Origin of the sequence: Pectobacterium artocarpous, from assembly GCF_046159765.1 — a bacterium.
Classification (GTDB): Bacteria; Pseudomonadota; Gammaproteobacteria; order Enterobacterales; family Enterobacteriaceae; genus Pectobacterium.
Window position 1 is genome coordinate 115,343 of record NZ_JBJXVK010000002.1, and the last position, 57,671, is coordinate 173,013.

Genomic DNA, 57,671 nt, shown 5'->3' on the forward strand with positions numbered 1-57,671 from the left:
AACAGATCAACACCTGTGCGCCTTCTTCTTCGGAAGCGAAATAGGCGGCGGCACGGTCACGTTCCAGAATCGACAGCCCTTCATGGAAGACAGCGGCGCGAATCGCTTCACGCGTGCGCAGCACTTGCTCCAGTTGTAGCGCCGTGGCGGCCTGCGCACAGATCACCAGCACTTTTTCATCACGGTTGGCGGTCAGATAGTTCAACAGCCATTCTACGCGCGGGTCGAAGTTCCACCAGGTGGCATCGTCCCCCTCGAGCTGTTGATAAATTTGTTCTGGGTACAGCATGTCGCGGGCGCGCACTTCCAGCGTCTTATTCGCGTTCATGATGCCGGATACTTTAATGGCCGTTTGGTACTGTGATGGCAACGGCAGGCGGATTTGATGCAGGATACGCTGCGGGAAACCTTTGACCCCCTGACGCGTGTTACGGAACAACACGCGGCTGGTACCGTGGCGATCCATCAGCATGGCGATCAGTTCCTGACGCGCCTTCTGATTATCATCGCTGTCGCTGTTGATGGCTTTCAGCAGCGGCTCAATGTCCTGTTCGCCTAGCAGATCGCTCAGCGCATTCAGTTCAGCGGTTTGCGCTTTTTCACCGGCTAATAGCAGGGTGACCGCATCGGCGACCGGACGATACTGCTGCTGTTCAGTAAGGAATTCCTGATAGTCGTGGAAACGGTTGGGATCGAGCAGACGTAAGCGCGCAAAGTGGCTCTGCTGACCAAGCTGTTCCGGCGTCGCGGTCAAGAGCAGAACGGCTGGTGTGGCGCGTGCCAGCGTTTCAACGGCCTGGTATTCCGGGCTAGGGCTTTCTTCGCTCCAGACCAAATGGTGGGCTTCATCCACCACCAACAGATCCCAGTCTGCGTTGACGAGTTGCGCAAAACGCTGGGCGCTGCGCTGCACAAATCCCAATGAACAAATCACCAACTGTTCCGTTTCAAATGGGTTGCTGCTGTCCAGTTTGGCTTCGGCATAGCGCTCGTCGTCAAACAGCGAGAACAACAGGTTAAAGCGGCGCAGCATTTCAACCAGCCACTGATGTTGCAGGGTTTCCGGTACGATAATCAGCACGCGGCTGGCACGACCTGCCAGCAGTTGCTGGTGGATGATCATACCGGCTTCAATGGTTTTCCCCAGACCGACTTCGTCCGCCAGCAAAACGCGTGGCGCATGACGTTGGCCGACTTCGTGAGCGATATGAAGCTGATGCGGGATGAGGCTGGCGCGCATGCCGCGTAACCCGACCTGTTGCTGTAGCGCCTGCTCGTTCTGATGCTTGCGGGCGCGATAGCGCAGGGCAAAACGATCCATACGATCAATCTGTCCGGCGAACAGACGATCTTGCGGTTTATTGAATGTCAATTTGCTGTCCAGAAAGACTTCACGCAGTTCTGCTGGCGTTTCATCATCCAGACGTTGGCCGCAATACACCAGTAACCCTTTTTCTTCTCGCACGTCATCGACTTTGAGCTTCCAGCCTTCGTGGCTGGTGACGGTATCGCCGGGATTGAACATCACGCGAGTGATGGGGGCGTCGCTGCGGGAATAAAGTCGGTTTTCACCGCTGGCAGGAAAAAGCAGCGTTATCATACGCGTATCGACGGCAACAACCGTTCCCAGTCCAAGTTCGCTTTCCGTATCGCTGATCCAGCGCTGACCAAGTGTAAAAGGCATAAATTCTTAGCTCGATGTTCGTCTGTGTCGGGGGAATGTCTGATCACATTATCGGGTGCCGATAATGTTGCTGATGCAAATTCAGAAAGGGCGTTATGGTAATGGATGACGGTGCGTTCGTCACCCCTCAAACTTGCTGTACCGCGAATTAACACCTTTCATTTAAAAACAGAAATACGCGTCACTTAAAAACAGGAATACCCGCCAGTTAACGCTTTGATCGCTGACGTTTAAAACAGACCCATCTGGCCTGTTACCCGTGTAGCGAAATCATCATGCAGGAAAGGCAGAATAGCGTCCGCGACCGGCTGTAGCTGGCGTTCGACATAATGCTGATAATCCAGCGGCGAATGGCGGGTTTCCAGCGGCTCGGGGCCGTTGACGGTCATCACATAGCTGATCCAGCCGCCGTTTTGGTATTGCAACGGCCGCCCCTGTTGGCGGTTATAGTCATCGGCGATTTTTGCGGCTCTGGCGTGTGGCGGAACGTTGCGCTGGTAATCATCCAGTCGGCGGCGTAGCCGTTTGCGATAGATCAGCAGATCGTCGAATTCCCCGTTCAGAGTGCGATCGACATAATCCCGCAGCCACTCCTGATACGACTGTTGTTGAAAAATCAGCAGATAGAGCTGTTGTTGAAACTGTTGCGCTAGCGGTGTCCAGTCGGTGCGCACGGTTTCCAGCCCTTTGAATACCATTTTTTCGCCTTGTGGTGTGTCGATCAGTCCGGCGTAGCGCTTTTTGCTGCCTTGTTCGGCACCGCGAATAGTGGGCATCAGAAAGCGGCGAAAGTGTGTTTCAAACTCCAGTTCCAGCGCGCTGGTCAACTGTTGGGTGTCTTGCAGGTGCTGTGTCCACCATTGATTAACATGCTGCACCAGCGCGTTGCCAATCGCTGTCGCTTCTTCTTCGCGATGCGCGTGTTTCAGCCAGACGAATGTGGAGTCGGTATCGCCATAAATGACCTGATAGCCTTGTTCCTCGATCAGTTCGCGCGTTTTGCGCATGATTTCATGGCCGCGTAGGGTGATGGACGAGGCGAGACGCGGATCGAAGAAGCGGCAGCCTGTGGCACCGAGCACGCCGTAAAAGGCATTCATGATAATTTTTAGCGCCTGCGACAGTGGCTTATTATTGGTGCGCTTCGCGGCTTCTCTTCCTTGCCAGATTTGTTCGACAATCGCCGGTAAACAGTGCTGCTCGCGGGAGAACCACGCGCCGCGAAAGCCGGAAACGGCGTGCTGCGCGTCTGGATTTTGCGTTCCCACTGCCAGTCCGACCGGATCGATCAGGAATGTGCGGATAATCGAGGGGTAGAGGCTCTTATAATCCAGCACGAGCACCGAATCGTACAGACCGGGGCGCGAATCCATCACAAATCCGCCGGGGCTGGCTTCAAGCGCGACATCGCCCAGATTGGGGGCGACGTAACCCATGCGGTGCATGCGCGGTAAATAAAGGTGGGAAAAGGCGGCAACGGAACCCCCGCTGCGGTCTGCCGCCAGCCCGGTGACGCTGGCGCGTTCCAGCAAGAAAGGCAGCAGCTCGGTTTTGTCGAAAATACGCGTGACCAGCTCGCAGTCTTGCAGGTTATAGCGTGCGAGTGCGGGTTTATCCTCGGCAAAGCGGCGGTCGATTTCGTCCATTCTCTGATAGGGCGTGTCGATGGCTTTGCCTTCTCCCAGCAGAGACTGTGCGACAAACTCCAGACTAAACGACGCAAAATTCCACGTCGCGGATTTGAGCGCTTCAATGCCATCAATAATCAGGCGGCCAGTGGCGCTGGCAAAGAAGTGCCCCTGCTTAAAGCCGTGCTCGCGCCATTCCAACGCCTGCCCGTTACGCCCCAGCTTGAGCGGAATGTTGTAGCGCTCGGCGTGTTTCTGTAAAACGCGCAGGTCAAACTGCACCAGATTCCAACCGATAATGGCATCGGGATCGTGCTGCTGCATCCAGACATTCAGCTTTTCCAGCAATTGCGGGCGGCTGGCGACGTACTCCAGCGTAAAATCCTCGTGCTCGGCAGGCGTACCGTTCGGCGGTCCGAGCATGTAAACCTGACGCTGCCCGCAGCCTTCCAGCCCGATGCAGTAAAGCTCGCCGTGGCAGTTGGTTTCGATATCCAGCGATACCAGCCTGAGCGTCGGGCGGTAATCGGGATTAGGTTTCATACGAACATCCGTCAGCAGGCTGTCTGACGTGGGAGTACCGCTAAACCACACCGGTGCCGTGATAAAGCGTTCCATCAGAAAGCGCTCTGTCGGACGAATATCGGCTTCGTAGACTTGAACGCCGCCTTCACGCAGCAATTTCTCCAGCCGCAGCAACTGCCGGTATTGTGGGCAGTACAACCCCAACAGCGGCTGATGGTGGAAATCCTGCATGGCGAGCGGTTTTAACTGCCAGCGTTTTTCCTGCTGCAAGAGTGTTCTTGCGCAGGCTTCCTGTTGAGCGGGAATAAAGGCAACAGTCTGCTGTAGCGGCAGACGAGTCAGCAGCGGGCCCTCATCGGTGGCCAGCCAGAATTCAACCTGTGTGCCAGTTGGCGTGTCATTCCAGTGGCGGGTCAGTAGAAACCCCTGACGAACCTGAGTCACTAAGCGGCCTTTTATAGCGAACGGGATAAGAAAGGATAGTAGGAGTAAGTATGGTTATTTATACAGGTGATGTCCAGTGTCCTACGACATCACCGATATAAAGAAGGGAAGGGATGTTGGCGTTAACGCTCGTAGCCGGAGGCAGACACCACGCGGTTGCGGCCTTCTTGTTTGGCTTGATACAGCGCTTCATCCGCCAGTTTAAAGGTACGCTCGATCGACGGAGTATTGACGCCCGGTTCCCACAGGGCAACGCCTAATGAGATGGTAACATTGCCCACAACAGGAATGATCGCTTCCTCCATGCGCTGCCGTAAGCGTTCAGCAATGCTGAGTGCGATATCGATACTGGTTTCTGGCAGCAGGATCAAAAATTCTTCACCGCCGCTGCGGCACAGAATGTCGGAATCACGTGAGCTGGTGCGAATCAATTGTGAGAGATAGCGAATAACATTATCGCCGACATCGTGGCCGTAGGTGTCATTGATGCGTTTGAAGCGATCGATATCCAGCGCGATGACCGCAAAACTTTTCTGCCCCATCTGCCAGTAGCGGAGAACGCTATCCAATCCACGGCGATTAAGCAGCTCGGTCATCGGGTCTGAGTGTGCCTCAGAACGTAACTTACCAATTTTGCGCTGAAGTAAATCGATACCCAGCAGCATGGCCTGTTTAAGCTGTGAGGCTTCGAAATACCAGGAGTGAATATTTCTGATGTCGTCGGAGACATCTGTCGCATCCATCTTATTGGCGCTGCGCGCCAGCAGCCACAGAGGCTGAGCGATGAGCCGCGCAAGCAGCCAGACGCAGAAGATAGTTAAAAGCGCCAAAGGGAGCGTGTGGCGCAGCACATTTAGCATCAGGCCATCCAGCGGTTTCAGTGTCATGTTCGTTGGACGGAGCGCCACAATCTGCCACTGTGAGGTCGATTCAACGGCATAGCCCGCTAACATCTTCTCACCCAGATAGTTCAGTATGTTCTGGCTGCCGTTATTCTCATGCAGTGCGTCGATCTCCAGGTTACTGGTCTCTATTTTACCAATTCGCTCGATATCGCGGTGATACAGCATTCTTTTGTTCTTATCGGTGACATAAATATAAGAACCGTCGCGGTAATAATGTTTGTCTAAGAGCGTATTGAGAACGCTGGGCTGCTTAAGATAGATCGATCCACCGATAAACCCTTTGTAACGGCCATCTCGCGTGAAAATAGGTGCGGATATCAGCACAATGAAGTTATTGGCGGCAGACACATAGGGTTGGCTGATAAGCGGCTGCTTTTCTCTTAAGGCTTCAAGTGCGCCTTCGGTTGTCAGGCTTCTCCCAATCAATTGAAACGTATCGGGTGACGTGGCTCTGACGATACCTTTTTCATCTGCAATAACGACAGAGTTGAAATTGCTGGTCTGTAGCCGCAGGCGGTCAGCTTCTTGAAGCAGGTTGACCTTATCATCTATCTGAGTGGCGACGATATTGGCGCTGTAGGCTAACTGCTGTTGGGCTTCTTTAAAGAAAGAGTGGGTCATTGCCGCGAGCTTGGTGGCGTAAACGCGGTTGGCTTCAAGCGTGTTATCAATCAACAACTCTCGTTGGACGCGGTAGCTGGCATAAAAACTGTTTGCCAGCGTCACCAATGCGCTCGCCACTGCCAAGAGTAGGATAAGACGTCGTAATCCGAAATGGTTGAGTCGTTTAAAAAACATAGTGGCAGCGCGGCACAGTGGCAAAAAATGACTGCTATCATAAGTGTTGATACCCAGAGGTGCAAAAGAATTGACCAGTAATCAGGAGTTGACGGCTTCTGCTATGATCCAGACAATCCTTGTTTTTATAAAATACGGGTAGGTTTTATGGAAGCGTGGTTGGATCATCTGGTTACCCAATCGCTAGCGTATTCACTGATCGCCGTCATGCTAGTTGCCTTTCTGGAATCTCTGGCTCTGGTGGGGTTGTTGTTGCCGGGAACGGTGATGATGGCAACGCTGGGCGCGCTGATTGGCAGCGGACAAATGGGGCTTTACCCGGCGTGGGCGGCCGGGATTATCGGTTGCCTGCTAGGAGACTGGATTTCCTATTTTATTGGCATGCGTTTTAAGGCGCCGCTGCATAACTGGTCCTTCCTGAAAAAATACCAGGCGTTATTGAGTAAAACCGAATATGCCCTGTATCAACACCCGATGCCGACGATATTGATCGGGCGTTTTGTCGGCCCGACACGCCCGCTCATTCCGATGGTGGCGGGGATGCTGGGGTTACCGCCTTATAAATTTGCCGTGCCGAATATCATTGGCTGCTTGCTGTGGCCGCCAGCCTATTTCTTACCCGGCATTCTGGCTGGCGTGGCGATTGATATTCCCGCGGGTACGAACAGCGCGGGGTTTAAGTGGTTATTATTGCTTACTGCCGTCGTGGTGTGGATCGCTGGCTGGTTAAACTGGCGCTGGTGGCGCAGCGATAAGCGTAAACACCGTGACTGGTTTAGCAAAACGTTGCCGCTCAGACGCTTGCGCTGGGTGGCGCCGGTGGTGTCCGTGGCAGCCGTTGCCATGCTGATCGTGCTGATTCAGCACCCGCTGATGCCGATTTACCGTCATCTGTTATGGCAGGTGTTAAACGGGTGAGATTGGGCTGGCCGGGAAAGACCCGGCCCAACCCGCTAGCGGTAAAATTCGGCGACCTGCTCGAAAATACGCATTTCTTCACCGTGACGACGCACCTGAAGGACGTCCTCCAGCTTTTCTACCTGACGAATCATCTGTTGTAGCCGCTGGTCATCTTTGACCAGTAGCCAGATGCGGCTTTCCTCGCCGTTTGCCAGCGGCATACACAGAATGCCTTCCACGTTAAATGCCCGGCGGGCAAATAGACCGCAAACGTGTGACATCACGCCGGGGTGGTTGCGCACAGAGAGCTCTAGCGTGACCTGATTACACGTTGATTGTGTTAGCGACGTTGGTTGAGTTGGCATAGTCATTAATCTCCGATCATATCGATGTTTGCTGCGCCCGGTGGCACCATCGGAAAAACTTTTTCATTGGCGTCGATGCGTACGTGGATCAGCGCGGGCCCCGGTTGATTAAGTACCTCCTGCAACGCGGTCCGTGGATCGGCGACGGCGTTCAGATCGCAGGTTGCAAAGCCGAAACCTGCGGCAATCGCGAGGAAATTTGCGCTGTAGCGGTAATCGGCAGCGAAAATGCGCTGCTGGAAAAACAGATCCTGCTGCTGATGAACCAGACCGAGTGACTGATTGTTCATCAGGACGATTTTGACGTTGAGTCCTTCTTCTGCTGCGGTTGCCATTTCCTGAATATTCATCATCAGGCTGCCATCTCCAGAGAAGCACACGACGGTGCGCTCGGGTTCCGCCAACGCTGCGCCAACTGCCGCAGGTAAGCCAAAGCCCATCGTCCCAAGCCCGCCGGATGTCAGCCACTGACGTGGACGCCGCAGGGGATAAGATTGAGCGACCCACATTTGGTGCTGGCCGACATCGGTTGCGATGATGGCATCATCCGTCAGCGCCTGCGCTGTGGCCTGCACCAGCCCATAATGGCTTAAGGGATCGCCAGTATTCGGCATGTTGAACGGAAATTCCTGTTGCAGTCCGCGAACGGTTGCACGCCACACGTCACGCTGCTGCGATGTAATGTGCGGCAGCAAGCGATCCAGCGCCTCCGCGACATCCGCGTTGATCGCCACATGCGCTTGGCGGATCTTGCCTAATTCTGCGGGATCGATATCGATGTGGATGATATTGGCATTCGGGCAAAACTGTTCCGCTTTGCCAATCGCGCGATCGTCAAAACGCGCACCCAGTACAATTAACAAATCTGCCTGCTGTAAGATCAGATTGGTTGATCGTGCGGCGTGCATCCCCAGCATACCGAGCGACAAGGGGTGATCAACGGCCATGGCACCCAGCGCCATCAGCGTCATGGTGGTTGGTAAACTTGAGCGTTCCGCCAGTTGTACCGCCTGTTCGTGCGCCGCGCCGCTAACAATCCCACCGCCCAGATAGAGAATAGGACGCTGAGCGGCGTTGATCATCGCTGCCGCCCGCTCGATTTCCTGCTGTGCAATGGCTGGTGGCGTATCGAGCGGGAGCATTCCCGGCAGCGTATTCAATTCAATGGTCGCAGTTTGGATATCTTTTGGAATGTCGATCCATACCGGGCCGGGTCGACCTGACTGCGCAATGCGAAAGGCTTCTGGAATCACACGTGGTAGATCGTTGATGTCGCGAACGAGATAGTTATGTTTGGTGACGGGGATAGAAATGCCGTAGGTATCGACTTCCTGAAACGCATCGGTGCCGATCATGCCGGAAGGGACCTGGCCTGTGATACAGACCAGCGGAATCGAATCCAGTTTGGCATCGGCAATCGCGGTGATCAGGTTCGTTGCGCCCGGCCCACTGGAGGCCATGCAAACGGCGGCACGCCCACTGGCACGCGCCATGCCTTGTGCCATAAATCCAGCCCCTTGCTCATGACGAGCCAGAACGTGGCGGATCGTCTTACTTTGTCCCAGTGCATCATATAACGGCAGCGCTGCGCCGCCGGGAATACCCGCTACGGTTGTGATGCCCTGCTGTTCGAGCAGCCGAACAATTAACTGAGCGCCTGTATAACGCATACTTACATCCTTCATCAGGGCCGGTGCAGTGTTGAAGCGGGGAGGGTAGAGAAGACAAGAAACCCCGCTCGGTTGGCGCCGGCGGGGTTTGAGAATCTGGTTTGGATTCGGAACCCGTTACGGCGCGCTGCCGACGACGACGACCACGACTGCCACGCGCACGACGACGACCGCGTCAACATGCGCGGTGCTTAGTAGTGCTGAAGTGGAAGGAGAGTAGTGCGTCACGGGAATCCTGTTTATTTATGTGAGTTTACTTATGTTAGCTATGGTCGGGCGTTGTGTTTGAACGCGCCATCACCCATTCATATAAGCACAGCAGCACAAAAAGACACAATACCTGCAAGGCATAAAAGCTGAATATGTCGAATTGGTCACAGTACAAATCAATGGGGCATGGGAAAACGCCCCACATAAACCCGATTATCCGTACGCAGGATCGTTCAGAAAAGTGATGTTCACGCGGCCACTCGATGCTGTAGGTTATAGGCTGTCGTTTAATCAGGATGGCACCGTCATGCACCGCTATGGGCTGGAAAGGGCAGAGAAGAAACTGCCGCACATCACAGGCAATGAGGTGCAGATTCTGATGAAAAACGATCGCCGTATCGTAACGTTCAGCAACCTGCGCTATCAGGTGTTGCCTTAATGTCTTAGTTTGAAGACGAGCGTGAAATTCCCAGGATGGTGGCGGCATCGACGCTGCCATCCTGTAGCGCCTGAGTCGGCCCGTCATAATAAATCTGGCCGTCCACGATCAGCACGGTACGTTTTGCGATCCGCATGGCATCATCCAGATTGTGGGACACCATCAACAGCGTGAACTCACGCTCCTGACACACGCTTTCAACCAGATCGAGCATTTCCTGACGCAGCGCCGGATCGAGTGCCGAGAAGGGTTCATCCAGCAGTAGAATGGGCTGATGACGAACCAGACAGCGTGCCAATGCCGCGCGTTGTCGTTGCCCTCCGGAAACCTGCGACGGCAGACGATCCAGAAGATCCGCCAGACCGACCCGATCGGCGATCTGCCTTAGCGTTTCGCGCTGTGCGGCACTGAGACGCAGGCCAGGATGGAGCCCCAGCGCGATGTTTTGCCCAAGGGTCAGGTGAGGAAACAGATTATTTTCCTGAAACAGAATTGAAACCGGCCGTTTAGCGGGAGGCGTCTCGCGATGAGGTTCACCGTTAAGCCGCAGTTCGCCACTGTCGGCCATCAAGAAACCGGCAATCAGATTTAACAGCGTACTTTTCCCTGCGCCGCTGGGGCCAAGGATGGCGATGCGTTCGCCCGCGTTGACGTGAAAGTCAAAACGCATGGGCAAGTGCTGATAGAAGTAGGTCAATTTCTCAAGCGCGATCATGACGGCCTGCCAGTTTTTCAATCAGGGTAAATAACATAAAGCACAGCAGCATCAACAGCAGCGCCGTGACTGCGCCATCGGCGCTACGGTAGGAACCAATTTGCTGATACAGATAGAAAGGCAGTGTGCGGAATTGCTCATTGCCGAACAGCGCGATGACGCCGAAGTCACCGAGTGATAGCACGCAAGAAAAGGCTAACGCCTGTGCGATCGGCTGCTTCAGTGCGGCAAGTTCGATCAGCCTTAGCCGTTGCCAACCGCGAATATCCAGCGAGGTGCAGAGTCGGTTGTAACGTTCGGCAACGTCCAGCATCGGGTTTTCCAACACTTTGATCGCGTAAGGAATCGCCATCAGCGCATTAGTGAGCACGACCAGCGCGTAGGGGGATTGCGGCAGCCCGATGCTGTTATTCAGCAGCAGGAAAAAGCCGGTTGCTAGCACAATACCGGGCATGGCGAGGATAAGCATACCGCTGAGGTTCATCAACTGTCCGTAGAGTGGCTTGTGGCGCAACTTAAGTTCGCGACTGCTCCAGAGTAGCATCATGGTCAATACCAGACACAATAACCCTGCGCCTGAGGCAATACGCAGCGAGGTTAACAGCGTTTGCCAGAGGACAGGCTGTTGCAGCACGGTAACCAGCGATCGGTTTACGCCATCTACCACCACGGCCAGCAAGGGAGGAACGACCAACAGTAACAGTGCACCGATCAGCAGGCCATCTGTGAGGCGGCTTAAGGTGCTATCCTGCGGATTACGCCAGGCAAGCTGTTGTGTACTGCCGACGGGTAGAATGCGTCCCAGCCGCTGGCTCAGCAGCACTAAACCCAGACAGCAAATCATCTGAATTAACGCCAGCAGCGCCGCGCGTGCCGGATCGTAATCAAAACTTAATGCCTGATAGATAGCCAGCTCAATCGTGGTCGCCTGCGGGCCTCCACCCAGTGACAGCACCGTTGCAAAGCTGGCAAAGCAGAGCATAAAAATCAGCGCGCCGGTCGGTAAAATCTGTCGGCGCAGGGCGGGCCATTCCAGCAAGCGGAAATGCTGCCAGCTGTTCATGCCCAGATTGGCGGCCAACTGACGCTGCTCGGTAGCGATGCCTTCTAACGACTGCAACAGCAATCGCGTCGCCAGCGGCAGATTGAAGAAGACATGCGCCAGCAGGATGCCCTGCAATCCATAGGGCGAAAACGTGTATTTCAGGTCAAACCAGCCCAGCGCAGAGGCCAGCCAGCCTTGTCTACCATAAACGCTGAGCAGGCCAAAAACGGCGACCAGCACGGGCAGCACCAGCGTCATCGCGCACAGGCGCAACAGCCAGCGGTGGCCGGGAAAGCGCCGCCGATACAGCGCTCTGGCGAGAAAAATGGCCGGAACGGTAGAGAAAAACGCAGAAAGAAAGGCCTGCCAGAAGGTAAAGCGAATGACATGCCAAAGATAGCTGTCATGCCATAGCGTGCGCCACTGGCTTTCGGGAGCCTGTAGCCACAGCGCACCGAAAGCCAGAGCGGCAACGGAAATTAACAGCGTTGTGGCCAGCAGCCCTGGCCACAGACGTCCGCCGATCAGTGGCTGACGGCGCGTTGCCATGCCTGAATCCACTGCGTCCGTTGGTCGGCAACGTCCTGTGCGCTGAACTGCATGGCCTTCTCAGGAACCGCGAGCGCCGCGAAGCCCGCAGGCAGGTCGGTTTTAACCGCCGGATACATCCAGTTCGTGGTAGGAATCGCCTGCTGGAAGGTTGGGCTCAGGATGAACTGCATAAAGCGTTTTGCCAGTTCGGGATTTTTGCTGGAAGCCAACTGCCCGGCGATTTCAATTTGCAGATAGTGTCCTTCGCTAAAGGTGGCCGCCGCGTAGTTGTCTTTCTTTTCTTCAATGATGTGATAGGCCGGCGAAGTGGTGTAGCTCAGTACCAGATCGGCTTCCCCTTTCAGGAACAGGCCATAGGCTTCGCTCCAACCTTTGGTGACGGTAACGGTTTTTTTCGCCAGCTTCTGCCAGGCTTGCGGTGCATCGTCGCCGTACACTTTCTGCATCCATAACAGCAGACCCAGTCCCGGCGTGCTGGTGCGCGGATCCTGATAGATCACTTTCCACGGTGCATTGCTGTCCACCAGTTCATGCAGGCTTTTCGGCGGGTTTTTCAGCGTGTCTTTGTTATACACAAACGCGAAATAGCCGTAGTCGTAAGGAACGAACGTCTTATTGTTCCAGCCGCCCGGCACCGTGACAGCGCGGGTGTCCTGACCGTGTGGCGCAAACAGGCCGGTTTGTTCTGCTGCCTGCAACAGGTTGTTGTCCAGCCCCAGAATGATGTCCGCTTTGCTGTTTTTGCCTTCCATACGCAGACGGTTCAGCAGCGAGGCACCGTCTTCCAGTGCGACGAAATTCAGTTCGCACTCGCACTCTTTTTCAAACGCGGTCTTGATGACGGGCCCCGGACCCCATTCGGAAGCGAATGAGTCATAGGTATAAACCGTAAGCGCGGGTTTGGCGAAAGCCGAAGCAGAGAGCAGTAACAGGCAAGGCAGGCTGGTTTTCAGCACTGTGGCTGAACGGTGTAGTAATTGATTTAACACTTTGCACTCCTGAGAATCATAGGGTGGCAAAGGACTTCGAGGCAGCAATACGCCGCACTCTCAAATCCCTTCGCCGGTATTAACCGGATCAGGTTCGACGGGTATCTTCTCAGCGAAAAATCTTCCGCACCCCGTTGAGAACGGCACATTGTAAAGGGTTAAGCCACGCAGCGAAAGGCTATCAGTGTTCCGGCGGTGCAAACCAGGCGGATTTAAAATCAAACCAGCCCAACATATTCATCCTGACGCCGCGCATACTGCGCTGGCCTTGAAGTTGCAGCCAGTGGTGCAGCAGAGGGTGCAGTTGGCCGCTGGCGATCAGCTTTTCACACCATTCCGCCATCGGCAACGCGTGGTTACGCCACTGTTGCGCATCCGCGAGCAGATCGTCATCCAGGCAGTGCTGCACCAGCGGGAGTTCGTAGAGCAGCGCGAACAGCGAGAATTCAAGCGGCAGGTAGCAATTCAGGCTGCCAAACCAGATATCGCTCTCGGCATTGCCCTGATGCCAGTCTTCGTAGCTGACCGTTTGGACATGCAGTTTGACGCCGTGCTGTGCCAGCAGTGTGCGCATAATCTCGCTTAATATCCGGTATTCAGGGTGTGCCTGATAGAGCGTGAGCGTGACGTCCGTCAGCCCTTTGGGAAGGGGTTGCGGTATATCGGGATGGTGATGGTGCCAGCGCGGCAGCAAACTGTAGGCGGGCGACCAGTCACGCTGGTTGCTGGTATTGGCGTGGTTGAGTAGCGAAATTGGGTTAAAGACCTGCCTGAGCCACCGCTGTGCTTCTGGCCGTGATGCTAACGGCGAGCGTTTGTCGAACAGTAGGAAATAGCCGCCTTCTTCCATCCGACTTTCTAACTGCTCGTGACGAGAATTGTCAGACTGGAGTTGGATGGAGACCGGCATTTCCTCCGGTTCGTCCGGTAGGACCCAGATATTGACCTCATCAATTAACGCCCGATAGCCAAAATAATCATCGAAGGCGCGAATTTTCAATTGATTACTGTTATTGCGCACCACGGCATATGGGCCGGTGCCGATCGGATGCTGGGCAAAATCGGATAGTGTTTGCCACTCTTGCGGCAAAATCATGGCGTGCACGCTGCCTAATAGCCACGGTAGCCATTTATCCGGGCTGTGTAGCCGAATATCAATCACAAATGGCATCGGTGAGGTGACGGTTTCAAGATGAGAAAAGAGCGGAAGCGGAATAAGGCGAGAGAGTGACGTAGTGATGTCGTCCATTGTGAGCTCTCTACCATGATGAAAACGGATCGCCGGGCGTAGGTAGAAGCGCCAATGCTGAGGGGAGATCATCTGCCAGTGATGAGCCAGATCGGGTTCAATTTCCCCATTTTCCTCATTTATATTGGTGAGTCCGCTGAAAATTTGCCGTGCGATGTGCATTTCTGAACGTCGTAGCGCCGAGCCGGGCAGTAAATTGCGTAACGGACGGTAATAGAGGATGCGCAGAATATGCTTTCCTTGCCGGAAGCTCCGCCCAAGATGGGCGAGTAACATCTGGCGTACCGCTTCTTTATCACCCACTAACTGCACCAGTTGCTCAATGCGATCCTGTTCCAGCAGATCCTCGGCACGCTGCTGCTGGAGGGCTAATCCGGTATACACAAAAGAGAGCTGCGAGCGTTTTCCTCTCCCGGCTTCTGCCTGCCAGACGAGCCAGCCTTCCTGCTGCATGGCGTTCAGCAGTGAACGAATATGGCGACGGGAACAGTTCAGCACCCCGGTTAATTCTTGCAATGTGGTGTCGGTGGCCTGCCCCTGAAAGTGTTGCCACAGGCGGATGAACTGTTGTTGTAGACGAGGAGAAGACATAAAAGAGGAACTCCCTGCACTAAAGTCATCAATTTATCTTTCCCTATATTACGTCGATACTTTCCCATAAGGAAAGAGAGGAGGTGGCTGATGGCGATTTCCCGTTTGTACCGGTTCTATCGAACCTACTTATCGAGCTGTAAAGCAACGTGGTTGCGATGGATGTCTCCCCAGCAGCGCATCGCATTATTGCAGCAGGCGACGCAGTGGCACCTGAAAGATATGTCTGATGATGAGTACCGTCATTGGCTCTAGGTGGTCAGAAATGTATTCTGAGTAATGGTGACGTTTCACCAGCCAGCGAGTTCTTCGCTGGCTTTTTTTATGGCGTTTATCTGCCCCCATCTTTTGGCAGCCGGAGATGGTTTGTATGGCAAGAGGATAGTCGCGGCGCTGTTCACGTAATGATTTGTTCATGTAATGGTTTGCCTTCGCTGAGCAGTGCACAATAACGTGCCAATTCGTTCTGCTGGCGCGCATTGCGTATCTGTAAGGCCAGATTAATCGTGGCAAGCTCTCGGGCGTTTTGGGTTGCCTGATTTTCCGGGACTGACGGCGTGGACCAAATACTCATCATATGGGGACTGTGGTCCGGCGTGCCGTAGATAAGCCTGCCAAATGCATGCCCGTTGCTGAGATAAAAATGCCAACCCTACGCTGATGCGTATTCAATGGCTGCCTGAATATGCTTGTTTGGGTGTTTTTTCATCGCGATATAGGGTCATGGTATGTTCGAGTGTTGACGTATATCAACAATGACGTTTGTCGAGAATGAAATATACCTGCATATTTCGCTGGCCATTGAATGGCGTGACGGGCCTGCGTGCGGCTTCGCAAAAGAAAATGGCAGAGTAAGACAAGGGAGGGAGCATGCCCGCAGAGAAAGGCGTCGGGCATGATTACGGCAGGTTATTCCACCGATTTTAGGCGGGCGACAAAGTGCCGTAGTTCGGGGGATTATAGGTGATCGTGAGCCCTGTGTGGCGATTTTATATTCAGAGTGTATAGAAGAATAAGCTAATCAGCCACATTGAATGTCAGAGGGTGTTTGTTTTCAGGAAAATAGAATGAATTCACTTTTTACTTCTATGATTAATATTGCTGTAATAATAGTGACTAGGATAATTCACACACATTGTGTGATAGTTTATTTTCTGAATGGTTTTTAATTGAAATCATTGTCGTTGAAATGACGATTTTTCGTGATGATGATCTTATAGGTGAAATTATTTTTCTGAAGCGACTGTTTTTCTTTTTGTATTTAACGCAGATTGTCACAATCTTTATATATTATGTAACATGCGGCGGGGGTGTTATTTTTCGTCGCTTGTCTGCAATTTACTTCACAGCAATGTTTTGAATAACCCGATGGATGTAAAAATGAGCGATGTCCCTTACCAGTCAATAGCGATTTATGAGAAACCTGAATCCCGGTATTCCGCTTCTGGGTTGCATAATATCAAACTGACGCCACTTTTTATCTTTGTTTTTTCTGGTGTTTTACTGCTTTTTGCCTTGGCGATTTCCACATCATCGTATTTTCTGGAGCAGGCTGAACTGTCGTTAAATGACTCTACGCTGGAATTGAATGTGCGAATGGAGTTAGTGGATAGTGCTAACCATATGCGTGCGGCGCGTATGAATTTGCTTCATGCGGTAAATCATTTACGCAATGGCCTTACTGATAACTATAACGCCAGCATGAAAGCCGCAGAGGAGCGTCTGTCACTGTCTCAGAAAATGTTTAATGGGTATCAAAATAGATCGGTTCGTTCTGATGTCGAACTCGCTCGCGATAATGAATTAAAAGCACGTTATAGCGATTATGTTGAGCGCGGGATCAAACCCATGTTTGACATAGCGAAAAAAGGAAATGTTGAAGAACTCAACGCGTTTGAGTCGACGTTAATGTCTAAATTGGATGATGACTATGATGTACCGTTGAAAGCGTCTTATCTTTATCGGGTTGAGATGGCAAAAAATATTAATGTGACGGCAGAGCGACATTCCACGTTGGGATATACGCTCATGACGGGCGCCTTTATTTTAGCCATCGTATTAACGGGTATGACGTTCTTATTAATTCGTCGGGTCATTATTAACCCAATTCAGTATTGGGTATCACGCATACAGGCTATTGCTCACGGAGACTTAACGCGCGCGAACGTGGCTGTGGGAAGAAATGAAATTGGCATCCTGGGGAACAATATCCAGCAAATGCAGGATTCGCTCTCGGAAACGGTTGGTTCGGTACGCGACAGTGCGGAGTCAATTCACAGCAGTTCGACGAAAATTGCTGTCGGCAATACGGATTTGTCTGCACGAACGGAGCAGCAGGCCGCGGCGTTGGCGGAAACGGCGGCTAGCATGGAGCAACTGACGGCTGCCGTGAAGCAGAATACCGATAATGCGCACCATGCCAGCGTTGTGGCGACGGATACCTCAGCCAAAGCGCTGAACGGTGGCAAGATTGTGGAACAGGTTGTGGGGTCTATGGCGGAGATTGCCAGAAGTTCAGGCAAAATTTCTGAGATTATCGCGCTCATTAATGGGATTGCATTCCAGACCAATATTCTGGCGCTGAATGCGGCGGTCGAAGCGGCCAGAGCCGGTGAGCAGGGCAAAGGTTTCGCGGTGGTGGCAGGAGAAGTGCGTAATCTCGCACAGCGCTCGGCTAACGCCGCAACGGAAATTGCCACGTTGATTAAAGAATCCGAAACCAGAGTGACGGAAGGAACGACGTTGGCGTCCGAGGCGGGGAAAGCGATGGCCGAGATTGTCACGGAAATTAATAACGTCACCCGCATTATCAATGAGATCGCGCTGGCTTCTGATGAACAAAGCAGTGGTATCAATCAGGTGTCGTTAGCGATATCTGAAATGGATCGGGTCACGCAACAGAATGCGACGCTGGTGCTTGAGGCTTCCTCGTCTGCCGCCTCGTTGGAGCAGCAGGCCGAGCGGTTGAATCTTGGGGTGTCCCGATTTCATCTGATGTAATCCGGCCGCAACAAAATAAGAGCGGTAAAAGACCCCAATCATCATCAGTGGCCAACGACGCGCTATCTGGTTTTTGTCTCTATAAAATAAAAAGCCCGCCGGAAATCGTGCGGGCTTTGTTGATCCATTATCTCAAATCAGTTCAGAAAGGCAGGCTGATTCTTTTCATACTCAGTGATAGACGCTTCGTGTTGCAGCGTCAGGCCGATGCTGTCCAATCCGTTTAGCATGCAGTGACGACGGAAACTGTCGATTTCAAACGGATAGCGTTTGCCGCCCGCTTGCACGACCTGATTTTCCAGATCGACCGTGAAATTAATGCCTTCCTGCCCGTCAACCAGCTTGAACAGCTCGTCTACTTCCTCGTCGCTCAGTTTCACCGGCAGCAGCTGGTTGTTAAACGAGTTGCCGTAGAAGATATCGGCGAAGCTTGGGGCGATAACGACTTTGAAGCCGTAATCGGTTAGTGCCCACGGCGCATGCTCACGGGAAGAGCCGCAGCCGAAGTTTTCCCGCGCCAGCAGGATACTTGCCCCTTTGTAATGCGGCTTGTTCAGCACAAACTCAGGGTTAGGCTGTTGACCCGCATCGTCCAGAAAACGCCAGTCGTGGAACAAGTGTTGGCCGAAGCCGGTACGCGTCACCTTTTGCAGAAACTGTTTGGGAATGATGGCGTCGGTATCGACGTTAGCGGCATCCAGAGGAACCACCAGACCCGTGTGTTGAGTAAATTTAGCCATGTCGGTTTCTCTCTTAATTCAACTCGCGGACGTCGGCAAAGCGACCCGTCACCGCGGCAGCCGCAGCCATTGCCGGGCTGACCAGATGGGTGCGACCCGCGCGTCCCTGACGGCCTTCAAAGTTACGGTTGCTGGTTGAGGCGCAACGCTCGCCAGGGTTCAGACGGTCATTGTTCATCGCCAGACACATGGAGCAGCCCGGTAAGCGCCACTCAAAACCGGCTTCGATGAACACTTTATCCAGCCCTTCCAGCTCCGCCATGGTTTTTACCGGGCCGGAGCCGGGTACAACGATAGCCTGTACGCCAGCGGCGACTTTGCGCCCTTTGGCGATTTCTGCCGCAGCACGTAAATCTTCAATGCGCGAGTTGGTGCAGGAGCCAATGAAAACTTTATCGATCTTCACGTCGGTCAGTTTGATGCCGGGTTGCAGATCCATATAAGCCAGCGCTTTGGCGGCAGAGGCGCGCTCTACCGGATCGCTGAAAGAATCTGGGTTAGGGATTTCCTGATTGACGGCGATAACCTGGCCGGGATTGGTACCCCAGGTGACCTGCGGTGCGATCTGAGCGGCCTCCAACGTGACAACCGTATCGAACTGCGCGTCATCATCCGATTTCAGCGTATTCCAGTAGGTAACGGCTGCATCCCAGTTGGCGTCTTTCGGCGCAAACTGGCGGCCTTTCAGGTAGTTGAATGTGGTTTCATCCGGTGCGACCAGACCCGCCTTCGCGCCCATCTCAATAGCCATGTTGCACAGCGTCATACGGCCTTCCATGCTCAGTGCACGAATAGCTTTACCGCAGAACTCAACGACGTGACCGGTGCCGCCTGCGCTACCGGTTTTACCGATGATCGCCAGCACGATGTCTTTTGCGGTGATGCCGTGTGGGGCATCGCCAGTGACTTCAATCTTCATGGTTTTGGCGCGACCCTGTTTCAGGGTTTGCGTCGCCAGCACATGCTCTACTTCCGATGTACCGATACCGAAAGCCAGTGAACCAAACGCGCCGTGCGTTGCGGTGTGGGAGTCACCGCAGACGATGGTCATACCCGGCAGCGTCATCCCTTGTTCTGGGCCGATAACGTGAACGATACCCTGATTAGGGTGGTTCAGGTCATACAATTGAACGCCGAATTCTGCACAGTTTTTGATTAATTCCTGCATCTGAATGCGGGCCATCTCTCCACTGGCATTGATGTCTTTGGTCTGCGTGGACACGTTGTGGTCCATGGTCGCAAAGGTTTTCCCCGGTTGACGAACCTTACGACCCATCGCACGCAGACCATCGAACGCCTGCGGGGAAGTCACTTCGTGTACCAGATGCCTATCGATGTACAGCAACGGTGTTTCGTTCGGCGCTTCATGAACGATGTGCGCATCGTACAACTTTTGATATAACGTCTTACCCATGGTTATGCCCCTTGCGCCACGAAACGCGCAATCACGTCGCCCATTTCACTGGTGCCGATCGCGTCGCTGGTGTTGGCCAGATCAGCGGTGCGGTAGCCTTCTGCCAGTGCCGTATTCACCGCTTTTTCAATCGCATTTGCGGCATCATCCGCACCCAGGCTGTAGCGCAGCAGCAGCGCCAAAGACAGAATCTGTGCAATTGGGTTGGCAATGTCTTTACCGGCGATATCCGGCGCGGAGCCGCCAGCAGGCTCGTACAGGCCAAAACCTTGCTCATTCAGGCTTGCGGAAGGCAGCATGCCCATTGAACCGGTAATCATGGCGCATTCGTCGGACAGAATGTCACCGAACAGGTTAGAACACAGCATCACGTCAAACTGAGACGGATCTTTAATTAATTGCATCGTCGCGTTATCGATATACAGGTGGGACAGCTTCACATCTGGATAGGCTTTGGCGACTTCATTAACGATCTCACGCCACATGATCGAACTTTGCAGCACATTGGCTTTGTCGATCGACGTCACGATGCCGCGACGTTTGCGGGCAGATTCGAACGCGATGTGCGCGATGCGCTCAATCTCGAAACGGTGATACACCTCGGTATCGAAAGCGCGCTCGTACTGGCCGCTCCCTTCACGCCCTTTTGGTTGGCTGAAGTAGATTCCCCCCGTCAGTTCGCGGACGCACAGGATATCAAAGCCCTTCGCCGCGATGTCGCTACGCAGCGGACAAAACGCTTCCAGTCCCTGATACAGACGAGCAGGACGCAGGTTGCTGAACAGTTTGAAGTGTTTACGCAGAGGCAATAACGCACCGCGCTCCGGCTGCTCTGCCGGTGGCAGGTGTTCCCATTTCGGGCCGCCCACGGAACCGAACAGAATCGCATCGGCCTGCTCACAGCCTGCGACGGTCGCCTGTGGCAGCGGCGTGCCCTGACGGTCAATGGCGATACCGCCAACGTCATACTCGCTGGTGGTAATGCGGATGCCAAAACGCTGACGTACCGCGTCCAGTACTTTATGGGCCTGTGCCATTACTTCCGGGCCAATGCCGTCTCCGGGTAAAACGGCGATATGGTAGCTCTTTGTCATCACACTGTTTCCTGACTGTTTTGTTGTTTGCTATCGTTTTGTTGTTGGCTATTGTGCTGTTGCAGACGTTGAATTTCTTTTTCTACCTGCTGAGCACGTTTGATGTTGTTTAATACATTTACCATTGCCTGTGCGGAAGATTCAACGATATCTGTTGCCAGACCGACGCCGTGGAAACGACGGCCCTGATAATCCGCAACGATATCAACCTGACCCAGCGCATCACGACCCTGGCCTTTGGCGGTCAGTTGGTATTTAACCAGCGAAACCTGATAACCCGTAATGCGGTTGATTGCCTGATAAACGGCATCGACGGGGCCATTACCTGTTGCAGCTTCTGACTGGGTTTCTTCGCCGCAAACCAGTTTGACAGAGGCGGTTGCCATCACGCTGGAACCGGACTGAACGCTAAAATAGTCCAAACTGTAGAACTCAGGCTCTTCCTGCTGGCGGTTGATAAAGGCCAGCGCCTCCAGATCATAATCAAAGACCTGACCTTTTTTATCCGCCAGTTTCAGGAAGGCGGAGTACAGATCGTCCAGATTGTAATCGCTGTCCTGATAGCCCATCTCTTCCATACGGTGCTTCACGGCGGCACGGCCAGAACGGGAAGTCAGGTTCAACTGCACTTCTTTCAGGCCGATGGATTCTGGCGTCATGATTTCGTAGTTTTCACGGTTCTTCAGCACGCCATCCTGGTGAATACCGGAAGAGTGTGCGAAGGCATTGGCCCCCACGACCGCTTTGTTGGCGGGGATAGGCATATTACAAATCTGGCTGACCAACTGGCTGGTGCGGTAGATTTCCTGATGATTGATATTGGTGTGGACATTCAATATGTTATGGCGAGTTTTGATCGCCATGATGACCTCTTCCAGTGAACAGTTACCCGCACGTTCTCCGATACCGTTCAAGGTGCCTTCTACCTGACGAGCCCCTGCGTGAACGGCTGCCATGGCGTTGCCGACAGCCAAACCCAGATCGTCGTGGGTATGAACAGAAATAATGGCTTTATCGATATTAGGAACGTGTTGGTACAAAGAGGAGATGATGTTGCCGAACTCATGCGGCATGGTGTAGCCGACGGTATCCGGGATATTGATGGTGCGGGCACCGGCGTTGATGGCGGCCTCAACCACACGACACAGGTCTGGAATTGGGGTACGGCCCGCATCTTCGCATGAGAATTCGACATCGTCTGTGTAGTTACGTGCGCGTTTGATCATGTAGATGGCGCGTTCGATCACCTCGTCCAGCGTGCTGCGCAGCTTGGTGGCGATGTGCATTGGTGAGGTCGCGATAAACGTATGAATACGGAAAGCGTCTGCGACACGCAGCGCTTCTGCGGCGACATCGATGTCCTTTTCGACACAGCGGGTCAGGCCGCATACACGACTGTTTTTGATGTTGCGGGCGATGGTCTGAACGGATTCAAAGTCGCCAGGGGAGGAGACAGGAAAGCCCACTTCCATGACATCAACGCCCATACGTTCCAGGGCGAAAGCAATTTGCAGCTTTTCTTTTACACTCAGACTTGCCTGTAAAGCCTGCTCACCATCGCGTAATGTGGTATCAAAAATAATGACTTGCTCGCTCATCGGTTTAGTTCCTTGTCGTGTCTACTTGTACTTGGCGCTCGGCGAGTAAAAAAAAACCCGCGCATCAGCGCGGGTTTTTTTATCGTGTGGCGAGAAACTTAGTTCTGAACTCTGCCCACAAACCTACCGCGCAAGAAGGATGCGTTTAGTAGTAGGCTTAGTAGGACAGTAAAGTTGAACATAGTGTCTCGTCATCTAAAATTCGGTGTTGCTTTATTGGTACGCGATTATCAGGGATATGTCAACGTTTGATTGGTGTGATGTGCGTCAAGTAAACCAGCGATAGCCAGCGGCGAATGCACGAAAGAACGTTGCGGTTTTGAACAATGACGGTAGACTGCACGCCAAATCCAAATAATGTACAGCTGTACGCTGAAACGCTGTCGAATTCACTTCCCTTATAAATTCTTTTACAGATGACTAATCATTTACAGCCCTATCATGTGGTGCACCGGGTTCAAGATCAGATCAATCACTGCGCAGGTCGTATTACGCTGCGCGAGTGGTCGCCTGCAGGCGAAAAACAGCTCACCTGGACACAGGCCGGACAGCGTATTCAGCGCATTGCCAGCGCGCTTTTAGCGCTGGGCGTAGATGTTCAGGAGCGGGTGGCCATTTTTTCTTATAACTCGATGAATTGGTCGCTGGCCGATTTGGCATTGCTGCACCTGCGGGCGATTAGTGTACCTATCTACGCCACAAATACGGCGGCACAGGCGGCGTTCATCATCAATGATGCGGATATTCGTACGATATTCGTCGGCGGTCAGGCGCAGTTGGATGCGTTGCTGGCACTGCGTGATACCTGTCCGCAACTGCGAAATATCATCGTGATGGATGAAGGCGTTAACCTGCGTGGTAGCGACATTGCGCAATCTCTGCAGGAATTTGAAGCGCAGGCGGTAGACGATTTCTGGCGTGACGAATGGCAAAAGCGCATCGACAGTCGCGATCTCAACGATCTGTTTACGCTGATTTATACCTCTGGCACCACCGGAGAACCGAAAGGTGTCATGCTGGATTACACCAACATGGCGATGCAGCTTAAGCTGCACGACGATCGCCTGGATATGTCGGAAAACGATGTATCGCTCTGTTTCTTACCGCTTTCTCACGTATTTGAACGCGCGTGGAGCTTTGTCATTATGCATCGTGGTGCCCAGAACGTGTATCTCAGCAACACGAATCTGGTTCGTGATGCGATGCAGGCGGTCAAGCCTACCGTGATGTGTGCCGTACCGCGTTTTTATGAGAAAGTTTACAGCGCAATTCATGAAAAAGTGGCGCAGGCTCCCTGGTATCGTCAGCGGCTATTCAACTGGGCGGTGATGCAGGGGCGGCACGTCTTTCTGGCGAGTCAGGCAGCAAAAAAGGTGGGGTTCGTCCGCCGCGTGATGCATCGCTATGCCGATCGTCTGGTGTTAGGGAAATTGCGTCAGCTTCTGGGAGGCGAGATCCGCTTTATGCCAGCCGCAGGCGCGCGACTGGATGACAACATCATTCTGTTTTTCCGCGCGATCGGGATTCGCATCATCTATGGCTACGGTATGACTGAAACCTGCGCGACGGTTTCCTGCTGGGAAGAAGGCCGCTTCCGCTTAGGTTCTATTGGTACGCCGCTGCCGGGCATTGAGGTCCGCATTGGCGAGGAAAAAGAGATTCAGGTACGCGGTGCTACCATCATGCGGGGGTATTTCCACCGTCCGCAGGAAACCGCAGAGACCTTTACCGAAGACGGCTGGCTGAAAACCGGCGATGCGGGGGAACTGGATGCCAACGGTAACCTGTTTATTACCGAGCGGCTGAAAGATCTGATGAAAACCTCGGGCGGTAAATATATCGCACCGCAGCATCTGGAAGGCGCGCTGGGGCAGGATCGTTTTATTGAACAGGTTGCGATTATTGCTGACACGCGTAAGTACGTGTCTGCGCTGATTGTTCCCTGCTTCGAGGCGCTGGAAGAATATGCACACTCTATCAACCTGAAGTATCACGATCGTCTGGAACTGCTGCGCCACAGCCATATTATCGAGCTGTTCGAACAGCGCCTGAGGGAGATGCAGAAGGAGCTTTCCCGCGTTGAGCAGGTGAAGAAATTCACGCTGCTGCCTGTGCCGTTTTCGATGGCGGAAGGGGAACTGACGCCAACGCTCAAACTGCGCAGAAAGATCATCAACCAGCGTTATCAGTTGGAAATTGATGCGATGTACGCAGAGTCTTGATGCTGTCGTAGGCTGAGAAGCGCGTTTCCTGAAAAGAAATGTGGTTGTCGGCCTCAATATTTCACTCTGTAATTTATGGCTTTTATGGACGATCTCTCAGGTCTGAGGGTTTCCTGTTAGTATTTTATCTCAGATCCTTTTTCCCTCGCCTGTGATTTCTCCAACGCCTGATTACGGGCGGTGGTTTTTTGCCGTTTGTCTGCGTCATAATCTGGCGTTATGTTAATGGGTTATTAGCAATCCCTATAATATTTCGTCTTCTTGTACTAAAAATTAACCGTATTAACACAACGTAAGCGCGGGGATTTTCCCCGGTCAATACAGAAGCGGATTCCGCTTTCTGAACAAAAGAGGCAAACCCATGGAGATGTTGTCAGGCGCCGAAATGGTGGTCCGATCGTTGATCGATCAGGGCGTAAAACATGTGTTCGGTTATCCGGGCGGTGCGGTGCTGGATATTTACGATGCCCTGCATACGGTTGGCGGTATCGAGCATATTTTGGTGCGGCATGAGCAAGGTGCAGTACATATGGCTGATGGCTATGCGCGGGCGACGGGTGAGGTCGGCGTCGTGCTGGTCACGTCCGGTCCCGGTGCGACCAACGCCATTACCGGTATCGCTACTGCATATATGGACTCCATTCCTATGGTGGTGTTGTCCGGTCAGGTTGCCACTTCGCTGATTGGTTATGATTCCTTTCAGGAGTGCGACACGGTGGGGATTTCCCGGCCTATCGTTAAGCACAGTTTTCTGGTCAAGAAAGCGGAAGATGTCCCGACGATCCTGAAAAAAGCGTTTTATCTGGCATCAACCGGCCGTCCTGGGCCTGTGGTGGTCGATCTGCCGAAAGACGTCATGAACCCGGCGAATAAGCTGCCGTACGTTTATCCTGAAAGCGTCAGCATGCGTTCCTATAACCCAACGGTTCAGGGGCACAAAGGCCAGATTCGTCGCGCGCTGCAAACGCTGCTGGCGGCAAAAAAACCGATTATCTACAGCGGCGGCGGCGTGATTAATGCGGAGTGTCACGAAGAACTGCTGACGCTGGCGGAAAAACTTAATCTGCCGGTGACCACTTCTTTGATGGGATTGGGTGGTTTTCCCGGCACGCACCGTCAGTGCCTCGGTATGCTGGGGATGCACGGGACGTATGAAGCCAACACGGCAATGCATCACGCCGATGTGATTTTCGCCGTAGGGGTGCGTTTCGACGACCGCACGACGAACAATCTGGCGAAGTATTGCCCGAATGCGACCGTACTGCACATTGATGTCGATCCCGCGTCGATTTCCAAAACGGTAAATGCCGATATCCCTATCGTTGGCGATGCTAAACAGGTGCTTAGCCTGATGCTGGAGCTACTGGAACAAGATGGCGCACCGCAGCAGTTTGATGCGCTGCGCGACTGGTGGCAGGGTATCGAACAGTGGCGTGGGCGTCACTGTCTGAAATACAGCACCGAAGGCGACAAGATTAAACCGCAGGCGGTGATTGAAACGCTGCACCGACTGACGGAAGGTAAAGCCTATGTGGCATCGGACGTTGGTCAGCACCAGATGTTTGCTGCGCTGTATTATCCGTTCGATTTACCGCGCCGCTGGGTGAACTCCGGTGGGCTGGGTACGATGGGTTTTGGCTTGCCTGCGGCATTGGGTATCAAGCTCGCGTTGCCGGAAGAAACGGTCATTTGCGTCACGGGCGACGGCAGTATTCAGATGAATATTCAAGAGCTTTCTACGGCGCTGCAATATGATTTGCCCGTTGTTGTGATTAACCTGAACAACCGTTTCCTCGGTATGGTGAAACAGTGGCAGGACATGATTTACTCTGGCCGTCACTCCAGTTCTTACATGGAATCGCTACCGGATTTCGTCAAGCTGGCTGAAGCGTACGGCCACATCGGGATTTCTATCGGTACGCCGGACGAACTGGAAAGTAAGCTGTCGCAGGCGCTGGCGCAGAAAAATCGTCTGGTGTTTGTTGATATCAACATCGACAGCAGCGAGCATGTTTACCCCATGCAGATTCGCGGTGGGGCGATGGATGAAATGTGGTTGAGCAAAACGGAGAGGACCTGATCATGCGGCGGATTTTATCAGTATTACTTGAGAATGAATCAGGCGCCTTGTCACGTGTCGTCGGCCTGTTTTCCCAGCGCGGCTACAACATCGAAAGCCTGACGGTGGCACCAACGGAAGACCCTACACTATCTCGTATGACGATCCAGACGGTAGGCGATGAGAAAGTGCTGGAGCAAATCGAAAAACAACTGCACAAGCTGGTGGATGTTCTGCGCGTCAGTGAACTGGGGCAGGGGCCGCACGTTGAGCGTGAAATCATGTTGGTGAAGCTGCAAGCCACAGGATATGGTCGCGAAGAAGTGAAACGCTGCGCCGATATTTTCCGTGGTCAGATTGTGGATGTTACTGCCTCGCTTTACACCGTACAGCTTGCCGGCACCAGCGATAAACTGGACGCCTTCCTCAGCGCCGTGCGTGAAGTGGCCGAAATTGTTGAAGTAGCACGCTCCGGGATCGTCGGTGTATCACGCGGCGATAAAATCATGCGTTAATCGACTTTTCGCTGCTTTTTCCTTTCAGAGGCCCGATAATAGTATTGGGCCTTTTTATTTCCCTTATCTTATATAGGCGCAATATATTTCAGGTTAAAAGACGTCCATTATTGCTATGACAGCTTGAAATATGCGGGTAACGTGATAAAAGCAGTTGCCGTACAAAAGCTTCTGCTGTTAGATCTACGCCATATCCATGATGATTTTATGGTCATCGCACTATTTATTATTTATCCGGCCTATTTATTTTCCGGCCTACTAAGGGGTTACCGTGAAACTGGATGAAATCGCGCGTCTTGCGGGTGTTTCACGCACGACAGCCAGTTATGTTATTAACGGGAAAGCAAAACAATATCGCGTGAGCGATAAGACCGTTGAGAAAGTCATGGTTGTCGTCAGGGAGCACAATTATCATCCCAACGCCGTCGCGGCTGGATTACGTGCCGGACGCACACGTTCAATTGGTTTGGTTATTCCCGATCTGGAAAATACCAGCTATACACGCATTGCCAATTATCTGGAGCGTCAGGCCAGACAGCGCGGCTATCAGTTATTAATCGCGTGTTCAGAAGATCAGCCGGACAACGAGATGCGCTGTATTGAGCATCTGTTACAACGTCAGGTTGACGCTCTTATCGTTTCTACCGCATTACCCCCCGAGCACCCGTTTTATCAGCGCTGGATAAACGGCAACCTGCCGATAATTGCGTTGGACAGGGCGTTAGATCGCGAGCATTTTACCAGCGTGGTCGGGGCCGATCTTGAAGATGCCGAAATGCTGGCGCAGGAATTACGGAAAGTGCCTGCGAAATCGGTATTGTATCTTGGTGCTTTGCCTGAGCTTTCTGTTAGCTTCTTGCGTGAGCAAGGGTTCCGTCAGGCGTGGGCGGGCGATCCGCGTGAGGTGAATTATCTTTACTCCAATAGCTATGAACGCGTAGCCGCCGCTGCCGCATTTATGGATTATCTGAAAAATAACCCTATGCCTGAAGCGCTGTTCACGACCTCATTCCCGCTATTGCAAGGGGTGATGGACGTCAACCTGAAGATTAACGGGCGTTTGCCGAATAATCTGGCTATCGCGACCTTTGGGGATAATGAACTGTTGGATTATCTGGAATGCCCGGTATTGTCTGTCGCTCAGCGCCATCGTGAAGTCGCAGAACGCGTACTGGAGCTGGTGTTGGCCAGTCTGGATGAGCCGAAAAGGCCGAAGCCCGGTTTAAATCGTATTCGACGTAACCTGTACCGTCGTGGCTCACTGAGTCGCGTGTAATCTCTCGGCCTTTCTGCGCCATAGATGACTATGGCGCTTCTTCTGGTCTACTCGCTACTACTCAATCTCAACTCACTCTTACTTCGCTTTTATGGCAATGCCACGCGGAATAGCCGACGGCAATATTCCAGGAAATAACCATATATCACGCCTGTCACCATTGATATCACCAGATTACTGGTAACAGCTGTCAGGATTTGTGCGGGATTTGCCCCGATAGACCAGAGAATGATGGCGTAAACAGGAGATTGGAAACTGACATAGGCAAACAGATCGGCAACGCTACGCACCAGAAAATGCTCACCACCGTGACGTCTGGCTATATTCAACACGCGATCGCGATACAGCCCGTACGGCCAGGCAATGGCAATATTAACGGGAATAGACAGTAAACGTGAAGACAGCGATTGCTCGAAGCTCATCCCGGAAAGCATGATTTCTACTGCCATACCAGTGATGAAACAATAGACAACGAGCGCAAAGGTATCTGCGGTGGCGCTTCGCAATCGTGACGTCGGGGAAAACATACCGGGCTGCTCCATTCTTAGGGCGGATAAACTGGTGTAATGATTTTGCATGGTTTTTTGTCATGCATTATTTTGTTTGTGTAGTTTACATCACTGAGTTATTGGCTTTGTACTAGGTAAAAACATTTATTTGTGAGCGTTTTTTATACTTTCCCGCTACTTTATGTCTATCCGATAAGTTTCTCGTTTTTTTATCGCGACAAGAGATTTAAAATTTTTTAAAAACAGATTGTTATGATTTTTCAGGGGGAGGCGTTTCCGCGAGGAGGTAATGGCATTAAAGCTTTAAAGGAGGTGAGTAAATGACCGATAAAAAGGGCTACTTGTGACACCCCCCTCATGCTTCTCTTGGGAGGATAAGTGATACACGTTGTGCGATCCCACTTTCAGAGCCTGAGTTTCTTTTCAGGAAACCATAATGGTTGGTTCGACGGAGTATTAAGTCAGGTAAATCGGTTGATTCATCAAAAATTGATGAGGCTGATGTTAAAAATGTGACATTGAGCCACAGTCAATTGCGCGGTATGCTTCTTCGGGCTCACGTAGGCCTTGGTATTCAGGATATACGGGGTGAGTAAGACAATTCTGAAAACCGTTGTCTTTGGTATCAGCTTCTGACAATAAAAATAATCGAGACGCTGTAGTGAATAGCGATATGTTTGTAGTCCTCCCATTCTGTTATGAATTTTTCTCAAATTATCATGACGTTAATCTTCGTTAATTTTGCCCCCTTATTCCTTTTACCTCTATGCCGGCCTCAATTCACTCAGGAATAATCCCAAAGCGCGCCAGCTCTGGCTTGACAAGGTTTTCATACCCTCCGTACACTCTTAAAGGTGGGAATTTGTGGGGTAAAGTGGTGAAAAAGGTGATGAAGAGGTAACTCAGGTATGTTTCGTGGGGCTACGCTGGTTAACCTCGACAGTAAAGGGCGCCTCGCTGTGCCTACCCGATACCGGGAAATGCTGAACGGGGAATCGCAAGGTCAAATGGTTTGCACCATTGACCTGCATCAGCCGTGCCTGCTGCTTTATCCCTTACCTGAATGGGAAATCATTGAACAAAAGCTGTCTCGCTTATCGAGCATGAACCCCGCTGAACGCCGCGTTCAGCGCTTGTTATTAGGGCATGCCAGCGAGTGCCAAATGGATAGTGCAGGGCGTTTGTTGATTGCGAATACGTTAAGGCAGCATGCGGACCTTAAAAAAGAAGTGATGCTAGTCGGGCAGTTCAACAAGTTTGAGCTGTGGGATGAACAGACTTGGTATCAACAGGTCAGGGATGATATTGACGCTGAACAATCGACTCAGGAACCCTTGTCTGATCGGTTGCAGGACCTATCGCTATAGTCATGCTGGAAAATTATAAACATACCACCGTCCTGTTGGATGAGGCCGTAAATGGCCTGAACATTCGCAGCGGCGGCATATACATCGACGGCACATTTGGCCGTGGTGGTCACTCTCGTCTGATTCTCTCCCAACTGGGGCCGGAAGGACGTCTGTTAGCTATCGATCGCGATCCTCAGGCTATTGAAGCTGCTAAAGCGATTGACGATCCTCGTTTCTCTATTATTCACGGGGCGTTTTCCGCCATCGCGGAGTATGTTGCAGAACTTGGCCTGACCGGGCAGATCGACGGTGTTCTGTTCGATCTTGGCGTTTCTTCCCCACAGCTTGATGACCCTGAGCGTGGGTTTTCATTTATGCGCGATGGCCCTCTGGATATGCGTATGGATCCGACACGCGGCTTATCTGCTGCCGAATGGCTGATGAAAGCGGAAGCGGATGACATTGTCTGGGTTTTGAAAACGTTCGGTGAAGAACGTTTTGCCAAGCGTATTGCCCGCGCGATTGTAGAGCGTAATCGCATTGAGCCGATGACGCGGACAAAAGAGCTGGCTGAATTGATCGCCGCCGCTAGCCCAGTGAGAGAAAAACATAAGCATCCGGCGACGCGCAGTTTTCAGGCGATCCGCATCTACATCAACAGCGAACTGGAAGAGATCGAGCGTGCGCTAGAAGGTGCGTTAAGCGTACTGGCTCCGCAGGGACGTCTGTCGGTTATCAGCTTCCACTCGTTAGAAGATCGTATCGTGAAACGGTTTATTCGCCATCAGAGCCGTGGGCCACAGGTGCCTGCTGGCTTGCCGTTAACGGAAGCGCAGTTGCGTAGTCAGGGGGGGGCGACGTTAAAAGCCGTTGGAAAGAAACTGATGCCTTCTGAAGCAGAGATCGCAGAAAATCCGCGTGCGCGTAGCTCCGTGCTGCGGTTCGCTGAGAGGTTATCAGCATGATCGGTAATGAACGGCATACTCTGGTTGGCGTCATCGGTGAGGACTTGCTGCGTAATGCAAAGCTGCCGATGTTGCTGATGATTGCCGTACTGGTTTCTGCCGTTTTTGTGGTGACAACAGCACATAAGACGCGTTTGCTGACGGCGGAACGTGAGCAGCTTCTGCTCGAGCGTGATGCGTTGGATATCGAATGGCGAAATCTGATCCTGGAAGAGAACTCACTTGGGGATCATAGCCGCGTTGAGCGGATCGCGACGGAAAAACTGCAAATGGGGCATGTCGATCCGTCACAGGAAAACATTGTGGTTAAGCAATGAACTAAATAGGCAACCAGCTAAGCATGAAAGCAGCCCGAACAGGAAAGTTAAAGCGCCAGGAAGATCAAGCCAGCTTTGTGAGCTGGCGTTTTGCGTTGCTTTGCGGCTGTATTCTGCTTGCGATGTTTGGCCTAATGGCTCGTGCGGCTTACCTTCAGGTGATCAACCCAGACAAACTGGTGCGCGAAGGGGATATGCGTTCCCTGCGCGTACAGGAAGTGCCAACGGCGCGCGGTATGATCAGCGATCGCGCGGGTCGCCCGTTGGCTGTCAGCGTACCGGTGAATGCCGTTTGGGCGGATCCTAAAGAAGTGAACGATCGTGGCGGTATTACACTGGATACGCGCTGGAAAGCCCTTTCTGACGCACTTGATATTCCGTTGGATCAACTGGTCACGAAGATCAATGCTAACCCGAAAGGGCGCTTTGTTTACCTCGCGCGTCAGGTGAATCCTGCCATTGGCGAATACGTCCATAAACTGAAACTGCCGGGCATTAATCTGCGGCAGGAATCTCGCAGGTATTATCCTTCCGGGCAAGTGACCTCTCACCTTATCGGCTTCACTAATATCGATGGACAAGGCATTGAAGGGGTAGAGAAAAGCTTTGATCGCTGGCTGACCGGGCAACCCGGTGCACGCACCGTGCGTAAAGACCGGTTTGGCCGCGTGATTGAAGATATCTCCTCTGTTGATAGTCAGGCTGCACATAATCTGGCGCTGAGTATTGATGAGCGTTTGCAAGCGCTGGTTTACCGCGAACTTAACAACGCAGTTGCCTTTAATAAAGCCGAGTCAGGCACGGCCGTATTGGTCGACGTGAATACCGGTGAAGTGCTGGCGATGGCGAATAGCCCGTCTTATAACCCGAACAATCTGGCGGATACGCCGAAAGAGATTATGCGTAACCGCGCCATCACCGATATCTTCGAGCCGGGTTCTACGGTGAAACCGATGGTGGTGATGACGGCGCTGCAGCGCGGTGTCATCAAAGAAAATAGTGTGCTCAATACGCTGCCTTACTATGTCAATGGTCATGAAATCAAAGACGTGGCGCGCTACAGCGAATTGACGCTGACGGGCGTGCTGCAGAAATCGAGTAACGTCGGTGTTTCCAGACTGGCGTTAGCGATGCCTTCCTCTGCGTTGGTAGATACTTACTCGCGCTTTGGATTAGGAAAAGCGACCAATTTGGGGTTGGTCGGAGAAAGCAGTGGCTTATACCCTCAAAAACAACGGTGGTCTGACATAGAGAGGGCCACCTTTTCTTTCGGCTACGGGCTGATGGTAACACCGTTACAGTTAGCGCGAGTCTATGCCACGATCGGCAGTTTCGGCATTTATCGCCCGCTGTCGATTACGAAAGTTGATCCACCGGTCCCCGGCGAGCGTGTTTTCCCTGAAGCATTGGTGCGCTCTGTTGTGCACATGATGGAAAGCGTTGCGCTGCCTGGCGGCGGCGGTACCAAAGCGGCCATCAAAGGTTACCGTATCGCGATTAAAACGGGTACGGCCAAGAAAGTCGGCCCGGATGGTAAATACATCAACAAATATATTGCCTACACGGCGGGTGTGGCACCAGCCAGTAACCCACGTTTTGCTCTGGTTGTTGTGATTAACGATCCACAGGCAGGGAAATACTACGGTGGTGCGGTTTCTGCGCCAATCTTTGGTGCCATCATGGGCGGCGTTCTGCGTACGATGAATATCGAACCGGATGCGTTGCCGACGGGTGATAAAAACGAATTTGTAATTAATAGAGAAGAGGGATCAGGTGGCAGATCGTAATTTGCGCGATTTACTTGCGCCGTGGGTGCAAGACACTCCGGCGCGCGCGCTGCGGGAAATGACATTAGACAGCCGCATTGCGGCTGCCGGGGATCTGTTTGTCGCGATTGTCGGGCATAAAACAGATGGACGGCGCTATATTCCGCAGGCAATTGCGCAAGGCGTAGCAGCGATCGTTGCCGAAGCAGAAGGTGAGGCCGCTGATGGCACTGTTCGCGAAATGCACGGTGTACCAGTGGTCTATCTCAGTAATCTGAACCAGCGGCTTTCCGCGCTGGCGGGGCGTTTTTATCAGCAGCCGGCGGAAAAATTACAGCTGATTGGGGTAACGGGAACCAACGGAAAAACGACGACGACTCAGCTTCTGGCGCAGTGGAGCCAGGCGCTGGGCGAAACTAGCGCCGTGATGGGCACCGTAGGCAATGGCCTATTAGGCCGGGCGATTCCGGCAGAAAATACGACGGGATCCGCCGTTGATGTTCAGCAGGTGTTGAGCCAACTGATAGAACAAGGCGCGACGTTTGCCGCGATGGAAGTCTCTTCTCACGGACTGGTGCAGCATCGCGTAGCCGCGTTGCCGTTTGCGGCGGCCGTATTCACTAACCTGAGCCGCGACCATCTTGATTACCACGGCGATATGGAAAGCTATGAAGTGGCCAAATGGGCGCTGTTTGCCGAGCATCGCGTGGGGCAGATGATTATCAACGCCGATGATGAGGTCGGGCTGCGCTGGTTGGCGAAGCTGCCGGATGCCGTTGCTGTCACCATGGAAAACAATCTGGTCCCAGGCTGCCGTGGGCGCTGGCTGAAGGCGACACAGATTGATTATCACGACAACGGGGCCACGATTGCGTTCGAGTCAAGCTGGGGGCACGGCGAAATCGAAAGTCGCCTGATGGGCGCGTTTAACGTCAGCAATATGCTGTTGGCGCTGGCAACGCTGCTGTCTCTCGGTTATCCGCTCGACAAATTGATCATCGCGGGATCTCAACTGCAACCTGTATGTGGCCGCATGGAAGTTTTCCATGCTGAAGGAAAACCAACGGTCGTCGTTGATTACGCCCACACGCCGGACGCACTGGAAAAAGCGCTTGAAGCGGCACGTTTGCACTGTCAGGGGAAGCTCTGGTGCGTGTTTGGCTGCGGCGGCGATCGTGATAAAGGTAAGCGCCCACTTATGGGTGGCATCGTAGAACAACTGGCCGATCGCGTAGTGGTGACGGATGATAACCCGCGTAGTGAAGAACCTCAGGCCATTGTTTCCGATATTCTCTCTGGGCTGCTGGATGCCGGGCGGGTTCAGGTGATTCACGGACGTGCTGAGGCAGTGACCAGTGCGATCATGCAGGCTCAGGAAAATGACGTGGTGCTGGTTGCAGGCAAAGGGCATGAAGACTATCAACTGGTTGGTAATCAGCGTCTTGATTACTCCGATCGTATCACCGTTGCCCGTCTGCTGGGGGTGATTGCATGATTCGCGTCTCCTTGCAACAGCTTGCCACGGTGCTGAATGCGCAACTGATGGGTGAAAGCATTGATATTGAAGATGTTTCAACCGATACACGTAAGCTGGCGTCTGGCTGTCTGTTTGTGGCGCTGAAAGGCGAGAAATTTGATGCACATGATTACGCTGCGGAGGCGGTGAAGGGCGGCGCGGCGGCTTTGTTAGTCAGTAAGCACTTACCTGTCGATGTGCCGCAGCTATTGGTGAGCGATACGCGTCTGGCTTTGGGGCAATTGGGGGCATGGGTTCGCCAGCAGTCGACGGCACGTGTCGTCGCACTGACCGGTTCTTCCGGCAAAACGTCGGTTAAAGAGATGACGGCGGCGATTCTGCGCCAGTGTGGTTCCGTGCTGTATACCGCCGGTAATTTCAACAACGATGTCGGTGTACCGCTCACGCTGCTACGTCTGACGGCGGAACATCAGTTTGCGGTAATTGAACTGGGGGCAAATCATATTGGTGAGATTGCCTATACCACCGATCTGGTGCGACCGGAAAGCGCGCTGGTCAATAATTTAGCCGCTGCGCATCTGGAAGGTTTTGGTTCACTAGCCGGTGTGGCGCAGGCGAAAGGTGAGATTTTTGTCGGTTTGCCAGCAGACGGCGTGGCGATCGTGAATGCAGACAGCAATGATTTTCCGCACTGGCAGGTCATGCTGAATCATAAAACCGTCTGGCGTTTCTCGCCGCAGGCCGCTTGCGATATCGATTTTTTTGCCAGCGACGTAGAGATTTTAGCGCAAGGTTCGCGTTTCACGCTTCACACGCCATTTGGTGAAACGCAGGTTCTACTGCCTTTACCGGGTCGGCATAACATCTCGAATGCACTGGCGGCGGCTTCGCTGGCGATGTCAGTCGGGGCGACGCTGGAAGCTGTTAAAACTGGGTTATCTCAGCTTCAGGCGGTGCCGGGACGGCTGTCCCCGATTGCTCTGTCTGAAGACAAGCTGCTGCTGGATGACAGTTACAACGCCAATGTGGGTTCCATGACGGCGGCTGCACAAGTACTGGCGGAAATGCCCGGCTACCGTGTGATGGTCGTTGGTGATATGGGCGAACTGGGGCATGACGCGCCAGAATGCCACCGTCAGGTGGGCGAAGCGGCCCGGGTTGCGGGCATCGATCGCGTATTGAGTGTGGGAACGTTGAGTGAATTGATTAGCATTGCCAGCGGCAATGGTGAGCATTTTCAGGATAAAGCCGAACTGGTTTCACGTTTGAAGGTGCTGATGTCAGAACATACCGTCATCAGCGTATTGGTTAAAGGCTCACGCAGTGCTGCGATGGAGCAGGTTGTACATGCATTACAGGAGAATGCGCAATGTTAGTCTGGCTGGCCGAACATTTGGCCAAACTTTATACCGGCTTTAACGTCTTTTCTTATTTGACGTTTCGCGCCATTGTCAGCCTGCTGACCGCATTGGTTATCTCTTTATGGATGGGGCCGCACATGATCGCCTGGCTGCAACGTTTGCAGATTGGTCAGGTGGTGCGTAACGAAGGGCCTGAATCACATTTCAGCAAGCGCGGCACCCCAACGATGGGGGGCGTGATGATCCTGGTGGCGATTATTGCTTCCGTTTTGATGTGGGCGAATCTGTCTAACCCGTATGTCTGGTGCGTACTGCTTGTGTTAGCGGGCTACGGTGCGGTTGGCTTTGTTGATGATTATCGCAAAGTGGTCCGTAAGGATACTAAAGGGCTGATTGCCCGCTGGAAATATTTCTGGCAGTCAGTGATTGCGCTCGTGGTGGCTTTCACTATGTATGCCATCGGTAAAGATACGCCAGCCACGCAGCTAGTTGTGCCGTTTTTCAAAGACGTGATGCCACAATTGGGTCTGCTCTATGTTGCGCTGGCTTACTTTGTGATTGTCGGCACCAGTAATGCCGTAAACCTGACGGATGGTCTTGATGGCTTGGCAATCATGCCGACTGTATTTGTTGCCGCTGGCTTTGCGCTGGTTGCATGGGCAACGGGGAACATGAATTTTGCCGGTTATCTGCATATTCCGTATATCCGTCATGCCAGTGAGTTGGTGATCGTCTGTACCGCGATTGTGGGCGCGGGGCTTGGGTTCCTGTGGTTTAACACCTATCCGGCGCAGGTCTTCATGGGAGACGTCGGGTCTCTGGCGCTAGGCGGCGCGTTGGGTACTATCGCGGTTCTGCTGCGTCAGGAGTTTTTGTTGGTGATTATGGGCGGCGTCTTCGTCGTTGAAACGCTGTCGGTGATTTTGCAAGTCGGGTCCTTTAAGTTGCGCGGGCAGCGGATCTTCCGCATGGCGCCAATTCATCATCATTATGAACTTAAGGGCTGGCCGGAACCGCGTGTGATTGTGCGCTTCTGGATTATTTCGTTGATGCTGGTGCTGATTGGCCTGGCAACGCTGAAGGTACGGTAAGACATGGTGGACTATCAGGGTAAAAAAGTCGTCATTATCGGGTTGGGTCTGACCGGGCTCTCCTGTGTTGATTTCTTTCTCGCGCGTGGTGTGGTACCCCGCGTGGTGGATACCCGTATTAGTCCGCCGGGTCTGGATAAGCTACCGGAGCAGGTAGAACGACACCTTGGTAGTCTGCACGAAGACTGGCTGATGAGCGCGGATTTGATCGTCGCCAGCCCCGGAGTAGCGTTGGCAACGCCGATTCTGTGTGACGCTGCCGACGCTGGCATTGAAATCGTCGGCGATATTGAGCTGTTCTGCCGTGAAGCTCAGGTGCCGATTGTGGCGATTACGGGGTCTAACGGTAAAAGCACGGTGACGACGCTGGTCGGTGAAATGGCGCGTGCTGCAGGCTGGCAGGTGGGCGTTGGCGGTAATATTGGTCTCCCCGCGCTGCAACTGCTTGAGCAGCCCGTTCAGCTTTATGTGTTGGAACTGTCGAGCTTCCAACTGGAAACGACGAGTAGCCTGCACGCGGCAGCGGCAACCATTCTGAACGTCACGGAAGATCACACTAACCGTTATCCGTTTGGTCTCCAGCAGTATCGGGCAGCGAAATTACGTATTTATGAACACGCGGATTTGTGTGTGGTAAACGCTGACGATGCGCTGACCATGCCGATTCGTGGTGCGGATGCGCGCTGCCGCAGTTTTGGCGTCGATGTTGGCGATTATCATCTTAATCGTCAGCAGGGCGAAACCTGGCTGCGGGTGGACGGTGAACGTGTGCTTAACACTCGTGAAATCAAGCTCGTCGGGCAACACAACTACACGAATGCATTGGCAGCGCTGGCGTTGGCTGATGCCGTGAAGATTCCGCGCGCTTCTGCTTTGACAGCATTGACGGCATTTACCGGGCTGCCTCACCGTTTTCAAATGGCTTTTGAGCGTAACGGCGTGCGGTGGATTAACGATTCTAAAGCCACCAATGTGGGCAGCACTGAGGCCGCATTAAGCGGTTTGACAGTCGAAGGCACGCTGCACCTGCTGTTAGGCGGTGATGGTAAATCTGCCGACTTCTCGCCGCTGGTGCCGTATTTACAGGGTGAACATATTCGTTTGTATTGTTTTGGTCGCGATGGACAGCAACTGGCTGCGTTACGCCCTGAAATTGCTGAACAAACAGAAACGATGGAACAGGCGATGCGCGTTATTGCCGAACGCATCAAATCGGGCGATATGGTGCTGCTGTCGCCAGCCTGCGCTAGTCTGGACCAGTTCCGCAGTTTTGAACAGCGAGGCGATGAATTCGCTCGTCTGGCTGAGGAGCTAGGCTGATGCGATTCTCTGGGCTGGCGTTTATCGAACGCGTCAAGAACTGGGTTATGGGAACGCGCGAAAGCGATACGCTGAGCGTGGTGCTCTACGACAGAACACTGGTGTGGTTGACGCTCGGGCTGGCCGTGATTGGTTTTGTGATGGTGACGTCGGCTTCCATGCCTGTCGGGCAGCGTCTTGCCAGCGACCCGTTCCTGTTTGCGAAGCGCGATGCGATTTATCTCGGCCTGGCATTTGGCTTGTCGTTAGTCACGCTGCGTATCCCGATGGAGATATGGCAACGCTACAGCCCGGTGCTGTTATTGCTTGCGATGGTTATGCTGTTGGTGGTGCTGGCGGTGGGAAGCTCCGTCAACGGTGCATCGCGTTGGATTTCACTGGGGCCGTTGCGTATTCAGCCTGCGGAATTATCCAAGCTGGCGCTGTTTTGCTACCTGTCCAGCTACATGGTGCGCAAAGTTGAAGAAGTGAGAAATAACTTCTGGGGCTTTTGCAAACCGATGGGCGTGATGGTGGTCTTGGCGGTTCTACTGTTGGCGCAGCCTGACCTCGGTACTGTCGTTGTACTGTTTATTACGACGCTGGCGATGCTGTTTCTGGCTGGTGCCAAAATGTGGCAGTTTTTGGCGATCATCGGCTGTGGCGTGTTTGCCGTTGGCCTGTTGATTATTGCTGAGCCTTACCGTATGCGGCGTGTGACGTCTTTCTGGAATCCATGGGACGATCCGTTTGGCAGCGGCTACCAGCTAACGCAGTCCCTGATGGCATTTGGGCGCGGTGAATTCTGGGGGCAAGGGCTGGGGAATTCAGTACAGAAACTGGAATACCTACCGGAGGCGCATACCGATTTCATTTTCTCTATTTTAGGTGAAGAACTCGGCTATATCGGTGTGGTTTTGGCGTTGTTAATGATATTCTTCGTCGCTTTTCGTGCGATGTCTATCGGGAAGCGAGCGCTGGAGATCGATCAGCGCTTTTCGGGCTTTCTGGCGTGTTCGATCGGCATTTGGTTCAGCTTCCAGACGCTGGTGAACGTAGGCGCGGCAGCGGGGATGCTACCGACGAAAGGGCTGACGTTGCCGTTGATCAGTTACGGCGGTTCCAGTTTGCTGATTATGTCGACGGCGATTGTGTTGCTGTTACGCATTGATTTTGAAACGCGTCTGACGAAAGCGCAGGCGTTTACGAGAGGTGCCCGATGAGTGGCGAAGGCAAGCGTTTGATGGTGATGGCTGGCGGTACGGGCGGGCATGTTTTCCCCGGGCTGGCGGTTGCGCATCACCTGATGGCGCAGGGCTGGCAGGTTCGCTGGTTAGGTACGGCGGATCGTATGGAAGCCGATTTGGTGCCTAAGCATGGTATCGAAATTGATTTTATCCGTATTTCTGGCTTGCGTGGTAAAGGCATTCTGGCGCAGTTAAGCGCGCCGATTCGTATTTTTCAGGCCGTGCGCCAGGCGCGGGCAATTATGCGCCGCTACCAGCCTGATGTGGTGCTTGGCATGGGCGGTTACGTTTCCGGCCCCGGCGGTTTGGCTGCCTGGCTGTGTGGCATTCCGGTCGTACTGCATGAACAGAATGGGATCGCAGGGTTGACCAACCGCTGGTTATCCCACATTGCCAAAAAAGTATTGCAGGCGTTTCCGGGCGCATTTCCCAACGCCGATGTGGTGGGGAATCCGGTCAGAACCGATGTGCTGGCGCTGTCTACGCCGGAAACACGATTAGCCGATCGCTCAGGCCCTGTGAGGGTGCTGGTTGTCGGTGGTAGTCAGGGCGCGAGAGTGCTGAACCAAACGCTACCCGGCGTGGCTGCACAACTGGGCGATCGCGTGACGATTTGGCATCAGGTCGGCAAAGGCGCGTTATCAACCGTTCAGCAGGCCTATCAGGATGTTGGACAGACGCAGCACAAGATTACCGAGTTTATTGATGACATGGCGGCAGCTTACGCTTGGGCGGATGTTGTGGTGTGCCGTTCCGGCGCATTAACCGTCAGTGAAATTGCGGCGGCTGGGCTACCAGCACTGTTTGTCCCGTTCCAGCATAAAGATCGGCAGCAGTACTGGAACGCGTTGCCCTTGGAAAAGGCAGGCGCGGCAAAAATTATTGAGCAGCCACAGTTCAGCGTGGAGGCTGTTAGTGAGGTGCTGTCCGGTTGGGACCGCGCAACCTTGCTAACAATGGCGCAAAAAGCCCGCGCAGTGGCGATTCCAAATGCAACCGAACGGGTTGCGGTGGAAGTCAGTGCAGCGGCAGGCAGTCGGGCCACGCATGTGGCTCATGGTTAATTAATACAACGTTGTCGGACACAAGGCTGTGCGACGGCGCTACAAGGTAGCGATAGAATAAAGTGAATACTCAACAACTGGCGAAACTACGTTCAATCGTGCCCGAGATGCATCGCGTCCGGCACATACACTTTGTCGGCATCGGCGGTGCTGGCATGGGTGGTATCGCCGAAGTGTTGGCCAATGAAGGTTATGAGATTAGCGGCTCCGATCTGGCACCGAATGCAGTGACGCAGCAGTTGAGCGAACTTGGCGTGCAGATTTATTTCCACCACCGTGCGGAGAACGTTCTGAACGCCAGCGTGGTGGTGGTGTCGAGTGCGATTACTGCGGATAACCCTGAGATTGTCGCCGCGCATGATGCACGTATTCCGGTGATCCGCCGTGCCGAGATGTTGGCGGAACTGATGCGTTTTCGTCACGGTATTGCGATTGCGGGGACGCATGGCAAGACAACGACAACCGCGATGGTCACCAGTATTTACGCGGAAGCAGGACTGGATCCAACATTTGTGAACGGTGGGTTGGTAAAGGCGGCGGGAACGCACGCGCGTTTGGGCTCAAGCCGTTACCTGATTGCAGAAGCAGATGAAAGCGATGCGTCTTTCCTGCATTTGCAGCCGATGGTGGCGATTGTGACCAACATTGAAGCCGACCATATGGACACCTATCAGGGTGATTTTGAGAACCTGAAGCAGACGTTCATCAATTTCCTGCACAACCTGCCGTTTTACGGGCAAGCTGTGATGTGTATTGATGATGCGGTAATCCGTGAATTGCTGCCACGCGTGGGTCGGCATATCACCACGTATGGCTTTAGCGACGATGCCGATGTGCGGATTTCAGGGTATCACCAGGTTGGCGCACAAGGGCACTTTACGCTGGAACGAAAAGATAAGCCGTTGCTAACCGTTACGCTGAATGCGCCGGGGCGTCACAATGCGCTTAACGCGGCGGCGGCGGTTGCCGTGGCGAGCGATGAAGGCATTGATGATAAGGCGATTCTGCGTGCGCTTGAACGTTTTCAGGGGACGGGACGTCGCTTCGATTTCCTCGGTGAATATCCGCTTGAGCTGGTGAATGGACAAAGCGGTACGGCGATGTTGGTGGATGATTACGGCCACCATCCGACGGAAGTCGATGCCACGATTAAAGCCGCCCGCGCAGGTTGGCCGGATAAGCGACTGGTTATGATTTTTCAGCCGCATCGCTATACGCGAACCCGCGATTTGTATGACGATTTTGCGCATGTGTTATCGCAGGTTGACGTGCTGCTGATGCTGGATGTGTATTCCGCAGGCGAATCGCCAATTCCGGGGGCAGACAGCCGTTCGCTGTGCCGTACGATTCGCGGAAGAGGTAAGATTGATCCGATTCTGGTTACGGATGTGGATACTTTACCGGAACTGTTGTCACAGTCGCTGCGAGGTGAAGACCTGATTTTGGTTCAGGGAGCAGGCAACATCGGTAAACTGGCGCGTAAACTGGCTGATTCCAGATTACAGCCGCAGATGAGTGAATGAGGAACATCATGACTGAGAAAGTTGCTGTATTGCTTGGTGGAACCTCTGCCGAACGTGAAGTGTCGTTACTTTCCGGTCAGGCAGTGTTGGCTGGTCTGAAAGAAGCGGGCATCAATGCACATGCGGTTGATACCCGTGACGTCTCTGTGACGACATTGAAGGAAGAAGGCTTTACCAAAATTTTCATTGCCTTGCATGGTCGCGGTGGTGAAGACGGTACATTACAGGGTGTTCTGGAATTCCTGGGGCTGCCTTATACCGGTAGCGGCGTTATGGCATCTGCGCTCACGATGGATAAACTCCGCACTAAACAGGTGTGGCAAGCGGTGGGGTTACCGGTATCACCTTATGTGGCATTGGATCGTCGCCAGTATTCAGAAACGGCGGCAAACGCATTGTTGGCAAAATTCACTCATCTTGGGTTGCCGCTGATCGTCAAGCCAAGTCGCGAAGGTTCCAGCGTCGGTATGAGCAAAGTGAATACGCTGAGCGAACTGCCCGCAGCATTGGAAGAAGCTTTCCGTCATGATGAAGATATTCTGGTCGAGAAATGGCTGAGTGGCCCAGAATATACGGTTGCTATCCTGGGTGATGAGGTGTTGCCTTCTATTCGTATTCAGCCTGCGGGTACGTTTTACGATTATGAGGCGAAATATTTATCGGATGATACGCAGTATTTCTGCCCGAGTGGGCTGCCGGGCGAGCAAGAGCAGGCGTTAGCTGGATTGGCTATGGCGGCCTATCGTGCGGTGGGCTGCCGTGGATGGGGGCGCGTCGATTTTATGTTGGATATCGACGGTGCCTTCTATCTGCTTGAGGTGAATACGTCTCCTGGGATGACGAGCCACAGTCTGGTTCCTATGGCGGCGCGTCAACGTGGCCTGACTTTCTCGCAACTGGTTGTGAAAATTTTGGAGCTCGCTGGCTGATATGTCGCAGGCAGCCCTGAATACACGCGGACGAGACCCTGAAACGAAAGGAACACGTCGCAGTAATGGAGGCCAATTGGCAGGGATGATTTTCCTGCTGATGGTGATAGGGACGATCGTCTGGGGAAGCTGGATGGTGGTGGGGTGGATGAAAGACGCCAGCCGTTTACCGCTCTCCCGCATGGCTGTAACAGGGGAAAGGCAGTACACCACCAACGACGATATTCGTCAGGCCATTTTGTCGTTGGGGGCGCCGGGCACATTCATGACACAGGATGTGAATGTGATCCAGCAGCAGATTGAACGTTTGTCGTGGATAAAACAGGCCAGCGTGCGTAAGCAGTGGCCGGACGAATTAAAGATTCATCTGGTTGAATATGTTCCGGTAGCACGTTGGAATGATCAGCTAATGGTTGATGCGGAAGGAAATTCGTTCAGCGTACCTGCCGAACGTATTGGCAATCGCAAGATGCCGTTGCTGTATGGTCCGGAAGGCAGTGAGACAGAAGTGTTGAAAGGTTATCGCACAATGAGTCAGACGCTAGCCGCCGGGAAGTTTACGTTAAAGACAGTGGCGATGAGTGCGCGACATTCGTGGCAACTGGGGTTAGACGATGATACTCGCCTTGAATTGGGGCGAGACGATAGGGCCAAACGTCTGCAACGCTTTATCGAGCTATATCCGCTGTTACAGCGGCAGGCTCAGAGCGAAAACAAACGTATCAGCCATGTGGACTTGCGGTACGACAGCGGGGCCGCGATAGGTTGGGCTCCAGCCTTGCTTGATCAACAAAATCAAAATGTTGATCGGCAACGAGTTGGTCAGTAACAAGACATTGATCAGCAACAAAACAGTAACCAGAAACAGGCACAGGCTAAACAACAATGATCAAGTCGACGGACAGAAAACTGGTAGTTGGGCTGGAAATCGGTACAGCAAAAGTGGCTGCGCTGGTAGGGGAAGTTCTGCCCGATGGCATGGTCAATATTATTGGCGTAGGCAGTTGCCCGTCACGCGGTATGGATAAAGGCGGCGTAAACGATCTGGAATCAGTCGTTAAATGTGTTCAGCGCGCTATTGATCAGGCTGAGTTGATGGCAGACTGCCAGATCTCCTCCGTATATCTGGCGCTGTCGGGAAAACACATCAGCTGTCAGAATGAAATAGGGATGGTGCCTATTTCGGAAGAAGAAGTCACGCAGGACGATGTGGAAAGCGTGGTGCATACCGCCAAATCTGTGCGCGTGCGTGATGAACACCGGGTTCTCCATGTGATTCCACAGGAGTACGCGATCGATTATCAGGAAGGGATTAAAAACCCGGTTGGCTTATCTGGCGTGCGTATGCAGGCGAAAGTCCACCTGATAACCTGCCATAACGATATGGCGAAGAACATTGTTAAAGCCGTTGAACGTTGCGGTTTAAAAGTCGACCAACTGATTTTTGCGGGACTGGCTTCCAGTTATGCGGTTCTGACAGAGGATGAACGTGAATTGGGTGTGTGCGTAGTCGATATCGGCGGCGGTACAATGGATATCGCGGTCTACACCGGCGGCGCATTACGACACACTAAAGTCATTCCGTATGCAGGTAATGTGGTCACGAGTGATATTGCTTACGCGTTTGGTACACCGCCGACGGATGCCGAAGCGATCAAGGTGCGCCACGGTTGTGCATTAGGCGCGATTGTCGGCAAAGATGAGAATGTGGAGGTCCCGAGTGTTGGTGGACGTCCACCCCGCAGTCTGCAAAGACAGACATTGGCGGAAGTGATTGAACCACGTTACACCGAGCTGTTGAACTTGGTGAACGATGAACTTTTACAGTTGCAGGAGCAGTTGCGTCAACAAGGCGTGAAACACCATCTGGCGGCAGGGATTGTGCTGACGGGCGGTGCCGCACAAATAGACGGTCTGGCGGCCTGTGCGCAGCGTGTGTTCCATACACAGGTGCGTATTGGACAACCAATGAACATAACAGGGCTGACGGATTATGCCCAAGAACCTTATTACTCGACGGCGGTTGGGTTGCTGCACTACGGAAAAGAATCTCATCTGGGTGGTGAGCATGAAGTCGAAAAACGAGCCTCAGTGAGCAACTGGTTCAAACGAATCAACAGCTGGTTGAGGAAAGAATTTTAATTTTATCAAAGAGATCACTTGGCACAGTTTTATGATCTCGCAGTTACAGGCACAAACGGAGAGAAATTATGTTTGAACCAATGGAATTAACCAACGACGCGGTGATTAAAGTCATCGGCGTCGGCGGCGGCGGCGGTAACGCCGTTGAACACATGGTGCGCGAGCGCATCGAAGGCGTCGAATTCTTCGCGGTTAACACGGATGCACAGGCATTACGTAAAACGGCGGTTGGCCAGACGATTCAGATCGGTAGTGGCATCACAAAAGGTTTGGGCGCAGGCGCTAACCCGGAAGTCGGCCGTAACTCGGCTGAAGAAGATCGTGAAGCGTTGCGTTCAGCACTGGAAGGTGCAGACATGGTGTTTATCGCCGCAGGTATGGGCGGTGGTACCGGGACAGGTGCTGCGCCGGTTGTGGCCGAAGTCGCAAAAGATCTGGGTATTCTGACCGTCGCTGTGGTGACGAAGCCTTTCAACTTTGAAGGCAAAAAGCGTATGGCGTTTGCGGAGCAGGGTATCGCTGAGCTGTCTAAGCACGTCGACTCGCTGATTACCATTCCAAACGACAAACTGCTGAAAGTGCTCGGGCGCGGTATCTCCCTGCTGGACGCCTTTGGCGCGGCAAACGATGTGCTGAAAGGCGCGGTGCAAGGTATTGCCGAGCTGATCACACGTCCGGGTCTGATGAACGTCGACTTTGCTGACGTGCGTACCGTGATGTCCGAAATGGGCTATGCCATGATGGGCTCTGGTGTTGCGCGCGGAGAAGACCGTGCAGAAGAAGCCGCTGAAATGGCGATCTCCAGCCCACTGCTGGAAGATATCGATCTGTCCGGCGCGCGCGGCGTGTTGGTCAACATCACGGCGGGCTTTGACCTGCGTCTGGATGAGTTCGAAACGGTGGGTAACACTATCCGTGCATTCGCATCCGACAATGCGACAGTGGTAATCGGTACGTCTCTTGATCCGGAAATGAATGATGAACTGCGTGTAACGGTCGTTGCAACGGGTATCGGCATGGACAAACGTCCTGAGATTACGCTGGTGACGAACAAACAGGCCAGCCAGCCTGTGATGGATCATCGCTATCAGCAACACGGTATGACGCCGCTGGCGCAAGAAAAACCGGCTGCTAAAGTGGTTAACGACCAGAATCCGCAGACAAATAAAGAGCCAGATTATTTGGATATCCCGGCGTTTCTGCGTAAGCAGGCAGACTAATTTGCTGCTGATAGCGTTGGAATCTCCGCTCTTTGTGCTAAACTGTGCCGCCGAGCTTGGTGTATACTAGGTCGGTAGGTTCAGTAACATGCGAGATAAAATGATGATCAAACAACGTACATTAAAACGTATTGTTCAGGCGACTGGTGTCGGGTTACATACCGGCAAGAAGGTCACGTTGACCATGCGTCCTGCACCGGCAAATACCGGGGTCATCTATCGCCGCACAGACTTGAATCCCCCGGTTGATTTTCCGGCTGATGCAAAATCCGTGCGTGATACCATGCTCTGTACTTGCCTGGTTAATGAGCATGACGTCCGTATTTCTACGGTGGAGCATCTTAACGCTGCGCTTGCAGGGTTGGGCATTGACAATATTGTCATTGATGTTGACGCGCCAGAAATTCCCATTATGGATGGCAGCGCCAGCCCGTTCGTTTACCTGCTGTTAGATGCGGGAATCGAAGAGCTGAATTGTGCCAAGAAATTCGTACGTATCAAACAGTCCGTTCGCGTTGAAGATGGCGATAAGTGGGCCGAAATGAAACCGTTTAACGGCTTCAGCCTGGATTTCACTATCGACTTCAACCACCCGGCGATTGATGCGGGCAACCAGCGCTATCGTTTGGATTTCTCTGCTGATGCGTTTGTTCGCCAGATCAGCCGTGCACGTACATTTGGCTTCATGCGCGATATCGAATACTTGCAGTCTCGTGGGTTGTGCCTGGGCGGCAGTATGGATTGTGCCATCGTCGTTGACGATTACCGCGTACTGAACGAAGACGGTTTGCGTTTTGAAGATGAGTTTGTCCGCCATAAAATGCTGGATGCCATCGGTGACCTGTTTATGTGTGGTCACAATATCATCGGGGCGTTTTCTGCGTTTAAATCCGGGCATGCTCTGAACAACAAACTGTTGCAGGCTGTGTTGGCAACTCAGGAAGCGTGGGAATACGTGACCTTTGAAGACGAAGCTGAAATGCCGCTGGCGTTTAAAGCACCGTCTATCGTGCTGGCGTAACGCTTAAAGCCGTTACTTCTTATTACGACTGGTTTTACTGGTACTCTCTCCGGCCAGTGAGGCCAGTCGTTCTAATATTTTTCTAAGTTTTTCTGGGCTATTGCCTGCTAACGTCCTCAATGTCTCCGCGCTTTGCTTACTCAACTGACGTAATGGTTTCTCGTCGATATTTTCCATCGCTGAAATGTCACTATTTTTCACGATTTCATGCCTTTTTGCGGCAAGCGTTGGATTAATCCTGATGTCGATTGAAGCCAATGATGGTAGTATTTGTGCGCGTAATGCAGAGAGCAGCGCAGGTTGTTCGTAACGTAACCGCATCAGCCAACTGGCGTTGGCGGTTTCCAGTATCAGTAAACCTTGCCGGTAATTAGCGACGCGGCACCAGGGGTGCAACGGTGCAGGAAGTAATCCGCGTACGGCACGGTTGAGTTTTATTAAGGCGATAGCGCGCTGTTGAACATCGTGTAACGGGCCTTTACCCGACAGGGATGCGTTATCAAACAGAAATTCCAGTGATTGTGGGCGGCTATCACGCATAGACCTGGCTCCGGTGGATGTTAACTTGTGATTGGTATTCTAAATCGTTGGCGACAATTTGGCAGACGTTATTTCTGGCCGCATCTCTTATTAGGGATGGTCGCGGCGAGTCTTGGTCTGCCAACTAGCCTGAATGAATCACAGGATATCGCCTCAGTACCTAACTCGACGTCCAGTGTTAGCCGTCAAAATAGCGTATCACTAAACCTGACTGATTTGGTGGCGCTGAAGGAAGCGCATCGACGTTCGTCTTACAGCGTTGATTACTGGCATCAACATGCGATTCGTACGGTCATTCGTCACCTCTCTTTTGCGCTGACAACGCCACAGACGGTCAATGCCCAGCAGGTCGATGAGCTACAACCCCATTCTCTGGTTTTGTTGGATACGCTCAATGCGTTGTTGACGCAGGATTCCCAGTATCCCTTTGTGATTTCCCCACATGCCGATCGCGTCACTTTTTACCCTCTGGCATATCATCAAATCGGCATCTGGCTTGCCCAAATTCGTGGCATTCGTGCTGGACCTTCTCTCCTCAGTTGAACGTGTAATGATAATTAGCTGAAGAGATCTCTCCCGTTTTCGCCGAGTTTCTCCGTTTTTTGATGTTGTGTTGCCACTGGATACGTGGCACTTGTGAGATTAAAACTATTATGGTCATGAATATCCTAACCAAAATTTTTGGTAGTCGTAACGATCGTACGCTGCGTCGTATGCGTAAAAATGTTGATGTTATCGGTCGTTTAGAACCAGAAATGGAAAAACTTTCAGATGCAGAACTGCAAGCGAAAACGCAGGAATTCCGTGCTCGTCTGGAAAAAGGTGCAACTCTGGAGAGTCTGTTGCCGGAAGCCTTCGCGGTGGTGCGTGAATCCAGTAAGCGTGTATTTGGTATGCGCCACTTCGACGTTCAACTTATCGGTGGTATGGTCCTGAACGAGCGTTGCATCGCTGAAATGCGTACCGGTGAAGGTAAAACGCTGACGGCAACGCTGCCCGCATATTTGAATGCGCTGACGGGGCGCGGTGTACACGTGGTTACCGTGAACGATTATCTGGCACAGCGTGATGCTGAGAACAACCGTCCGCTGTTTGAATTCCTTGGCCTGAGTGTTGGTATCAACCTGCCTAGTATGCCTGCTCCAGCGAAACGTGAAGCCTATGCAGCAGACATTACCTACGGCACCAATAACGAATACGGCTTCGACTACCTGCGTGACAACATGGCGTTCAGCCCTGAAGAGCGAGTACAGCGTAAATTGTACTATGCGCTGGTGGATGAGGTTGACTCCATCCTGATCGATGAAGCCCGTACGCCGCTGATTATTTCCGGTCCGGCAGAAGATAGCTCCGAGCTTTATATCAGTGTCAATAAAATCATTCCTCATCTGATTCGTCAGGAAAAAGAAGATTCAGATACTTTCCACGGCGAAGGGCATTTCTCTGTTGATGAGAAGGCGCGTCAGGTTAACCTCACCGAGCGCGGTTTGGTTCTGGTAGAAGAACTGTTGGTAAAAGAAGGCATTATGGAAGAGGGGGAGTCCCTGTACTCTCCGACGAACATTATGCTGATGCACCATGTGACCGCCGCGCTGCGCGCACACGTGCTGTTTACCCGCGATGTCGATTACATTGTGAAAGACGGTGAAGTGATCATCGTTGATGAACACACGGGCCGTACCATGCAGGGGCGTCGTTGGTCAGATGGTCTGCATCAGGCGGTGGAAGCGAAAGAGAAGGTAACGATTCAGAATGAAAACCAGACGCTGGCTTCCATTACCTTCCAGAACTACTTCCGCCTGTATGAAAAATTGGCGGGGATGACCGGTACGGCAGATACCGAAGCGTTCGAATTCAGCTCTATTTACAAGCTGGATACGATCGTCGTGCCGACCAACCGTCCGATGATTCGTAAAGATTTGCCTGATCTGGTCTATATGACCGAGCAGGAAAAAATTGATGCCATCATTGACGATATCAAAGAGCGCTCAGCAAAAGGTCAGCCGATTTTGGTCGGTACGATCTCCATCGAGAAATCGGAAGTGGTTTCTCATGCGCTGGAAAAAGCGGGCATCAAACATAATGTGTTGAACGCGAAATTCCATGCCATGGAAGCCGATATTGTGGCTCAGGCGGGTCAGGCTGGGGCTGTCACCATTGCGACCAACATGGCCGGCCGTGGTACGGATATCGTGTTGGGCGGCAGTTGGCAGTCGGAAGTGGCGCTTTTGGAAAGCCCAGATGACACGCAAATTGCAGAAATCAAAGCGGCCTGGAAAGTGCGTCACGACGCTGTGTTGGCCGCAGGTGGTTTGCACATTATCGGTACGGAGCGCCATGAGTCTCGTCGTATCGATAACCAGTTGCGTGGCCGTTCCGGTCGTCAGGGAGATGCGGGGTCATCACGTTTCTATCTGTCGATGGAAGATGCGCTGATGCGTATTTTTGCCTCCGATCGCGTTTCTAACATGATGCGTAAACTGGGTATGAAGCCAGGTGAAGCCATTGAGCACCCGTGGGTCACGAAGGCGATTGCTAACGCCCAGCGTAAAGTAGAAAGCCGTAACTTTGATATTCGTAAGCAATTGCTGGAATATGATGATGTGGCGAACGACCAGCGTCGTGCGATTTATACGCAGCGTAACGAGCTGTTGGACGTGTCTGATATCAGCGAAACCATCACCAGCATTCGTGAGGATGTGTTTAAAGCGACGATCGACAGCTACATTCCACCGCAGTCTCTGGAGGAAATGTGGGATGTAGAAGGCCTGGAACAGCGTCTGAAGAACGATTTCGATCTGGATATGCCAGTCAAAGCGTGGTTGGATAAAGAACCAGAGCTGCATGAAGAAACGCTGCGTGAGCGTATTTTCCAGCAAGCGATTGACGTTTATCAGCGCAAAGAAGACGTGGTCGGCAGCGAAGTCATGCGCAACTTTGAAAAAGGTGTGATGTTGCAGACGCTGGATTCGCTGTGGAAAGAGCACCTTGCAGCAATGGATTACCTGCGTCAGGGCATCCATTTGCGTGGCTATGCACAGAAAGATCCGAAGCAAGAATATAAGCGTGAGTCGTTCTCTATGTTTGCCGCGATGTTGGAATCACTGAAATATGAAGTGATCAGCACGCTGAGCAAAGTTCAGGTGAGAATGCCGGAAGAGATCGAAGCGCTGGAGCAGCAGCGCCGTGAAGAAGCCGAACGTTTGGCACGGCAGCAGCAACTGAGCCACCGGGAAGAAGATAGCCTGAACACCAGCTCACCGGCGCAGGCAGATCGTAAAATTGGACGTAATGATCCTTGCCCATGTGGTTCTGGCAAGAAATATAAGCAGTGCCACGGCCGCTTACAGAAATAACTGACCGCTGAAATCAGCGAATAAGATGTGATAAGTGCAAAGGAAAGGCGGTCATTGACCGCCTTTTACTTGATAAGAACCTGATAGGAAGTGTTATGACGCAAAAACAGTTATCCGTCGCGGTAGGCATCATCCGCAATACGGAACAGCAATACTTCATTGCTCGGCGCCCTGATGGCGTTCATATGGCAGGGATGTGGGAATTTCCCGGTGGTAAAGTTGAAGAGGGTGAAACGCCCGCACAGGCGCTGATTCGTGAACTGCGTGAAGAAACGGGCATTGAAGCTAGCGCCCCACAGCCATTAAACAGCAAAACGTTTTCTACGCCGGAGAGAATCATCACGCTGCATTTCTTCCTGGTTGAAACATGGCAGGGGGAACCCTATGGTCGGGAGGGGCAGGAATCTCGCTGGGTGAGCGTAGAAGAATTACGTGAGGAAGCATTTCCGCCAGCGAATGCGGAGATGATCCGCTGGCTGAAATCGCTTTAAGCTGCCTTACTTTTGTCTGTCTGAAAATCTCTGCCTGAAAACTATGGTGGCGAAACGTGGCCGTTATCGCGTTTCGCTCCAGTCTTCACTATCAGAAACGATGTCATCACTGGGTATGCGCTTTTCTTCATCAGCCCACTCACCTAAATCGATGAGCTGACAGCGTTTGCTACAAAATGGGCGATAGATACTGGTTTCATCCCAGATGACCGCCTGCTTGCAGGTTGGGCACTTTACCGTCGTAATCTCTGTTGTCATAAGGTTCTTTTCACTCTATTTGATACTTAATCCATACCTGATGTTTAATACATTTTTCTGTCAGCGACGCTAGGGCTAACAGCAAGCCAGCTCAAATGTTAAACGGGGAGGAATGTGGCCGTTTTCGCTATCTAATGGCAGAAAACGGATGGCATAGCGTGTTTTATGGCCAGATATCTGCGGGTAGAGCTGGTGTGCCAGTTCAAGACGCAAGCGCAGCAGATCGGCATCGGAAGCATTGTCCTGAAAGAAACCGTTCAGGCTGGTCTGCGTGCGGAACGTACCGGAGTGGCGGATCAGTTCCAGGATCATATCCAGCGCGTGTTTTAATGGAGACAGAGAGCCAAGCCAACCAGAAACGAGCTTCTCACGGAGTTCCTGAGGCTGATGTAGCCAGCTATGTAGCGTTGGTAAGTCAAAACTGCAACACCCGCCAGGAATACCGAGCCGCTGGCGTACCATGCCAACCAGGCGATCTTCCCGTAAAAACTGCCCCATCCGCGGTGCCGCCATTAATGTGCTGGCCAGATCTTTCAACTGACGTCTCAGCGAGTGGATACGTTCCATGTCAACGCCCGGTACATCACTCCATTGCAGCAGTTTTTGCTGTTGCCGTTCCAGCTCTTTCAGTAGCTCTGTACGTACATCTCCGCGTTCTAACACATCTAGCAGTTCGGCAACGGCGCGGAAAAATGTCAGGGCGCTTCCCATGTCGGTGAGGGAGTGATTCTGGTGCAACTGCTGCACTAGTGATTCGATACGCAACCAGGTACGTGTTTTTTCGTTCAGCGGGTATTCGAATAAAATGGTTGAGGAGGCGTCACTCATTCTTAGTCATCCTGTCGGCTGCGGAGGCGGCTAACGCAAGGTAATGGCGGTGTAATTCCGCAACCTGTGGCGCCAGCTCGCGTGGGCATCGACTGTTATCAATAATATCATCGGCATAAGACAGGCGCTGTTCTCGGGTAGCCTGTGCTGCCAGTATGTTTTCTGCTTGCTGCCGACTGATGCCATCACGGGCCAGCGTGCGTTCAAGCTGTGTGTCTCTGTCTACATCAACGACCAGAATACGCTGTGCTCGCTGTTGTAAACCGTTCTCCACCAGTAGAGGGACGACCCATAGAATGTACGGGGAGGATGCAACCTGAAACTGGGTCTGTGTTTCCTGATGGATCAACGGATGGAGTAAACTATTCAGCCACTGTTTCTCCTCTGACGAGGAAAAAATCCGTTGGCGTAGTGCGGTGCGGTTCAATGAACCATCGGTATTGAGTATAGCGTCGCCAAACCGGACCCTGATGGAATCCAGCGCGGGTTTCCCGGGTTCGACTACCTGACGTGCGATGATATCTGCGTCAACGATAGTGGCCCCTAATTTGGCAAATTCATCGGCTACAGTACTTTTGCCGCTGCCGATACCCCCCGTTAAGGCTACGATGTATGTCATTGCACCCATGTTGAAAAGTTAACATTGCTACTATTTTCAGGGGGAGAGGAATACCTTCTCGTCCCCCCTGAAGTCAATCAGGCATAAACCGCAGTTTGCTTCACGCTATCACGTTGCTCGGTGATAGGTAAATTTCTCTGATTTTATCCCAAATAAAGTGAAAATCGCAGTCTTGCCGCAGGATTATTCCTGCGTATGATAACGTCACTGGTAAAGGGCATTATTTTTCAGAAATGATTATGCTTAGTAACAATACTGAGCATTCCGCCGTCACTCACCAGGAACTCGAACCTCATGCGTATTGAAGAAGATTTAAAGTTAGGCTTTAAAGACGTTCTCATCCGGCCAAAGCGTTCGACGCTGAAAAGCCGCTCCGACGTTGAACTGGAACGTCAATTCACCTTCCTCCATGCCGGAGGCAACTGGTCCGGTGTACCCATTATCGCAGCCAATATGGATACCGTGGGTACGTTTAGTATGGCGGAAGCCCTGGCCTCTTTTGATGTTCTGACCGCCGTCCATAAACACTATTCTGTCGAGCAATGGTCCCAGTTCGTGCAACGTGTGCCGGCATCGGTACTGCGCCATGTGATGGTCTCGACCGGAACGTCTGACGCCGATTTCATCAAGTTAAAGGAGATTCTGGCGCTGTCATCTGAGCTGAAATTTATCTGTATTGATGTGGCAAATGGCTACTCTGAACACTTTGTGACCTTCTTGCAAAGAGCGCGTGAGGCTTGCCCGGACAAGGTTATCTGTGCGGGAAACGTCGTGACTGGCGAAATGGTTGAAGAACTGATTCTCTCCGGTGCAGATATTGTGAAAGTCGGTATTGGCCCCGGTTCTGTCTGCACGACGCGCGTTAAAACGGGAGTTGGTTACCCTCAGCTTTCTGCGGTGATTGAATGCGCTGATGCGGCACATGGTCTCGGTGGACAAATCGTGAGCGACGGTGGTTGTGCCATGCCGGGCGATGTAGCGAAAGCCTTTGGTGGCGGAGCCGATTTTGTCATGTTGGGCGGTATGCTGGCAGGGCATGATGAGTGTGAAGGAACCATCGTCGAAGAAAACGGCGAGAAAATGATGCTGTTCTACGGCATGAGTTCTGCATCCGCGATGGAGCGTCATGTCGGCGGCGTGGCGGAGTACCGGGCTGCGGAAGGAAAAACCGTGAAATTGCCTCTACGCGGTCCGGTAGACAATACCGTGCGCGATATTCTTGGCGGCCTGCGTTCGGCCTGTACCTATGTCGGTGCATCCCGTTTGAAGGAACTGACGAAGCGTACAACGTTTATCCGCGTTGCCGAGCAGGAAAACCGTATTTTCAACGGGTAGCTGCTGCTGTTTCGCGCCCTCTTTCTGTCGCTAACGGTGGTGGGGCGGTATAACTTGTCGTTTTTTGGTGCTGTATTGGTCGGTTCAGGCCCCGGCCAATACATTTCCCAGTTGGAAGATAGGCAAATACATGCCAACCACTAGCGCCCCGACCATTCCCCCTACGACCACCATCAGCAACGGTTCTAGCGTTTGGGTCAGTATGTCGGCCTGCTGTTGCACCCGTCCTTCATGCCATTCTGCCAGTTGTGTAAAGATCGTATCCAGTGCACCGGTTTCTTCCCCCACGCGAATTAACTGCGGACAAGGTGCGGGGAACAGAGAGGCGTGCTGCTGTGTGGCATGGTACAGCGACGTGCCCTGATGCAGTTGCGTTTGTATTTGTTGAATCGCGGTCTGATAAAGCGGGTGACGGATCGTCGCGGCGGCATCCAGCCCTTCTGGCAGCGTCAAACCAGCCTGCTGCGTCATGGAAAGAATATTGAAGATCTGGTTCAGAGACTTACCGCGTAGCAGACCCGATACGATGGGAAGCTTCAGCAGCCATTCTTGTTCTCTGATTTTCCATAATGGCTTTTTCTGCCTCAAGCGGACGTATCCCACTATTAGGCAACCAAGCGACAGCAATCCCATGAATCCGTAGCCCGCGATAACCTCTGCCAGATAAAGCAGTTGCAGGGTAAACCACGGTAATGGTGTATCAAATGAGGCGTAGAGCGTCGCAAATTCGGGCAGAACCAGTGTTAACATCATCACGCTGACCAGTACCGCGATTGTCAAAACAAAGCAGGGATAGCGCAGTGCCTTCACGACTTTCTGTTGCAGTCTGGATTGTTTTTCCTGCTGTTGGGCTAACTGTAGACAGCATGTGTCGAGCTTCCCGGTTAATTCGCCAACGGCAATAAGAGAACGATACAGAACGGGAAAGATATGAGGGTATTCCTGTAATGCTTCAGACAGTGCACTTCCCTGGGCAACGCGGGTACGAATATCCCGTAATACGCAGCGCCAGCCGGGGCGCTCATGCTGTTCCGCCACCAGTTTTAATGCGTCTAGCAGTGGCAATCCGGCTTGTAGCAGAGCAGCAAGCTGTTTGATTAACTCGCCTAGCTGTTCGCGCTTCCAGTAGCGGCTCGACAGATAGTGGCCTGCCTTTACGATGAGCGGCTGGTAGCCTTGGGCTATCAGGCTGGCATAGGCATGCTGGCGTTGTGTGCTAATGAGTTCGCCGTAGATAAATTCACCTTCGGACGTAATAGCCTGCCAGTGATATAAACGTGCTAGCCGCATTGCATCTCCTGACTCATGGCACGATCGTCACCTACAGCACGATAGACTTCAGCGAGTGAGGTCAAGCCGTCGTTGACTAGTTCAAGCCCTGCGGCCAGCAATGTCGGGAAACCTGAATTGCGAGCCAGTGCCGATAATTCCCCTGCGCTGGCGTTGCCTGCTAACGCTGCCTGAAAATCTGGCGTGATGGGCAGTAATTCATAGAGCGCTACTCGACCATAGTAGCCAGAGAAACAGTGGTTACAGCCGCGGGCGTGCCAATGGTGCAGTGGCCCTTGCCATAGGTCTGGCAGTGAAAGGCGTGGCTCTCCCGGCGTTTTGCAGTGCGGGCATAACCGACGTACAAGGCGTTGTGCGATGATGAGTTTTAGCGCTGCGGCTAACAGATACCCGGGGATGCCCAGATGGCTGAGGCGGGTCAGCGTTTCTACGGCAGAATTGGTATGCAATGTGGACATGACCAGATGGCCGGTTTGTGCGGCTTTTACCGCAATTTCTGCGGTTTCGGCATCGCGGATTTCGCCGATCATAATCACATCAGGATCCTGTCGCAGCAGCGCTCGTAAAATTTGGCCAAAGCCCAGTTCCGCTTTGGGGTTGATTGCCGTTTGGTTGATACCCTGCAAGGGAATTTCGATGGGATCTTCTACGCTACAGATATTGCGGCTGCACTCGTTCAGCCAGCGTATCGCGCTGTAAAGCGTGACGGTTTTTCCACTGCCTGTCGGACCTGTGACTAACAGCATCCCCTGCGAGGCACTCAGCACGTTAATCACCTGCTGTAATGCTTTGGCGGTAAGCCCAAGTTTATCTAGTACCAACTCCTGCTGATGCGTTTGCAAAATACGCAATACGACTTTTTCTCCCTGTTGCATGGGGAGCGTAGCGATGCGCAACGAGTAAGCTTGTTGATCCAGTATCAGGCTGAATTGCCCGTCTTGCGGCAACCGCCGTTCGGCAATGTTTAACTTGCCCATGATTTTCAGCCGCGCGGTAATACGGTTTGTGAGTTCTGGGGGCGGTGCGGAGATTGCCTGTAGTACGCCA

48 protein-coding genes, 1 pseudogene and 1 riboswitch (2 of these 50 running past the window's edge) are annotated in these 57,671 nt (G+C 52.8%); of the genes and pseudogenes, 28 read left to right on the plus strand and 21 right to left on the minus strand.

Annotation, left to right across the window (positions count from 1 at the left end):
- The 3 genes from rapA to ACKQAD_RS01600 form a co-directional block, all read right to left on the minus strand.
- Positions 1-1,684: the 5' portion of an RNA polymerase-associated protein RapA gene (gene rapA / locus ACKQAD_RS01590; protein WP_409158531.1), read on the minus strand. The gene continues 1,220 nt to the left of window position 1, outside the view; the window shows 1,684 of its 2,904 coding nt (coding positions 1-1,684); the start codon lies at positions 1,682-1,684; its stop codon lies off the left edge, out of view.
- Between the two features lie 230 nt (positions 1,685-1,914).
- Complete coding sequence (locus ACKQAD_RS01595; RefSeq protein ID WP_409158532.1) at positions 1,915-4,281, minus strand: DNA polymerase II; 2,367 nt, start codon at positions 4,279-4,281, stop codon at positions 1,915-1,917.
- 122 nt (positions 4,282-4,403) lie between these two features.
- Positions 4,404-5,984: a sensor domain-containing diguanylate cyclase gene (locus tag ACKQAD_RS01600; protein WP_409158533.1), complete on the minus strand. Its 1,581-nt coding sequence runs from the start codon at positions 5,982-5,984 to the stop codon at positions 4,404-4,406.
- Between the two features lie 147 nt (positions 5,985-6,131).
- On the opposite strand from ACKQAD_RS01600, the gene ACKQAD_RS01605 reads away from it, so the two are divergent.
- Positions 6,132-6,902: a DedA family protein gene (locus ACKQAD_RS01605; protein WP_409158534.1), complete on the plus strand. Its 771-nt coding sequence runs from the start codon at positions 6,132-6,134 to the stop codon at positions 6,900-6,902.
- A 35-nt stretch (positions 6,903-6,937) separates the two neighbouring features.
- Here ACKQAD_RS01605 and ilvN (ACKQAD_RS01610) read toward each other — a convergent pair whose 3' ends face one another.
- Together ilvN (ACKQAD_RS01610) and ilvB are read right to left on the minus strand one after the other, a co-directional pair.
- Positions 6,938-7,249 carry an acetolactate synthase small subunit gene (gene ilvN / locus ACKQAD_RS01610; protein ID WP_409158535.1) on the minus strand — a complete coding sequence of 104 codons (312 nt, stop codon included), beginning with the start codon at positions 7,247-7,249 and terminating at the stop codon, positions 6,938-6,940.
- A gap of 5 nt (positions 7,250-7,254) precedes the next feature.
- Positions 7,255-8,919: an acetolactate synthase large subunit gene (gene ilvB / locus ACKQAD_RS01615; protein ID WP_409158536.1), complete on the minus strand. Its 1,665-nt coding sequence runs from the start codon at positions 8,917-8,919 to the stop codon at positions 7,255-7,257.
- A gap of 451 nt (positions 8,920-9,370) precedes the next feature.
- On the opposite strand from ilvB, the gene ACKQAD_RS01620 reads away from it, so the two are divergent.
- Entirely contained in the window at positions 9,371-9,568 is a 198-nt protein-coding gene (locus ACKQAD_RS01620) for a hypothetical protein (protein ID WP_409158624.1), read from the plus strand.
- A 4-nt stretch (positions 9,569-9,572) separates the two neighbouring features.
- Here the strand turns inward: ACKQAD_RS01620 and thiQ are convergent, their stop codons facing one another.
- The 4 genes from thiQ to sgrR form a co-directional block, all read right to left on the minus strand.
- Positions 9,573-10,283 (minus strand): thiamine ABC transporter ATP-binding protein ThiQ, encoded by a 711-nt coding sequence (gene thiQ, locus ACKQAD_RS01625; RefSeq protein WP_409158537.1) that lies wholly within the window; start codon positions 10,281-10,283, stop codon positions 9,573-9,575.
- Positions 10,270-11,877, minus strand: a complete 1,608-nt coding sequence (gene thiP, locus ACKQAD_RS01630; RefSeq protein ID WP_409158538.1) for a thiamine/thiamine pyrophosphate ABC transporter permease ThiP — start codon at positions 11,875-11,877, stop codon at positions 10,270-10,272. The genes thiQ and thiP overlap by 14 nt, the downstream gene beginning before the upstream one ends.
- Complete coding sequence (gene thiB / locus ACKQAD_RS01635; protein WP_139338642.1) at positions 11,853-12,836, minus strand: thiamine ABC transporter substrate binding subunit; 984 nt, start codon at positions 12,834-12,836, stop codon at positions 11,853-11,855. The genes thiP and thiB overlap by 25 nt, the downstream gene beginning before the upstream one ends.
- Positions 12,837-12,916: 80 nt before the next feature.
- Positions 12,917-13,013: riboswitch (TPP riboswitch) on the minus strand.
- 37 nt (positions 13,014-13,050) lie between these two features.
- On the minus strand, positions 13,051-14,709 hold the full coding sequence (gene sgrR, locus ACKQAD_RS01640) for an HTH-type transcriptional regulator SgrR (RefSeq protein ID WP_409158539.1): 1,659 nt from the start codon (positions 14,707-14,709) through the stop codon (positions 13,051-13,053).
- A gap of 90 nt (positions 14,710-14,799) precedes the next feature.
- Here sgrR and sgrT point away from each other — a divergent pair, with 90 nt between their 5' ends.
- Positions 14,800-14,964, plus strand: a complete 165-nt coding sequence (gene sgrT / locus ACKQAD_RS01645) for a glucose uptake inhibitor SgrT (protein WP_409158540.1) — start codon at positions 14,800-14,802, stop codon at positions 14,962-14,964.
- A 256-nt stretch (positions 14,965-15,220) separates the two neighbouring features.
- Here sgrT and ACKQAD_RS01650 read toward each other — a convergent pair.
- Positions 15,221-15,418 (minus strand): annotated as a pseudogene (locus ACKQAD_RS01650) (hypothetical protein); the annotation flags it as partial.
- A gap of 671 nt (positions 15,419-16,089) precedes the next feature.
- Here ACKQAD_RS01650 and ACKQAD_RS01655 point away from each other — a divergent pair.
- Positions 16,090-17,709: a methyl-accepting chemotaxis protein gene (locus ACKQAD_RS01655; RefSeq protein WP_409158541.1), complete on the plus strand. Its 1,620-nt coding sequence runs from the start codon at positions 16,090-16,092 to the stop codon at positions 17,707-17,709.
- Between the two features lie 137 nt (positions 17,710-17,846).
- On the opposite strand, the gene leuD is transcribed toward ACKQAD_RS01655, so the two are convergent.
- From leuD to leuA, 4 genes are read right to left on the minus strand one after another with little or no spacing between them, the layout of a single operon-like run.
- The gene (leuD, locus tag ACKQAD_RS01660; RefSeq protein WP_409158542.1) at positions 17,847-18,449 is read right to left on the minus strand and encodes a 3-isopropylmalate dehydratase small subunit; all 603 of its coding nucleotides are present in this window, start codon (positions 18,447-18,449) and stop codon (positions 17,847-17,849) included.
- Between the two features lie 13 nt (positions 18,450-18,462).
- A complete protein-coding gene (leuC, locus tag ACKQAD_RS01665; RefSeq protein WP_409158543.1) occupies positions 18,463-19,863 on the minus strand; it encodes a 3-isopropylmalate dehydratase large subunit in 1,401 nt (466 codons plus the stop codon).
- Between the two features lie 2 nt (positions 19,864-19,865).
- Positions 19,866-20,957 carry a 3-isopropylmalate dehydrogenase gene (leuB, locus tag ACKQAD_RS01670; RefSeq protein ID WP_409158544.1) on the minus strand — a complete coding sequence of 364 codons (1,092 nt, stop codon included), beginning with the start codon at positions 20,955-20,957 and terminating at the stop codon, positions 19,866-19,868.
- Positions 20,957-22,555: a 2-isopropylmalate synthase gene (gene leuA, locus ACKQAD_RS01675; RefSeq protein ID WP_409158545.1), complete on the minus strand. Its 1,599-nt coding sequence runs from the start codon at positions 22,553-22,555 to the stop codon at positions 20,957-20,959. Before leuA ends, leuB begins: the two co-directional genes overlap by 1 nt.
- Positions 22,556-22,971: 416 nt before the next feature.
- On the opposite strand from leuA, the gene ACKQAD_RS01680 reads away from it, so the two are divergent.
- The 4 genes from ACKQAD_RS01680 to cra all read left to right on the plus strand — a co-directional run bounded on the left by ACKQAD_RS01680 (position 22,972) and on the right by cra (position 28,627).
- Positions 22,972-24,777 carry an AMP-dependent synthetase/ligase gene (locus ACKQAD_RS01680; protein WP_409158546.1) on the plus strand — a complete coding sequence of 602 codons (1,806 nt, stop codon included), beginning with the start codon at positions 22,972-22,974 and terminating at the stop codon, positions 24,775-24,777.
- A 361-nt stretch (positions 24,778-25,138) separates the two neighbouring features.
- Complete coding sequence (gene ilvI, locus ACKQAD_RS01685) at positions 25,139-26,857, plus strand: acetolactate synthase 3 large subunit (protein ID WP_409158547.1); 1,719 nt, start codon at positions 25,139-25,141, stop codon at positions 26,855-26,857.
- Between the two features lie 2 nt (positions 26,858-26,859).
- Entirely contained in the window at positions 26,860-27,351 is a 492-nt protein-coding gene (ilvN, locus tag ACKQAD_RS01690; RefSeq protein WP_409158548.1) for an acetolactate synthase small subunit, read from the plus strand.
- 271 nt (positions 27,352-27,622) lie between these two features.
- Positions 27,623-28,627: a catabolite repressor/activator gene (cra, locus tag ACKQAD_RS01695; protein ID WP_409158549.1), complete on the plus strand. Its 1,005-nt coding sequence runs from the start codon at positions 27,623-27,625 to the stop codon at positions 28,625-28,627.
- An 89-nt stretch (positions 28,628-28,716) separates the two neighbouring features.
- On the opposite strand, the gene ACKQAD_RS01700 is transcribed toward cra, so the two are convergent.
- Entirely contained in the window at positions 28,717-29,154 is a 438-nt protein-coding gene (locus ACKQAD_RS01700; RefSeq protein ID WP_409158550.1) for an L-alanine exporter AlaE, read from the minus strand.
- 890 nt (positions 29,155-30,044) lie between these two features.
- On the opposite strand from ACKQAD_RS01700, the gene mraZ reads away from it, so the two are divergent.
- From mraZ to lpxC, 16 genes are all read left to right on the plus strand, one after another.
- On the plus strand, positions 30,045-30,503 hold the full coding sequence (mraZ, locus tag ACKQAD_RS01705; RefSeq protein ID WP_015841733.1) for a division/cell wall cluster transcriptional repressor MraZ: 459 nt from the start codon (positions 30,045-30,047) through the stop codon (positions 30,501-30,503).
- Positions 30,504-30,505: 2 nt separating this feature from the next.
- Complete coding sequence (rsmH, locus tag ACKQAD_RS01710) at positions 30,506-31,450, plus strand: 16S rRNA (cytosine(1402)-N(4))-methyltransferase RsmH (RefSeq protein ID WP_409158551.1); 945 nt, start codon at positions 30,506-30,508, stop codon at positions 31,448-31,450.
- Positions 31,447-31,767 carry a cell division protein FtsL gene (gene ftsL, locus ACKQAD_RS01715; protein WP_180741529.1) on the plus strand — a complete coding sequence of 107 codons (321 nt, stop codon included), beginning with the start codon at positions 31,447-31,449 and terminating at the stop codon, positions 31,765-31,767. Before rsmH ends, ftsL begins: the two co-directional genes overlap by 4 nt.
- Positions 31,768-31,790: 23 nt before the next feature.
- A complete protein-coding gene (locus ACKQAD_RS01720; RefSeq protein WP_409158552.1) occupies positions 31,791-33,554 on the plus strand; it encodes a peptidoglycan glycosyltransferase FtsI in 1,764 nt (587 codons plus the stop codon).
- Entirely contained in the window at positions 33,541-35,028 is a 1,488-nt protein-coding gene (gene murE, locus ACKQAD_RS01725) for a UDP-N-acetylmuramoyl-L-alanyl-D-glutamate--2,6-diaminopimelate ligase (RefSeq protein ID WP_409158553.1), read from the plus strand. Before ACKQAD_RS01720 ends, murE begins: the two co-directional genes overlap by 14 nt.
- Positions 35,025-36,386 carry a UDP-N-acetylmuramoyl-tripeptide--D-alanyl-D-alanine ligase gene (murF, locus tag ACKQAD_RS01730; protein WP_409158554.1) on the plus strand — a complete coding sequence of 454 codons (1,362 nt, stop codon included), beginning with the start codon at positions 35,025-35,027 and terminating at the stop codon, positions 36,384-36,386. The genes murE and murF overlap by 4 nt, the downstream gene beginning before the upstream one ends.
- Positions 36,380-37,462 (plus strand): phospho-N-acetylmuramoyl-pentapeptide-transferase, encoded by a 1,083-nt coding sequence (gene mraY / locus ACKQAD_RS01735; RefSeq protein WP_409158555.1) that lies wholly within the window; start codon positions 36,380-36,382, stop codon positions 37,460-37,462. The genes murF and mraY overlap by 7 nt, the downstream gene beginning before the upstream one ends.
- A 3-nt stretch (positions 37,463-37,465) precedes the next feature.
- On the plus strand, positions 37,466-38,782 hold the full coding sequence (gene murD / locus ACKQAD_RS01740) for a UDP-N-acetylmuramoyl-L-alanine--D-glutamate ligase (RefSeq protein WP_409158556.1): 1,317 nt from the start codon (positions 37,466-37,468) through the stop codon (positions 38,780-38,782).
- Positions 38,782-39,984 (plus strand): cell division protein FtsW, encoded by a 1,203-nt coding sequence (gene ftsW, locus ACKQAD_RS01745; RefSeq protein ID WP_409158557.1) that lies wholly within the window; start codon positions 38,782-38,784, stop codon positions 39,982-39,984. Before murD ends, ftsW begins: the two co-directional genes overlap by 1 nt.
- Complete coding sequence (gene murG, locus ACKQAD_RS01750; protein WP_409158558.1) at positions 39,981-41,072, plus strand: undecaprenyldiphospho-muramoylpentapeptide beta-N-acetylglucosaminyltransferase; 1,092 nt, start codon at positions 39,981-39,983, stop codon at positions 41,070-41,072. Before ftsW ends, murG begins: the two co-directional genes overlap by 4 nt.
- Positions 41,073-41,134: 62 nt before the next feature.
- Positions 41,135-42,595: a UDP-N-acetylmuramate--L-alanine ligase gene (murC, locus tag ACKQAD_RS01755; protein WP_409158559.1), complete on the plus strand. Its 1,461-nt coding sequence runs from the start codon at positions 41,135-41,137 to the stop codon at positions 42,593-42,595.
- A gap of 8 nt (positions 42,596-42,603) precedes the next feature.
- Positions 42,604-43,524: a D-alanine--D-alanine ligase gene (locus ACKQAD_RS01760; RefSeq protein ID WP_409158560.1), complete on the plus strand. Its 921-nt coding sequence runs from the start codon at positions 42,604-42,606 to the stop codon at positions 43,522-43,524.
- A gap of 1 nt (position 43,525) precedes the next feature.
- Positions 43,526-44,353 carry a cell division protein FtsQ gene (ftsQ, locus tag ACKQAD_RS01765; protein WP_409158561.1) on the plus strand — a complete coding sequence of 276 codons (828 nt, stop codon included), beginning with the start codon at positions 43,526-43,528 and terminating at the stop codon, positions 44,351-44,353.
- Between the two features lie 56 nt (positions 44,354-44,409).
- Positions 44,410-45,666: a cell division protein FtsA gene (gene ftsA / locus ACKQAD_RS01770; protein WP_010298002.1), complete on the plus strand. Its 1,257-nt coding sequence runs from the start codon at positions 44,410-44,412 to the stop codon at positions 45,664-45,666.
- Between the two features lie 68 nt (positions 45,667-45,734).
- A complete protein-coding gene (gene ftsZ / locus ACKQAD_RS01775; protein WP_005975217.1) occupies positions 45,735-46,886 on the plus strand; it encodes a cell division protein FtsZ in 1,152 nt (383 codons plus the stop codon).
- Positions 46,887-46,989: 103 nt separating this feature from the next.
- Positions 46,990-47,907, plus strand: coding sequence for a UDP-3-O-acyl-N-acetylglucosamine deacetylase (lpxC, locus tag ACKQAD_RS01780; RefSeq protein ID WP_409158617.1), 918 nt, complete (start codon positions 46,990-46,992; stop codon positions 47,905-47,907).
- Positions 47,908-47,919: 12 nt separating this feature from the next.
- On the opposite strand, the gene ACKQAD_RS01785 is transcribed toward lpxC, so the two are convergent.
- Positions 47,920-48,447 carry a DUF721 domain-containing protein gene (locus ACKQAD_RS01785; protein ID WP_409158562.1) on the minus strand — a complete coding sequence of 176 codons (528 nt, stop codon included), beginning with the start codon at positions 48,445-48,447 and terminating at the stop codon, positions 47,920-47,922.
- 27 nt (positions 48,448-48,474) lie between these two features.
- On the opposite strand from ACKQAD_RS01785, the gene secM reads away from it, so the two are divergent.
- The 3 genes from secM (at position 48,475) to mutT (ending at position 52,294) form a co-directional block, all read left to right on the plus strand.
- Positions 48,475-48,990 carry a secA translation cis-regulator SecM gene (gene secM, locus ACKQAD_RS01790; protein WP_409158563.1) on the plus strand — a complete coding sequence of 172 codons (516 nt, stop codon included), beginning with the start codon at positions 48,475-48,477 and terminating at the stop codon, positions 48,988-48,990.
- 110 nt (positions 48,991-49,100) lie between these two features.
- On the plus strand, positions 49,101-51,803 hold the full coding sequence (gene secA, locus ACKQAD_RS01795) for a preprotein translocase subunit SecA (protein WP_409158564.1): 2,703 nt from the start codon (positions 49,101-49,103) through the stop codon (positions 51,801-51,803).
- A gap of 95 nt (positions 51,804-51,898) precedes the next feature.
- Positions 51,899-52,294 (plus strand): 8-oxo-dGTP diphosphatase MutT, encoded by a 396-nt coding sequence (gene mutT, locus ACKQAD_RS01800; protein ID WP_409158565.1) that lies wholly within the window; start codon positions 51,899-51,901, stop codon positions 52,292-52,294.
- Between the two features lie 63 nt (positions 52,295-52,357).
- Here the strand turns inward: mutT and yacG are convergent, their stop codons facing one another.
- The 3 genes from yacG to coaE all read right to left on the minus strand — a co-directional run bounded on the left by yacG (position 52,358) and on the right by coaE (position 53,999).
- Entirely contained in the window at positions 52,358-52,552 is a 195-nt protein-coding gene (yacG, locus tag ACKQAD_RS01805; RefSeq protein WP_406641487.1) for a DNA gyrase inhibitor YacG, read from the minus strand.
- A gap of 75 nt (positions 52,553-52,627) precedes the next feature.
- Entirely contained in the window at positions 52,628-53,380 is a 753-nt protein-coding gene (gene zapD, locus ACKQAD_RS01810; protein WP_409158566.1) for a cell division protein ZapD, read from the minus strand.
- Complete coding sequence (coaE, locus tag ACKQAD_RS01815) at positions 53,373-53,999, minus strand: dephospho-CoA kinase (protein ID WP_409158567.1); 627 nt, start codon at positions 53,997-53,999, stop codon at positions 53,373-53,375. The genes zapD and coaE overlap by 8 nt, the downstream gene beginning before the upstream one ends.
- Before the next feature lie 294 nt (positions 54,000-54,293).
- Here coaE and ACKQAD_RS01820 point away from each other — a divergent pair, with 294 nt between their 5' ends.
- On the plus strand, positions 54,294-55,334 hold the full coding sequence (locus ACKQAD_RS01820) for a GMP reductase (RefSeq protein WP_409158568.1): 1,041 nt from the start codon (positions 54,294-54,296) through the stop codon (positions 55,332-55,334).
- 84 nt (positions 55,335-55,418) lie between these two features.
- Here ACKQAD_RS01820 and hofC read toward each other — a convergent pair whose 3' ends face one another.
- Positions 55,419-56,624 (minus strand): protein transport protein HofC, encoded by a 1,206-nt coding sequence (gene hofC / locus ACKQAD_RS01825; RefSeq protein WP_409158569.1) that lies wholly within the window; start codon positions 56,622-56,624, stop codon positions 55,419-55,421.
- A protein-coding gene (gene gspE / locus ACKQAD_RS01830; RefSeq protein WP_409158570.1) for a type II secretion system protein GspE crosses the window boundary here: on the minus strand, positions 56,615-57,671 show its 3' portion. The gene runs 419 nt beyond the window's last position; only the last 1,057 of its 1,476 coding nucleotides appear in the window; its start codon lies beyond the right edge, outside the window; the stop codon is at positions 56,615-56,617. Before gspE ends, hofC begins: the two co-directional genes overlap by 10 nt.

Bases quoted from the DNA above. Each gene is read 5' to 3' on its own strand.
- ACKQAD_RS01760 (WP_409158560.1), top strand. From the start codon at position 42,604: ATGACTGAGAAAGTTGCTGTATTGCTTGGTGGAACCTCTGCCGAACGT.
- ACKQAD_RS01700 (WP_409158550.1), bottom strand. From the start codon at position 29,154: ATGTTTTCCCCGACGTCACGATTGCGAAGCGCCACCGCAGATACCTTT.
- ilvN (WP_409158548.1), top strand. From the start codon at position 26,860: ATGCGGCGGATTTTATCAGTATTACTTGAGAATGAATCAGGCGCCTTG.
- sgrR (WP_409158539.1), bottom strand. From the start codon at position 14,709: ATGTCTTCTCCTCGTCTACAACAACAGTTCATCCGCCTGTGGCAACAC.
- rsmH (WP_409158551.1), top strand. From the start codon at position 30,506: ATGCTGGAAAATTATAAACATACCACCGTCCTGTTGGATGAGGCCGTA.
- mutT (WP_409158565.1), top strand. From the start codon at position 51,899: ATGACGCAAAAACAGTTATCCGTCGCGGTAGGCATCATCCGCAATACG.
- ilvN (WP_409158535.1), bottom strand. From the start codon at position 7,249: ATGCCAACTCAACCAACGTCGCTAACACAATCAACGTGTAATCAGGTC.
- ilvB (WP_409158536.1), bottom strand. From the start codon at position 8,919: ATGCGTTATACAGGCGCTCAGTTAATTGTTCGGCTGCTCGAACAGCAG.
- secA (WP_409158564.1), top strand. From the start codon at position 49,101: ATGGTCATGAATATCCTAACCAAAATTTTTGGTAGTCGTAACGATCGT.
- leuC (WP_409158543.1), bottom strand. From the start codon at position 19,863: ATGGGTAAGACGTTATATCAAAAGTTGTACGATGCGCACATCGTTCAT.
- ACKQAD_RS01785 (WP_409158562.1), bottom strand. From the start codon at position 48,447: ATGCGTGATAGCCGCCCACAATCACTGGAATTTCTGTTTGATAACGCA.
- ACKQAD_RS01720 (WP_409158552.1), top strand. From the start codon at position 31,791: ATGAAAGCAGCCCGAACAGGAAAGTTAAAGCGCCAGGAAGATCAAGCC.
- hofC (WP_409158569.1), bottom strand. From the start codon at position 56,624: ATGCGGCTAGCACGTTTATATCACTGGCAGGCTATTACGTCCGAAGGT.
- leuA (WP_409158545.1), bottom strand. From the start codon at position 22,555: ATGAGCGAGCAAGTCATTATTTTTGATACCACATTACGCGATGGTGAG.
- ACKQAD_RS01655 (WP_409158541.1), top strand. From the start codon at position 16,090: ATGAGCGATGTCCCTTACCAGTCAATAGCGATTTATGAGAAACCTGAA.
- ftsA (WP_010298002.1), top strand. From the start codon at position 44,410: ATGATCAAGTCGACGGACAGAAAACTGGTAGTTGGGCTGGAAATCGGT.
- ACKQAD_RS01680 (WP_409158546.1), top strand. From the start codon at position 22,972: ATGACTAATCATTTACAGCCCTATCATGTGGTGCACCGGGTTCAAGAT.
- murF (WP_409158554.1), top strand. From the start codon at position 35,025: ATGATTCGCGTCTCCTTGCAACAGCTTGCCACGGTGCTGAATGCGCAA.
- ftsQ (WP_409158561.1), top strand. From the start codon at position 43,526: ATGTCGCAGGCAGCCCTGAATACACGCGGACGAGACCCTGAAACGAAA.
- mraZ (WP_015841733.1), top strand. From the start codon at position 30,045: ATGTTTCGTGGGGCTACGCTGGTTAACCTCGACAGTAAAGGGCGCCTC.
- ilvI (WP_409158547.1), top strand. From the start codon at position 25,139: ATGGAGATGTTGTCAGGCGCCGAAATGGTGGTCCGATCGTTGATCGAT.
- thiP (WP_409158538.1), bottom strand. From the start codon at position 11,877: ATGGCAACGCGCCGTCAGCCACTGATCGGCGGACGTCTGTGGCCAGGG.
- ftsL (WP_180741529.1), top strand. From the start codon at position 31,447: ATGATCGGTAATGAACGGCATACTCTGGTTGGCGTCATCGGTGAGGAC.
- thiQ (WP_409158537.1), bottom strand. From the start codon at position 10,283: ATGATCGCGCTTGAGAAATTGACCTACTTCTATCAGCACTTGCCCATG.
- ACKQAD_RS01600 (WP_409158533.1), bottom strand. From the start codon at position 5,984: ATGTTTTTTAAACGACTCAACCATTTCGGATTACGACGTCTTATCCTA.
- zapD (WP_409158566.1), bottom strand. From the start codon at position 53,380: ATGAGTGACGCCTCCTCAACCATTTTATTCGAATACCCGCTGAACGAA.
- leuD (WP_409158542.1), bottom strand. From the start codon at position 18,449: ATGGCTAAATTTACTCAACACACGGGTCTGGTGGTTCCTCTGGATGCC.
- murG (WP_409158558.1), top strand. From the start codon at position 39,981: ATGAGTGGCGAAGGCAAGCGTTTGATGGTGATGGCTGGCGGTACGGGC.
- coaE (WP_409158567.1), bottom strand. From the start codon at position 53,999: ATGACATACATCGTAGCCTTAACGGGGGGTATCGGCAGCGGCAAAAGT.
- yacG (WP_406641487.1), bottom strand. From the start codon at position 52,552: ATGACAACAGAGATTACGACGGTAAAGTGCCCAACCTGCAAGCAGGCG.
- ftsZ (WP_005975217.1), top strand. From the start codon at position 45,735: ATGTTTGAACCAATGGAATTAACCAACGACGCGGTGATTAAAGTCATC.
- sgrT (WP_409158540.1), top strand. From the start codon at position 14,800: ATGGCGATTTCCCGTTTGTACCGGTTCTATCGAACCTACTTATCGAGC.
- murD (WP_409158556.1), top strand. From the start codon at position 37,466: ATGGTGGACTATCAGGGTAAAAAAGTCGTCATTATCGGGTTGGGTCTG.
- ACKQAD_RS01820 (WP_409158568.1), top strand. From the start codon at position 54,294: ATGCGTATTGAAGAAGATTTAAAGTTAGGCTTTAAAGACGTTCTCATC.
- mraY (WP_409158555.1), top strand. From the start codon at position 36,380: ATGTTAGTCTGGCTGGCCGAACATTTGGCCAAACTTTATACCGGCTTT.
- ftsW (WP_409158557.1), top strand. From the start codon at position 38,782: ATGCGATTCTCTGGGCTGGCGTTTATCGAACGCGTCAAGAACTGGGTT.
- ACKQAD_RS01605 (WP_409158534.1), top strand. From the start codon at position 6,132: ATGGAAGCGTGGTTGGATCATCTGGTTACCCAATCGCTAGCGTATTCA.
- leuB (WP_409158544.1), bottom strand. From the start codon at position 20,957: ATGACAAAGAGCTACCATATCGCCGTTTTACCCGGAGACGGCATTGGC.
- lpxC (WP_409158617.1), top strand. From the start codon at position 46,990: ATGATCAAACAACGTACATTAAAACGTATTGTTCAGGCGACTGGTGTC.